This window comes from Agathobacter sp. LCP21S3_B2, assembly GCF_052118705.1.
Taxonomy (GTDB): domain Bacteria; phylum Bacillota; class Clostridia; order Lachnospirales; family Lachnospiraceae; genus Roseburia.
The window spans coordinates 1-57671 of record NZ_JBQKGQ010000018.1 but is presented as its reverse complement, the minus strand read 5'-3'; the positions used below and the strand labels follow the sequence as shown (position 1 = coordinate 57671).

General features: G+C 39.4%; 50 protein-coding genes and 6 pseudogenes (1 of these 56 running past the window's edge). 10 read left to right on the top strand and 46 right to left on the bottom strand.

All coding sequences use genetic code 11. The features are described 5' to 3' along the window. The 8 genes from ACTQ1L_RS12420 to ACTQ1L_RS12385 form a co-directional block, all read right to left on the bottom strand. Positions 1-207, bottom strand: partial view of a YveK family protein gene (locus ACTQ1L_RS12420; RefSeq protein WP_321111984.1) — the 5' end (the start) only. The gene continues 519 nt to the left of window position 1, outside the view; the window shows 207 of its 726 coding nt (coding positions 1-207); the start codon lies at positions 205-207; its stop codon lies beyond the left edge, outside the window. Positions 208-245: 38 nt separating this feature from the next. Further along, positions 246-950 (bottom strand): hypothetical protein, encoded by a 705-nt coding sequence (locus tag ACTQ1L_RS12415; RefSeq protein ID WP_441367471.1) that lies wholly within the window; start codon positions 948-950, stop codon positions 246-248. Between the two features lie 13 nt (positions 951-963). Beyond that, the gene (locus ACTQ1L_RS12410; protein ID WP_441367469.1) at positions 964-1689 is read right to left on the bottom strand and encodes a CpsB/CapC family capsule biosynthesis tyrosine phosphatase; all 726 of its coding nucleotides are present in this window, start codon (positions 1687-1689) and stop codon (positions 964-966) included. A 64-nt stretch (positions 1690-1753) separates the two neighbouring features. Continuing rightward, positions 1754-2521, bottom strand: coding sequence for a class B sortase (gene srtB / locus ACTQ1L_RS12405; protein WP_441367468.1), 768 nt, complete (start codon positions 2519-2521; stop codon positions 1754-1756). Positions 2522-2556: 35 nt separating this feature from the next. Beyond that, positions 2557-3561 carry an LCP family protein gene (locus ACTQ1L_RS12400; protein ID WP_441367467.1) on the bottom strand — a complete coding sequence of 335 codons (1005 nt, stop codon included), beginning with the start codon at positions 3559-3561 and terminating at the stop codon, positions 2557-2559. Positions 3562-3641: 80 nt separating this feature from the next. Beyond that, positions 3642-4244, bottom strand: a complete 603-nt coding sequence (locus ACTQ1L_RS12395) for an LPXTG cell wall anchor domain-containing protein (protein WP_441367465.1) — start codon at positions 4242-4244, stop codon at positions 3642-3644. 252 nt (positions 4245-4496) lie between these two features. Next, complete coding sequence (locus ACTQ1L_RS12390) at positions 4497-5951, bottom strand: GH25 family lysozyme (RefSeq protein WP_441367463.1); 1455 nt, start codon at positions 5949-5951, stop codon at positions 4497-4499. Between the two features lie 212 nt (positions 5952-6163). Continuing rightward, positions 6164-6571: a hypothetical protein gene (locus ACTQ1L_RS12385; protein WP_441367461.1), complete on the bottom strand. Its 408-nt coding sequence runs from the start codon at positions 6569-6571 to the stop codon at positions 6164-6166. 162 nt (positions 6572-6733) lie between these two features. Between ACTQ1L_RS12385 and ACTQ1L_RS12380 the strand changes: the two genes are divergently transcribed. Next, complete coding sequence (locus ACTQ1L_RS12380) at positions 6734-8032, top strand: MATE family efflux transporter (RefSeq protein ID WP_441367459.1); 1299 nt, start codon at positions 6734-6736, stop codon at positions 8030-8032. A 139-nt stretch (positions 8033-8171) separates the two neighbouring features. Next, positions 8172-8408 (top strand): annotated as a pseudogene (locus ACTQ1L_RS12375) (hydroxylamine reductase); the annotation flags it as partial. A gap of 75 nt (positions 8409-8483) precedes the next feature. Here ACTQ1L_RS12375 and aguB read toward each other — a convergent pair. The 29 genes and pseudogenes from aguB to ACTQ1L_RS12230 form a co-directional block, all read right to left on the bottom strand. After that, a complete protein-coding gene (gene aguB / locus ACTQ1L_RS12370; protein ID WP_441367477.1) occupies positions 8484-9356 on the bottom strand; it encodes an N-carbamoylputrescine amidase in 873 nt (290 codons plus the stop codon). Positions 9357-9441: 85 nt separating this feature from the next. Then, positions 9442-10572, bottom strand: coding sequence for an agmatine deiminase (gene aguA / locus ACTQ1L_RS12365; RefSeq protein WP_441367457.1), 1131 nt, complete (start codon positions 10570-10572; stop codon positions 9442-9444). Beyond that, a complete protein-coding gene (nspC, locus tag ACTQ1L_RS12360; protein ID WP_441367456.1) occupies positions 10544-11695 on the bottom strand; it encodes a carboxynorspermidine decarboxylase in 1152 nt (383 codons plus the stop codon). Before nspC ends, aguA begins: the two co-directional genes overlap by 29 nt. Before the next feature lie 13 nt (positions 11696-11708). Beyond that, positions 11709-13004 (bottom strand): saccharopine dehydrogenase family protein, encoded by a 1296-nt coding sequence (locus tag ACTQ1L_RS12355; protein WP_015515819.1) that lies wholly within the window; start codon positions 13002-13004, stop codon positions 11709-11711. A 51-nt stretch (positions 13005-13055) separates the two neighbouring features. Further along, a complete protein-coding gene (speE, locus tag ACTQ1L_RS12350) occupies positions 13056-13913 on the bottom strand; it encodes a polyamine aminopropyltransferase (RefSeq protein WP_441367454.1) in 858 nt (285 codons plus the stop codon). Positions 13914-13928: 15 nt separating this feature from the next. Then, on the bottom strand, positions 13929-15380 hold the full coding sequence (locus ACTQ1L_RS12345) for an aminotransferase class I/II-fold pyridoxal phosphate-dependent enzyme (protein WP_012744096.1): 1452 nt from the start codon (positions 15378-15380) through the stop codon (positions 13929-13931). A gap of 259 nt (positions 15381-15639) precedes the next feature. Further along, entirely contained in the window at positions 15640-16965 is a 1326-nt protein-coding gene (locus ACTQ1L_RS12340) for an MATE family efflux transporter (RefSeq protein ID WP_441367452.1), read from the bottom strand. 209 nt (positions 16966-17174) lie between these two features. Then, complete coding sequence (locus ACTQ1L_RS12335) at positions 17175-17609, bottom strand: Hsp20/alpha crystallin family protein (protein ID WP_321111946.1); 435 nt, start codon at positions 17607-17609, stop codon at positions 17175-17177. 161 nt (positions 17610-17770) lie between these two features. Then, complete coding sequence (locus tag ACTQ1L_RS12330) at positions 17771-17920, bottom strand: hypothetical protein (protein ID WP_441367451.1); 150 nt, start codon at positions 17918-17920, stop codon at positions 17771-17773. 11 nt (positions 17921-17931) lie between these two features. Then, positions 17932-18780 (bottom strand): DegV family protein, encoded by an 849-nt coding sequence (locus ACTQ1L_RS12325; protein ID WP_117920466.1) that lies wholly within the window; start codon positions 18778-18780, stop codon positions 17932-17934. A gap of 87 nt (positions 18781-18867) precedes the next feature. Further along, positions 18868-19593: a NifB/NifX family molybdenum-iron cluster-binding protein gene (locus tag ACTQ1L_RS12320; RefSeq protein WP_441367449.1), complete on the bottom strand. Its 726-nt coding sequence runs from the start codon at positions 19591-19593 to the stop codon at positions 18868-18870. Between the two features lie 213 nt (positions 19594-19806). Then, complete coding sequence (locus ACTQ1L_RS12315) at positions 19807-19938, bottom strand: hypothetical protein (RefSeq protein WP_441367447.1); 132 nt, start codon at positions 19936-19938, stop codon at positions 19807-19809. 191 nt (positions 19939-20129) lie between these two features. Beyond that, the gene (locus ACTQ1L_RS12310) at positions 20130-21452 is read right to left on the bottom strand and encodes a citrate/2-methylcitrate synthase (RefSeq protein ID WP_441367445.1); all 1323 of its coding nucleotides are present in this window, start codon (positions 21450-21452) and stop codon (positions 20130-20132) included. Then, positions 21445-21951, bottom strand: coding sequence for a MarR family winged helix-turn-helix transcriptional regulator (locus ACTQ1L_RS12305; protein WP_441367444.1), 507 nt, complete (start codon positions 21949-21951; stop codon positions 21445-21447). Before ACTQ1L_RS12305 ends, ACTQ1L_RS12310 begins: the two co-directional genes overlap by 8 nt. A gap of 73 nt (positions 21952-22024) precedes the next feature. Next, positions 22025-23638, bottom strand: a complete 1614-nt coding sequence (groL, locus tag ACTQ1L_RS12300; RefSeq protein ID WP_441367442.1) for a chaperonin GroEL — start codon at positions 23636-23638, stop codon at positions 22025-22027. Positions 23639-23684: 46 nt separating this feature from the next. After that, complete coding sequence (gene groES, locus ACTQ1L_RS12295; RefSeq protein WP_075681758.1) at positions 23685-23969, bottom strand: co-chaperone GroES; 285 nt, start codon at positions 23967-23969, stop codon at positions 23685-23687. Between the two features lie 211 nt (positions 23970-24180). Beyond that, a complete protein-coding gene (locus tag ACTQ1L_RS12290; protein WP_441367440.1) occupies positions 24181-24615 on the bottom strand; it encodes a MarR family winged helix-turn-helix transcriptional regulator in 435 nt (144 codons plus the stop codon). 350 nt (positions 24616-24965) lie between these two features. Beyond that, positions 24966-25682 carry an AAA family ATPase gene (locus tag ACTQ1L_RS12285; protein ID WP_441367438.1) on the bottom strand — a complete coding sequence of 239 codons (717 nt, stop codon included), beginning with the start codon at positions 25680-25682 and terminating at the stop codon, positions 24966-24968. Between the two features lie 98 nt (positions 25683-25780). Further along, positions 25781-26162 (bottom strand): annotated as a pseudogene (locus tag ACTQ1L_RS12280) (nitroreductase family protein). Between the two features lie 29 nt (positions 26163-26191). Beyond that, positions 26192-26866, bottom strand: coding sequence for a DNA/RNA nuclease SfsA (gene sfsA, locus ACTQ1L_RS12275; protein ID WP_441367437.1), 675 nt, complete (start codon positions 26864-26866; stop codon positions 26192-26194). A gap of 260 nt (positions 26867-27126) precedes the next feature. Then, positions 27127-27561: pseudogene (locus tag ACTQ1L_RS12270) on the bottom strand (cysteine hydrolase family protein); the annotation flags it as partial. Positions 27562-27666: 105 nt separating this feature from the next. Further along, positions 27667-28200 (bottom strand): annotated as a pseudogene (locus tag ACTQ1L_RS12265) (GNAT family N-acetyltransferase); the annotation flags it as partial. 155 nt (positions 28201-28355) lie between these two features. Then, positions 28356-28613 (bottom strand): hypothetical protein, encoded by a 258-nt coding sequence (locus tag ACTQ1L_RS12260; protein ID WP_279207779.1) that lies wholly within the window; start codon positions 28611-28613, stop codon positions 28356-28358. 26 nt (positions 28614-28639) lie between these two features. Beyond that, a complete protein-coding gene (locus ACTQ1L_RS12255) occupies positions 28640-28810 on the bottom strand; it encodes a hypothetical protein (protein ID WP_279207780.1) in 171 nt (56 codons plus the stop codon). Between the two features lie 48 nt (positions 28811-28858). Beyond that, entirely contained in the window at positions 28859-29191 is a 333-nt protein-coding gene (locus ACTQ1L_RS12250; RefSeq protein WP_279207781.1) for a DUF3784 domain-containing protein, read from the bottom strand. Positions 29192-29252: 61 nt separating this feature from the next. Then, positions 29253-29609, bottom strand: coding sequence for a DUF4299 family protein (locus ACTQ1L_RS12245; RefSeq protein ID WP_147561729.1), 357 nt, complete (start codon positions 29607-29609; stop codon positions 29253-29255). Between the two features lie 197 nt (positions 29610-29806). Next, positions 29807-30907 (bottom strand): Fic family protein, encoded by a 1101-nt coding sequence (locus ACTQ1L_RS12240; protein WP_441367435.1) that lies wholly within the window; start codon positions 30905-30907, stop codon positions 29807-29809. 593 nt (positions 30908-31500) lie between these two features. Then, complete coding sequence (locus tag ACTQ1L_RS12235) at positions 31501-31707, bottom strand: helix-turn-helix domain-containing protein (RefSeq protein WP_177382719.1); 207 nt, start codon at positions 31705-31707, stop codon at positions 31501-31503. Between the two features lie 2 nt (positions 31708-31709). Further along, entirely contained in the window at positions 31710-32015 is a 306-nt protein-coding gene (locus tag ACTQ1L_RS12230; RefSeq protein WP_441367433.1) for a DUF6442 family protein, read from the bottom strand. Positions 32016-32317: 302 nt separating this feature from the next. Here ACTQ1L_RS12230 and ACTQ1L_RS12225 point away from each other — a divergent pair, with 302 nt between their 5' ends. The 4 genes from ACTQ1L_RS12225 (at position 32318) to ACTQ1L_RS12210 (ending at position 37739) form a co-directional block, all read left to right on the top strand. Beyond that, a complete protein-coding gene (locus ACTQ1L_RS12225) occupies positions 32318-33235 on the top strand; it encodes an AraC family transcriptional regulator (protein ID WP_441367431.1) in 918 nt (305 codons plus the stop codon). Positions 33236-33410: 175 nt separating this feature from the next. Next, on the top strand, positions 33411-34829 hold the full coding sequence (gene melB / locus ACTQ1L_RS12220) for a melibiose:sodium transporter MelB (RefSeq protein WP_441367429.1): 1419 nt from the start codon (positions 33411-33413) through the stop codon (positions 34827-34829). A 33-nt stretch (positions 34830-34862) separates the two neighbouring features. Continuing rightward, complete coding sequence (locus tag ACTQ1L_RS12215) at positions 34863-37106, top strand: alpha-galactosidase (protein ID WP_441367428.1); 2244 nt, start codon at positions 34863-34865, stop codon at positions 37104-37106. A gap of 3 nt (positions 37107-37109) precedes the next feature. Beyond that, a complete protein-coding gene (locus ACTQ1L_RS12210; protein WP_441367426.1) occupies positions 37110-37739 on the top strand; it encodes a YczE/YyaS/YitT family protein in 630 nt (209 codons plus the stop codon). Between the two features lie 62 nt (positions 37740-37801). On the opposite strand, the gene ACTQ1L_RS12205 is transcribed toward ACTQ1L_RS12210, so the two are convergent. Both ACTQ1L_RS12205 and ACTQ1L_RS12200 read right to left on the bottom strand, forming a co-directional pair. Next, positions 37802-39274, bottom strand: coding sequence for a methyl-accepting chemotaxis protein (locus ACTQ1L_RS12205; RefSeq protein WP_279207248.1), 1473 nt, complete (start codon positions 39272-39274; stop codon positions 37802-37804). 185 nt (positions 39275-39459) lie between these two features. Continuing rightward, positions 39460-40320, bottom strand: a pseudogene (locus tag ACTQ1L_RS12200) (DUF4143 domain-containing protein); the annotation flags it as partial. A 471-nt stretch (positions 40321-40791) separates the two neighbouring features. On the opposite strand from ACTQ1L_RS12200, the gene ACTQ1L_RS12195 reads away from it, so the two are divergent. Further along, on the top strand, positions 40792-42141 hold the full coding sequence (locus ACTQ1L_RS12195; protein WP_441367424.1) for an MATE family efflux transporter: 1350 nt from the start codon (positions 40792-40794) through the stop codon (positions 42139-42141). On the opposite strand, the pseudogene ACTQ1L_RS12190 reads toward ACTQ1L_RS12195, so the two are convergent. The 7 genes and pseudogenes from ACTQ1L_RS12190 to ACTQ1L_RS12160 all read right to left on the bottom strand — a co-directional run. Beyond that, positions 42119-42430: pseudogene (locus ACTQ1L_RS12190) on the bottom strand (flagellin); the annotation flags it as partial. The gene ACTQ1L_RS12195 and the pseudogene ACTQ1L_RS12190 overlap by 23 nt on opposite strands. Positions 42431-42489: 59 nt before the next feature. Then, positions 42490-42783, bottom strand: a complete 294-nt coding sequence (locus ACTQ1L_RS12185; RefSeq protein WP_441367423.1) for a carbon storage regulator — start codon at positions 42781-42783, stop codon at positions 42490-42492. Positions 42784-43129: 346 nt separating this feature from the next. Then, a complete protein-coding gene (locus tag ACTQ1L_RS12180) occupies positions 43130-43738 on the bottom strand; it encodes an HAD family hydrolase (protein ID WP_441367421.1) in 609 nt (202 codons plus the stop codon). Next, the gene (locus tag ACTQ1L_RS12175; RefSeq protein WP_441367420.1) at positions 43731-45458 is read right to left on the bottom strand and encodes an AAA family ATPase; all 1728 of its coding nucleotides are present in this window, start codon (positions 45456-45458) and stop codon (positions 43731-43733) included. Before ACTQ1L_RS12175 ends, ACTQ1L_RS12180 begins: the two co-directional genes overlap by 8 nt. Before the next feature lie 257 nt (positions 45459-45715). Continuing rightward, a complete protein-coding gene (locus ACTQ1L_RS12170) occupies positions 45716-46588 on the bottom strand; it encodes an EamA family transporter (RefSeq protein ID WP_441367418.1) in 873 nt (290 codons plus the stop codon). A 183-nt stretch (positions 46589-46771) separates the two neighbouring features. After that, entirely contained in the window at positions 46772-52939 is a 6168-nt protein-coding gene (locus ACTQ1L_RS12165; protein WP_441367417.1) for an InlB B-repeat-containing protein, read from the bottom strand. Between the two features lie 15 nt (positions 52940-52954). Further along, positions 52955-54124: a cohesin domain-containing protein gene (locus tag ACTQ1L_RS12160; protein ID WP_441367416.1), complete on the bottom strand. Its 1170-nt coding sequence runs from the start codon at positions 54122-54124 to the stop codon at positions 52955-52957. A 183-nt stretch (positions 54125-54307) separates the two neighbouring features. Here ACTQ1L_RS12160 and ACTQ1L_RS12155 point away from each other — a divergent pair, with 183 nt between their 5' ends. The 3 genes from ACTQ1L_RS12155 (at position 54308) to ACTQ1L_RS12145 (ending at position 57116) form a co-directional block, all read left to right on the top strand. Further along, positions 54308-55021: a LytR/AlgR family response regulator transcription factor gene (locus ACTQ1L_RS12155; protein ID WP_441367414.1), complete on the top strand. Its 714-nt coding sequence runs from the start codon at positions 54308-54310 to the stop codon at positions 55019-55021. An 83-nt stretch (positions 55022-55104) separates the two neighbouring features. Then, a complete protein-coding gene (locus ACTQ1L_RS12150) occupies positions 55105-56373 on the top strand; it encodes a sensor histidine kinase (protein WP_441367412.1) in 1269 nt (422 codons plus the stop codon). 227 nt (positions 56374-56600) lie between these two features. Next, a complete protein-coding gene (locus tag ACTQ1L_RS12145) occupies positions 56601-57116 on the top strand; it encodes a hypothetical protein (RefSeq protein WP_441367411.1) in 516 nt (171 codons plus the stop codon). Positions 57117-57671 lie beyond the last annotated feature (555 nt).

Genomic DNA, 57671 nt, shown 5'->3' with positions numbered 1-57671 from the left:
GTATGAAGAAATACTTGTACTCTTCGACAAAATATAGATCATTGAAGTAGCCTCATACTGTGGTGTAATAAAAAGCTTTGTTCCTCCAAATGCCACTGCTGCACCTAAAACCAGACAAATAATTAAAACCCACACATTCTTAAGAAGGACATGGAATAATTCCATAAGATCAATTTCGATTTCTTCATCTTTGATTTGTTCGTTCATTACTGTTCTCCTTATCTTTTCTAATTGTCATATCCGAGCTACTGCCGTATCAATGTAAGTTTTGCTTCATTGGACGCATTGCCATCTGAATCATTTACCGAGTATACAATCTCATAGGTTCCAGCTGCTTTTGTCCGATAATCTCCATCCAAATGAAGTCTCCTGCTCAAATATGCCGAATCATCTTTATTATCTGTTATAGATTCTACATAATCGATATAGGAAAATTTATCTTTTACGCCAAGAGTAACCGTATCTGTATTCAGCTTAATCACAGGTGCCTCTGGATTCTCCGGCTCTGTACTATCTGCGACCGGATTGTCCGTAGATTCATTTGCATTATCATTCGCTGCCTGTGTCGCGTCATTTCCACTTTCATCAGCTGAACTGCTTTGTGTTTCCGTATTCTGCTGTGCTGCTCCTTCACAGGACAAATTCTGAGAGGCTCTTGTCACATTATTGCTCTTATCCACTGCAACATACGTCACCTTTGCCCTCGTTCCATCCTGCGAAATACGTACACAGTCCACATACACCGTATCTGTCACATCTCCATCTCGGCTATCTACAGCCATTACATTCGATAAAAGCTCTGGATCTGCTGTATCGCCCTTATATACCGGTAATTCTGAGCCAAATGTAATCTCGGGACCATGCTCATCCTTTACGACTCCTATATAAAAACATACAACCACAGCAAGTGCGGCAAGCAGCCCTATCAGAAATCCATATTTCTTTTCCATACGTTATTCTCCTTTATAGTTCCTCATCTCTAACCATACGTTTTGGATTATCATATAATATTCGTTTCATATATTTTGAACCATGTACTTTTTCCAAATATTCCGCACATTTTTTCATATGCGGTCTGCGATCTGTAATGTTGTGCGCATCAGATCCAACAAAATCAATCAAATCCTGCTTCACAAGCTTATGTACAAATCGCTTTGCCTGAAATCCACATTCACCTGTAAATGTTCCGGCATTCACCTGAATATATGCACCAAGATTGATAAGTTCTTCTATTCTATCCGGCTTTCCAAATAATGCACTGCGCCTCTCGACATGTGCAATAATCGGACGATAACCTGCTGCAATCAGCGTTCTCAAACATGCATGCAGTAAATCATATTCATCTCCCAGTGAAAATTCAATCAAAGCATATGACGTATCTGCCATTGTATGAACTTTACCACTTTGCAACCATTCCAAAATATTCCGATTGTAATGAATCTCATTTCCCAGATATATGCGAAGCTTTGGATCTACCCTCTGTGCAAGAGCTTTCACTTCTTCAAATCCTTTATCTATCTGCTCCCTAACAGTTGTGAAATACGGTTCCCTGTAGTGAGGTGTCAATATAATACTTCGGATTCCCTCATCACGGGCCATCCGGAGCATCTTAATTGTCATATCTGCGGAAGATGAACCATCATCCACTTTTGGCATATAATGGCTATGCACATCAAAATAACCCGGCATGTTATCTCCTTACTGTAAAATCTATTCATGCGTACAATGAAACATCTAAAATTGCAACCGAACTTTATTTATTTTCTAAAACGCCGATTACAAGATAGCGATTATTTGATTCATTTCCTATACATGTACTTAGTGTCAGAAGCTTACTGTCCGTATTCACTTCAATTTCACTGTCAACTATGCTTCTGCTATCTGAATTACTATAAATCGAATCCAGAAATGCTTGTCTGCCTTTTATTGTCTCAAAATCATATTTATTCGGGATTAACTCATCCCCATACACAACCGCTGCAAAAATACGATAAGTAAATTTCTGATTTGGTGTATAAATTATAATTTCCGGATGTTCTTCCCAATAAGATACATCTCTGTAGTTCTTCAATGTTCCAAAAATTGAGCCATCCTTCATGTTATGTCCATAAAGAATTGTATTAAAATCCTGGAAATCTTTACTGTTTTTGGAAGCCTGTGAGTAGATTGATCCAGGAAGTCCGCTGTTTCCTTCTACTGTAACATCAAGATAATAATCATCATCTCCATCTTTCTGGAGAACCGGATATGCCACCTTTGTATTCGGAATCTCGATCCATGCATAAATATCAGGGTTCGTATCCCATAATACATTAAAGTCGACGGAAATCGGCTCTTGTGTATCCTCTATTGCAACTGTATCACGAATCTGCTCTGTCGTGTTATGAACCTCAGACTGCAGATTGTCATAAACCTTGTTATTGTTCTTCTGTATCCATACATGTCTTACAATAATTACCAGACATATTGCAATGATACAAGCAAGAACAGCTATAATAATTGTACTTGTTTTCTTCTTCATAATTCTCTCTCTGAATCTCTTTATATCATACCTATCTATTGTTTAGTATAACACTGTTCAACAATCATTTTCATCAGAGCATCTTCATCCAAATGATATTCCTCCGGTGAATTATCTCCGGTAGAAATGCGTTCTCCCGGAATCGTAAGCGTCTCATCCGCAAGTGAACATGTCATAAGCATCTTCATCTCATCTACATTCATATCTGTTGTAATATAACCCTTTGTCGCATCCAACAGCGACTGGATATCAGATGAAAATCTATCCTTCATCTGTGGAACAAGCGCACGTATAAACTGGTTCTGTCTCTCCATACGCCCTTCATTGCTGGCAAACTCATTAATATCCCTCTTACGTACATATTTTTCAGCAAGTTCTCCCTTTAAGTTCAAAGTTTCTCCCTTTTTAAAGCTTGGGTCAATACTCGTATAATCTTCCGGAACCGTAAGCGTCAAACCACCAATCTCATCCGTAACCGCAGCAATTCCATCCAATTCCATTGACATATAGGCATCAATCGGAATGTTTTTTAACATTTTGGAAACGGTCTTCTTTGCCAGCCAGCAACTGTTTTTCCCACCATCTCCATAAGAATATTGTAATGCAATCTGTTCATTCACCATTCCCAGATACTGATCGTCTACAGAATAAATCTCAACGTCCGTCATACTCTCGCGTGGAATCGAAATCATCTGAGCCTTTTTATCTTTGGTATTCACAAGAAACAGAATCATACAATCTGATCTTCCTGCAGTTCCTGTAAATTCCGGATCCACATCATCCTGATTCTTATCAATACCAAGGAAAAGGATTGTTTTCAAGTCGGTATTATATGTATACTTCTCTCCATTATATACAATTTCAGAATAATCTGTAGAAGAAGCCTCCACCTCTGTGCCGCTTGCTGCTTTATTATTCTGTCTTACTACTGTAGATTTCTTTTTTTCCTGCATTACCAAAAGCAAAACGATTCCTATTAATACGATTGCAACAACTGCAAGTACTCCGATTACCGCAGCTTTTCCGTTCTTTTTCCTCATATTCACCCATATCCGTTTATATCCATTACTTAAAAAAGGGGGGAAAGCTTCCCCCTTTTTGCTGCTATAATCTTATACGATTATGCTCTGCTTTTCTTAGAAACTAATACAACACCAGCCATTGCAAGTACACCAATTAATGCTACCATTGGCATAGCAGCTGTCTCACCAGTCTTTGGTGAAGCTGTTCCATTTGCAGCACCAGTTGAAGTACCATTTGAAGTACCATTTGTTGTAGTAGTAACTGTTGTCTTATCTGCTACAAAAGCAAATGGAGAGCAGCTCATTAAACCAGAGATTGTAACTGTTCCGTCTCCGCATGTAGATTCCTCTGTTTGCCATTTGCCATTAACATAATGTAATACAACTAATTTTGTATTAGCTGTAACACCAGCAACTTTAACAGTTACTTTTGCAGGCCATGTTGTGCCTGCTGGTAAAGAAATGTCTACAGAGCCAATAATTGTAGCGTTATCAAGCTTAGTATCTGCAACTACAGCTGTATCTGGCTTCTGAGTTGTTTCTGCAATGGTAGCTGTGATAGCCTTGCCTTTACCGTCTGTAGCTGTAGAGCCTGTTGTACTAACAGCTCCAATAGATGTTGGACTTGGTGCTGCAAAAACTGTGCATGTCATAGATAAAGCAGTTACAGCAGCAAGCATGAATGTAACCAATTTTCTCATAATGTTTCCTCCTTTACAATCTAATACTATTATGAAAATTACATCAATAGTAGAATAGCACTACTATCCCCTCATGTCAATCGTGTTATATAATTTATGCCTGAATCTGTAAAATTTGTTACTGTTCAGACGCAAGCTTGACACCGCGCTGTCAAGCTCCTATAAGACCAATTAAAAATACCGCATAATTTTAGTTTATTTTCGTTATTTGATCAATGGCTGCACATTTTTATTTTCGCGGATAAAAACATATCACTGCACACTCAGATAGCTTGTCACACAGTAAAGTGTCTGTCCATTATATTCCACGCGTGACCAGCCAAACTCCTCATTGATTCCGGTTCTGGTGACTGTTTCCCCATTTTTTATAGTTGCGATAACTGTAGCATCCGGATTTGTGACACTTGGAAGTGCACGCAGATTAACCTCTATCTTTGCAGTGACAGTATCATTACAATCCTTGAATTTTGTCTTCAGTCCGTCTCCGCTGCCACTTCCGTCCTGTCCGGGAACTACATAGTTCATATCTGTTGTGAGGTAGCTTGAAATGGCATAATACGTCTGTCCATTATATTCGATACGAGACCATCCACTGTCACTGACCCCTGTTCTTGCTGCCGTATCACCGTTATTGAGCGTTGCCTTAATTGTGCTGTCATTGCCCTGACTAGGAATATCCCTCAGGTTGACGCTCTCCTTGGCAGTTACTGTCTCATTTACATCCGAAAACTTCATAATTGCTTCCGGATCAGATGTTGCATTGTCAGCCGCATCACCATTTTTTGCAGACTCTGTTTCATCAAACCCAAAGTATGCCACATTCAAATCTACCGGCTTATCAATTCCTGACACCTTTCCCTTATTGGTATACTGCCACATGGCATGTGTGCCCTCATAAGATGACTGTGGTGTTTCCGGGTAAGCTGTATCCGGATATTGTGACACCCAGATTTTGTACCTGCTCTCAAGTGTTTTAGTATCCCACTGGCTGTTTGCCGACAACTCATTCATTGCAGCGTAAAACATAGGTGTATATCCTTTATTATATATTTCCTGCAAAAAAGCCTCCGCTACTTTGGTGCGGGCCTCTGATGACATGCCATACTGTCTGCTGGCTGAGTCAGTGAAGCCCTCGCAGTCAAATGCCACCGGATATGTAATCTGATATTTTGAGATGTAGTCTGCTACCCAATCTGCCTCCTCAATGGCTTCTGTTTCATTTACTGCTGATGAAAAGAAATATACTCCGACCTTTATGCCATTTTTCTGTGCCTCCTGCATGTTATATCTTGCATTTGTATCAACACACATCTCGCCTGTTTTCTGGGTTCTGTAGCCCACACGTATCATTGCAAAATCAATTCCGCCTGCGGCAACCTTGTCCCACTTTATAGTGCCCTGATATTTAGATACATCAATTCCGAAGGTCAGGTTACTGTTTTCCGCAACAGAGCTTGCAGACAGTATCTGTGTCTCATCCGCAGAAGCTCCATCATCAGATGTCACACTCATTGAGCCGGCATTGTCTCCTGTATGCTGCGGGTCGTCCTTGTCTGAACTATCCTCTGTGGCTGTTTCCGTCATCTGTGACGAGCCTTTAGCCTCGTTTTTTGCTGATTTAATCACAAAAAATGTGGCAACTGCAGCCAGTGCAGCTACTATAGCAACAATTATAAATATTGCTATTATCTTTCTTTTATCGTTCATAGCTTTTCCTCTTCATTATTTATATATGTCACCATGTACAGGCAATCTGTTTTCATGCAACAAAATATATCATATAATATACTAATTTTCAAATACTTGTCCATTTTTAAGAGTCTTTTTTTCAGAGAAAATATTAAAAAATCCGCTATACTCACCTATCGTATAGCGGATTAAAAAAACATTATTCAATTTTCATCTTATTTTTTATTGCTCTAAGCTATTGTGCCATTTGCAATGTCATTCTTTGCAAGTAAATATGTAATAGCCGGCATAAGAATGGCTGAAATAATTGCTTTGACAATATTAACGGCACTAAGCTGTGCTGCAATAGCATATGTAACCATATTTACGATGAATCCCAGGGCTGCAATTGCAAAAATAAGCACCAAACCAATCTTTTTGTGTGCGAAAAGCAAAATACCGATAGAAACAGTTATGATAATCTGTAGTATAACGCTAATGAAACTCAGTACGACATATATCGAACCTAATCCTAAAGTAGCTCCTACAACTGAAGCACCCAGTGCAACGACAATCCCGCCAATTGTTGAAAGAATATCCACCACGAAAATAATCCATAACCATACGGTTAAACCTGTTGAAAGCTTATTGTTTTCCATAATTATCCTCCTTTAGTAATCCCAATTTTTTTCAACGTGTTCATTATAATGTATTGGAAAAATATTTCAATAGTCAAAATGTCTCATTTTGAACTTTTTCATCCCGGCCAGCAAAAAAATATCATTGATTTAAATGACAGATGCATTTACAATATAGCTATTATGAAAAAATTATTTGTAAAATATGTCTCACAAAACATACTCGGCATGGTGGGTATGTCATTATATATACTTGCCGATACCTTCTTTATATCAAAGGCGGTCGGCTCAAACGGTATCACCGCGCTCAATCTGGTGCTGCCTGTATACAATTTGATTTTTGCCATAGGCGCAATGATCGGAGTCGGCTCCGCTATCAGATATGTCGTAGAGAAAAATAAGGGCGATACATCCAGCGAGAGCTACTTTTTTCATGCCCTGCTGTGGTGTATTATAATAAGCGTTATATTCATATTGATTGGTATTTTCATCCCGGACAGGCTCGTAGGGCTGCTCGGCGGAGATTCGGCAATTATAAATACCGGTAAAAACTATACACGTATTTTCATGCTTTTTACACCGTTTTTCATGTGCAACTATGTGTGCAACGCTTTCGTAAGAAATGATGGCGCACCATCCATTGCCATGTGCGCAACACTTTTCAGCAGCCTTTTTAATATTGTTTTTGATTACATACTCATGTTCCCGCTTGGGCTTGGTATGGAGGGAGCCGCTTTAGCTACCGCTATTTCACCGATTATAGGCATCCTGATATGCTGTATTCACTTCTGCTCAGACAAATGCTCCGTAAAGCTTAAGCCGGCGGTTCCATCTGTCAAGAGACTCTTTTACTCCTGCCAGGTTGGTGTTTCTTCCTTTGTTGCTGAGATATCATCAGGTGTCATAACTATTGTCTTCAATATGATTATCCTGAGGCTTGCAGGAAATATCGGCGTGGCAGCATACGGTGTGGTTGCCAATACATCACTGGTCGCTGTAGCTTTGTTCAACGGAATAGCACAGGGTTCACAGCCTCTTATCAGCGACTATTACGGCAGAGGACTTAGAAAAAATGTAGGCTCGATACTCAGGATGGCTGTCGTTTCATCTCTCTTAATTGCTGCACTGCTCATTTTGTACATATGCACCTTTGCACCTTTTGTGACATCTGTTTTCAACAGCGAGCACGATGCCAGGCTTGCTTCGTATGCCGAGAGCGGACTGCGCCTTTACTTTACAGGCTTTATTTTTGCCGGAATCAATATAGTAGGTTCTGCTATCCTAAGCGCCGTTGAGTCCGTAAAATATGCATTCGCGGCATCTATCATGCGTGGTTTTATCGCTATAAGCATTTTCGCATTCGCACTTTCAGCCGCCTTTGGCATGACAGGTGTGTGGCTTGCTTTTCCGGCGGCTGAATTTGTGACTATGTTTATTATTGTTAAGGGATTAAGAAAAAACTATTCTAATTGTAATAGATAAATTTTTTTCAAAAGTATTCTTTATGTTGGAAATCAAACATACAAGTTGTTTTTATAACGCTACTATTCTGTCAGAAACATAAAAGAACTACTAATGGAGGAAAAAAAGATGTTTTGTTTTCAATGTGAACAAACGGCCGAATGCATTTGGATGTTCAGTAAACGAGCTTCCGCTTTCCTTTGTACTCTCCTGGTATGAACAGAAAGCAGTCTGCATCCTCTTAACACTGTTATATCTTGGTATAAAAAATATCCGTCTCGGTCCTTCTCTACCGGCGTTCCTTTCTCCTAACATTCTGAACTTTCTGATAGAAAACTATGGGATTGCACCTATTACCACACCGGAGGAAGACATCAAAGTGCTGTTGAAACAATAATATGTATTTTTTCCGATGTTCTAATACACTAATAGGGAACTATAAATTAATTTGCAATCATTAGGGTAATCTAAGCTAATTCTCCCCATACATCTCCGGCCGCCTGTCCCTGAACAGCCCCCAGCTCTTTCTCTCACTCTCCAGCTCATCCAGATCAAAACTGTGGAGTATGAAGCCCTCCGATACTCTGTCCATCTGCTCAACAACCTCTCCGGTCGCATCTGTGATAAACGAAGAACCATAAAATGTTAGTGCAGAGCTCTGGTTTCCGTTTTCTGCACACGGTACAACCTCCTCTGTGCCTATCCTGTTTGCTGCCACAACCGGCATCAGATTGCAGGCTGCATGCCCGGTCATGCACCGTCTCCAGTGCGGCATGCTGTCACATTCCAATATCGGCTCGCTGCCTATGGCTGTAGGGTAAAAAAGTATCTCCGCGCCCTTTAAAGCCATGCCTCTTGCCGTTTCCGGGAACCACTGATCCCAGCATATACCGACTCCAATTGTTGCATATCTTGTCTTAAAAGCTTTAAAGCCTGTATTTCCCGGTGTGAAGTAAAACTTCTCCTGATAATAATGATCATCCGGGATATGTGTCTTTCGGTATATTCCAAGCACCTCTCCGTCGGCATCTATCACCGCCACTGAGTTGAAGAGCTGTCTGCCCTCTCCCGCCTCATAAAAGCTCACAGGAATCACTACGCCAAGCTCCTTTGCAAGTGCCTTCATGCTCTGCACCGCATCATTTTCAGAAAGCGGCTTTGCATAGTCATAATAATCGTACCGCCTCTCCTGACAGAAATACTGTCTCTCAAAAAGCTCCGAAGGAAGTATTATCTGTGCTCCGGTCTCTGCTGCAGCCCTTATAAGCTTTGCTGCTTTTTCAATATTTTCTTTTACGTCACGGCTGCAGCTCATCTGGATTGCAGCAATTGTAACCTCTCTCATACTATTCACCTTTCTCATCCTGTCGTCTCACAATGGGCTTTTCCCAAGTCTCCAATGTAAGCTGGAACGATTACAACCAATTAAATTACTGTGGTATCTGCTGTGTGATACAGTGTATATTTCCCCCGCCGACAATTATGTCACGCGCATATATCGGATACACTTTTCTTCCCTCAAAAAGGCTTCCGATTGCCTTAAGCGCAGGCTCATCCATCACATCACCAAACTGAGGAATGAGCACACCGCCGTTTGTGATGTAAAAATTCACATAGCTTGCCGCTAAGCGTTCTCCTGCCTCGCGCTCATCCTCACCCTCCTCAAAGGTGAAGCCCGAAAGCTCATATTCTGTGATACACACCGGATTCTTTGGAATGTAAACCTTGTGAACCTCAATTTTCCGTCCTCTAGCATCAGTTTCATTTTCCAATATTTCAAGGTCCGCTGAGGACATCTGATACTGTGGGTCGTCCATGTCATCAGTCCACGCAAGCACCACATGCCCCGGGCTTGTAAATGCACATACGTTGTCGACATGCTCGTTGGTTTCATCATTGTATATTCCATAAGGAATCCAGATAATTTTTTCGGCACCGAGATAATCCTTTAATTTCTGTTCTATTTCAGACTTCGATAATTCCGGATTTCTGCCCTTGCTGAGCAGACAGCTTTCCGTCACTATCACAGTTTTCTCTCCGTCTGTGTGGATGGCTCCACCCTCTAAGACAAACGGATGCGCATCATACATGTCGTATCCGGCTTTGTTGCAAAATAAAGCCGCTACTCTGTCATCCTTTGTCCAGTCTGCGTACAGTCCGTCTACCTTGCCGCCCCAGGCATTAAAACACCAGTCGATTCCTCTGACAGCACCATCCTCATTTTTCACGAAGGTCGGCCCCACATCTCTGGCCCAGGCATCATCTGACTCCATTTGTATATATTTCACCGGGAAATTTTCCTGATAATTTTTCTGCTTTCTGACAGCTTCCACAACAGACCTTGCATTGTCTATCACATCTTCCTCAGCGAGCACATATGCCTGCTCAGACTCTGCTATTGCACATATCACCTCCGCAAAAGCCTCTCTTGCCCGCCTGGCACCGTAAATCCATGATCCCGGGCGCTTTGGCCAGATGATGATGGTACCCTTGTGGGGAGCATACTCTGCCGGCATATAAAAGCCGTCTGCTCTAGGACAGCCTGCATTTAAAATCTTCATATTCGAATCTCCTGATAACCTTACAATCGTTATTTTCATCCATTACTGCAATGTCCGGAAGCGGCATGCCGTTAAAGGTATTATTTTTGACCATCGAGTAGATTGCCATATCGCAAAAGCACAGCCTGTCGCCGGTTTTTATCTCTCTGTCAAATGAATAATCCCCTATCACATCACCTGCCAGACAGGTACATGAGGACAATCTGTAGGTATACTTCTTCTCACCCGGCTTGCCACTGTCCATAAGCGGCGGACGGTACGGCATCTCAAGCACGTCCGGCATATGGCAGGCTGCGGAGGTATCCAGAATGAGTATCTTTATGCCATTGTTTTCAACTATATCAAGCACCGTTGTCTCCAGATATCCTGCATCAAGCGCAACCGCCTCTCCCGGCTCCAGATAAATTTCCAGGTCGTATTTGTCACGCATATGCATAATGCATTTTTCAAGCCTCTCAATGTCATAGTCTGCCCTTGTGATGTGGTGTCCGCCTCCCATATTGAGCCACTTTAGCCCATACAGTAAATCTCCAAATTTCTCCTCTACCACTGCAAGAGTCGTTTCGAGCGCATCCGAATCCTGTTCACAGAGCGTATGAAAATGAAAGCCCTCAATACGTGATAAATCAAGCCCGTTTTTAATAGCCTTATCGAGTGCCTCTCTCGTTATCCCAAGCCTTGAGCCCGGCGCACATGGGTCATATATCTCATGCCCCTCCTGTGTGGAGCACTCAGGGTTTATTCTGAGCCCGACACTTATTTTTTTATCAGCCTTTTCTATTTTATCCCTGTGAAGCAGATACTGCGATACGGAATTAAATACAATATGGTCACATATTTCTACCAGCTGATCCATCTCCTGCGGCAAAAAAGCGGGACAGAATACATGGTTTTCCTTTCCCATTTCTTCATGTGCAAGGCGGGCCTCAAAAAGCCCGCTTGCAGTTGTCCCGCTTAGATATCTGCCGATAAGAGGATATTCATAAAATGCGCTGAATGCCTTCTGTGCAAGAAGAATCCTTGCACCTGTCCTTTGCATGACACCGTTTAATATCAAAAGATTTTCAGTTAATTTTCCCTCGTCTATCACATAACAGGGAGTTCTTAATTCATTTATCTTCATACCGGCCTCCGGACTAATCCATATGTACTGACTCATCCTCAGTCTTGTAGCAATCCACAGGAACCGGATTCTCCACTACCTGCCAAGGCAGTCCGAACTTATTAAGAGCCTCCATGTATGGATCCGGATCCATCTCCTCAAGGTTGAACACTCCCGGCTTCTTCCAAAGTCCCTTTACTACCATCATGGCACCAATCATTGCCGGCACACCTGTGGTATAAGAAATCGCCTGCGACTCAACCTCCTTGTAGCACTCCTGATGGTCGCATACATTGTAGATGTAGATTGACTTTTCCTTTCCGTCCTTGACACCTGTAAAAATACATCCGATATTTGTCTTTCCGACTGTACGAGGTCCCAGGGATGCAGGGTCAGGAAGCAGCTCCTTAAGTACCTGTATTGGCACTATTTCCTTTCCATCCACCATAATCGGGTCTGTCCTTAGCATGCCGACATTCTCAAGACACTTCATGTGTGTGAGATAGCTCTGTCCAAAGGTCATGAAGAATCTGATTCTCTTTATTCCCGGAATGTTTTTGGCCAGTGACTCAATCTCCTCGTGGTGAAGCAGATACATATCCTTTTCTCCGACCTGGTCAAAATTGTACTGCGCTCTCCACTCCATAGGCTTTGTCTCTACCCAGTGGCCGTCTGTCCAGTATGAGCCGTTCGCAGAAACCTCACGCAGATTTATCTCAGGATTAAAGTTTGTCGCAAATGGGTATCCGTGGTCACCGCCATTGCAGTCGAGAATGTCTATTGTATGTATTTCATCAAAATAATGCTTAAGCGCATATGCAGAATAAACAGAGGTCACACCCGGGTCAAATCCGCTTCCAAGAATAGCTGTAAGCCCTGCCTCCTTAAATTTCTCCTGATATGCCCACTGCCATGAATAATCGAAATATGCCGTAAATCCAAGCTCCTTGCAGCGCTTTTCGTAGATTGCTCTCCACTTTGGATCCTCAGTATCCTCACACTCATAGTTGGCAGTATCGATGTAGTCAACACCACACGCAAGACATGCATCCATGATTGTAAGATCCTGATACGGAAGCGCAACATTTAAAACCGCATCCGGCTTGTATGCATTAATCAGCTCTTTTAATTCCTCCACATTGTCGGCATCAACCTTTGCAGTCTCAATTTTTGTGCTTGTCTTTCCCTCAAGCTTTGCCTTTAAATCGTCACATTTTGACTTGGTTCTGCTTGCAATCATAATCTCGGTAAATACCTCGCTGTTCTGGCAGCATTTTCTGATTGCCACCTGCGCAACTCCACCACATCCGATAATAAGTAATCTGCTCATTTATGTCCCTCCTGATTCGCTTTGGTTATGATATAGTTTTTCTAATTTGTTTTACCTTGTTTCCTCTTCCTCGAGTAAATCCTCCACATATTTCGGAAGCATGAAGGCTCCCCTGTGTAAATGTGTTGTATAATACCAGGTTTTAAGCCCCAGTGCATCCCATCTTTTTGCATCCAGATCATAAAGCGGATGATATTTCTTCGATGCAAACCCAAACAGCCAGTAGCCTGACGGACAGGTTGGAATATGTGCCTGATATACCCTGCTTATAGGAAATGATTTATACACCTTTCTGTGCATTTTCCGGCACTCAAGCTCATCCTCATCATAAAAAGGACTGCCGTGCTGGTAAACCATGATTCCATCATCCTTTAGTGCCTTATAACAGCTTCCGTAAAACTCTTTTGTGAAAAGTCCCTCCGTATGTCCGAGCGGGTCTGTGGAATCGTTGATTATCAGATCATATTCATCATGCTTTCTGCGTAAGAATCGCAGACCATCATCATAAAACATGGAAATTCTTTCATCCTCAAGTCCACATGCTACCTCGGGGAAAAACCGCCTGCATACATCGACAAACATCTTGTCTGTCTCAACCACATCAATATGCTCGACAGACGGATATTTGATGAGCTCCTTTGCCACGCCGCCGTCGCCACCACCTATTATAAGTATCCTTTTTGCATTCGGATGGACCGCCATCGGCACATGTGTGACCATCTCATCATATATAAACTCATCTGTGTCCGAAAAAACAATCTCGCCATCCAGCGCGACCATTTTGCCAAACTCATATGATTTAAACACATCTATTTTCTGATAATCACTCTGACCTGAAAAAAGCTGCTCCTGTATCCTTACATCCAGCTTGACATTGACAGTATGATATTGTGAAAACCACATTTGCATAGCTTTTCCTCCTGTTTACTGCTCCAATACCTTAAGATATTCTACCGCAGGGTCCTCTGTTCCCTGCATTGAACAGCCCTTTTCCTTTGCGTAGACAATGTATTGCGCAATCTCTTTTGTGATAAGCTCTCCCGGTGCAAGAATCGGGATTCCCGGTGGATAACACATGACAAACTCACCACTTACAGCGCCTACCGCGTCCATAATGCGCACTGATTTCTTCTGCGAATAAAACGCCTCCTGCGGCGATACCGCCACCTTTGGATTTATGTACTCTCCCGACAAAAGTCCGGTCTTGTCCTTGCTGTAAAGGCGCTTGATATCCTCCAACGCACCTACAAGCCTCTCTATATCCTGTATTCTGTCACCAATTGATATATACGCAAGTATATTACAGATATCTCCAAACTCTATCTGGATATCATACTCATCACGCAGCAGATCATATACCTCTATTCCGGCAAGCCCTATATCGAGCGTATAGATGGACAGCTTTGTCACATCATAATCATATATGCTCGTGCCATTTACAAGGTCACGCCCATACGCATAATAGCCGCCTATGGAATTAATCTCCTGCCTTGCATACTCCGACATCTGCGCCACCTTGGCAAAGGATTCCTCGCCTCTGAGTGCTAAATTTCTTCTTGATATATCAAGGCTTGACAATAGCAGATACGATGCGCTCGTGGTCTGGGTGAGGTTGATAATCTGCCTCACATAATCAGCATTCACATCCCTTCCGGTGAGCAGAATCGAGCTCTGTGTCAGGCTTCCTCCCGATTTATGCATCGATACCGCAGACATGTCTGCCCCGGCTGCCATTCCTGATATCGGAAGCCCCTTTCCAAAATAAAGATGTGTACCATGTGCCTCATCCGTGAGCACCTTGATTCCCTTCGAATGAGCCAGCGCAACTATCGACTTAAGGTCAGAACAGATTCCGTAATACGTCGGATTGTTTACAAGCACAGCCTTTGCATCCGGATTTTCCTCGATAGCCCTCGCCACCTGGTCAATCTCCATTCCAAGCGAAATACCAAGCTTTGCATTCGTCTGCGGATTGACATAAACCGGTATCGCTCCGCAGAGCACGAGTGCATTAAGAGCACTTTTATGAACATTTCTCGGAAGTATAATCTTGTCTCCTGCCTTGCAGGTGGACAAAATCATGGCCTGCACCGCAGAGGTGGTGCCTCCTACCATAAGAAAAGCATTTGCCGCTCCAAAGGCATCCGCCGCAAGCTCCTCCGCTTCTCTGATTACCGAAACCGGATGGCACAAATTGTCAAGCGGCTTCATTGAATTGACATCAAGCCCTACACACTTTTCTCCGAGCAGATGCACCAGCTCAGGATTTCCCCTGCCTCTCTTGTGTCCCGGCACGTCAAACGGCACCACTCTCTTCTTCTTAAACTCCTCAAGAGCCTCATAAATCGGCGCTCTTTCCTGTCTTTTGATATCCATTTACTACTCCTGTATTTAAAAAGGATGGTGCGTGCAAGCATCATCCTTTAGATTCGTCTTAACAACAGTAAAATCGTAACATATACTATGGAGTTATGCAAGAATTTACGTTTTATTTTTGCTAATAATAGTTACGCCATTGCAGGCTCCTTCTTCTTAATAATCGCCTCAACTTCATCAATTACCTTCAAGCAAAAGGAATATTCCTTATTTAGCAAATTCTTCGTTACTTATCACACTGTAATCTAAGCAGTACCTTCTACTCTGCCGGCCAGGATTTTCTGAGAGCCACATAGGAAATCAGAAAATTGGCAAACCAGCCGGCCGGTACAGCAAGCCAGACAAATGCAATACCGAAACGCGGCGCGCAGATTAAGGCAACCGAGAGGCGGATTGCCAGGTTTACCATATTTGCAGTGAGAAACGGACGCATGATGCCAAGTCCACGAAGCACACCATCGGTGGCCATCTTGATACCCATGAAAATGAAAAAGAAGCCAAGCCATCTCATATAATCTCCGGATACCTGATATGCCAGGGCCGTTCCGTCTTTACCCAGGAATAATGAGGAAATCTGAGTATGCAGTGTTTCAATTACTATAAAAGCAAGCACTGCAAAACACAGGTCTAACACCAGCGCAGCGTGATAGCCTTTTTTGATACGTTCTGTCTTCTTTGCTCCGAGATTCTGGGAAACAAACGGAGAAACTGCATTTCCAATGGATACAAATATCAGTGAAAATACATTCTCTACCCTCATCGTTGCCGAATATCCTGCAAGCGCCTGTGTACCGAATGGATTCACAACTGCCTGTACTATCATCATGCCAATTGACACCGTAGACTGCTGGAGAACCGAAGGCACAGCAATCCGAAGCATGGAATGAAGCTCATTCCTGTCAAACCATTCAAAGCGACTTTTATACCGGCGCATCCTGCTAAAGAAAATCAAAAGTGAAAACACTGCAGATATTCCCTGAGCAATTAGAGTTGCAAGTGCTGCACCGAACACTCCCAAGTCCAGGCCTGCCACCATCCAAAGATCCATAAATATATTTAACACAGAGGAAAATATCAAAAGCCCCAACGGAATCCTTGACTCGCCAATCGATGTAAACATCGTTGAAAGTATGTTGTACATAAACAAAAAGGGAAATCCCACAAAATAAACCCTAAGATACAGCACTGCCTCATCCAGTATATCTGCAGGTGTCTGTAGCAAGCTCATCATTGAATGTGAAAAGAAAAAGCCAAAGACACCCAGAAGTACGCTTAAAACCAGAAAACTAATCAGTGATGTTGATACTATTGTTTTCATTTTGCCGTAATCCCTGGCGCCGAAATAGCGGCTCACAAGTACACCGGCTCCTACACCGGCTCCCAGTGCTATACAAATGAACACATTCGTAAGCGCAGCACAGGCTCCAACTGCCGCAAGTGCAGAGGAGCCTACAAACTGGCCAACAATGATTGAATCAGCCATATTATATACTTGTTGAAAAAAGCTGCCCAAAATCATAGGCATTGCAAAAACAGTCAGCGCCTTTAACGGGGCATCTGTAATTAAATATTCATCTTTTGACATTATCTTATTTCTCCAATTAATTGTTACGGCAACGTTATACTCAGAACATATCAAACATTCACTGATAGATATCGGCATCAGGCTTAATCACCCCAACCATAGCTGAAATAACTTTGCATCGTCTTTATAAATATAATAAATCCGCTATACTTAGCTATAGTATAGCGGATTTATTGGTAAATTACAATTATTATTACCATCCGGTGACTTTATCCTTCAATAGCAATATGCTTTGTGGTCTCAACTTTCTTTTGCTCCTTCTTCGGAACTGAAAGTTTAAGAATACCATCCTCATACTTTGCCTTGATATCTTCCTGTTTCAGCTCATCACCTACATAGAAAGACCTGCTCATAGCACCGGAATAGCGCTCCTTGCGGATATACTTGCCATCCTTTTCTTCCTTGTCAAGTCCTTTAGCTGCGCTGATAGTTAAGTAACCATTCTCCAGCTTAGCCTCAATCTCATCCTTCTTGAATCCCGGAAGATCTATATCTACTTCGTAGCTATTGTCTGTTTCCTTGACATCAGTCTTCATAACGTTCTTTGCGTGTTTACCATAAAGCACCTTGTCAACATCAGGAAATGAAAAATCCATCCAATCATCGTTAAATAAGTTTTCTCCCAAAATACTAGGCATCAACATAAGTCATCTCTCCTTCTTAATCTATAAAATCTGTGTCAACCTGTTTCTTTGGAACCGGGATGTTTCAAGAACTCAAAGCCTTTGCTTTTTGTTCCTTTCCTTTGTTCTTGACTATGTTATACACCTATTATTAGCACTCGTCAATAGTGAGTGCTAATAATTTATAAAATGTTTATATTTTTCTTTATCCGGTACATGGAATAATAAGGTTCTGATGCGTTGACGCCAAAATCTATGTTGTTATCACGAACGGTCGGTACGATGCGGATAAGGAAAAAGCGGCTTCCGAGCAGCTTCAAAGTACTTACCATATGAAACTCCATTATTTTGCAATAAATAACACTCCGAGTGTGCCAGGCCCACAATGTGATGAAATCACACCACCTGCTCTTGTCTCTATTATTTCCTTAAAAATGCCAAGAGAGGCTATGTAATCTCTTACCTCTTCAACTGTCTTAGCATCACATTCCGAATGTGTAATAAATACCCGATCCGGTATTGCGTTTTTCAAGTCCTCTTCCAGATCTTTTGCATAATTCTTTATGACTTTACCGATCTTACCTCTATATTTCCTGCTTGCATCCATTTTTCCATCCTTTACAACGATCATGGGATGAAGTGCCAATGCTCCTCCTATAAGCGCAGAAACAGCATTGCATCTGCCACCTCTGTAAAGGTACACAAGTGTATCTACAACAAAGCTCGCTCTTACCTTCGGAATCAGTTCATCAATTCCGGTTTTTATCTCCTCACGGGATTTCCCATCTGCTGCCATAACTGCCGCCTCAACAACAAGCAGGCCTATTCCTGTGGACAGATTTCTTGAATCTATCACCGTAACTTTATCTTCTGCATCAAGTTCTTCTGCCGCCATTCTGATCACGTTGATTGATGTCGACATCTCACTTGATATGGAAAAGCATATGATTTCCCTGCCTTCATCAATATATGGCCGCATTACATTCATTGCTGTTTCTATAGATGGAGCTGAAGTCTTTGGTGTAGTCTTATTTTTATCAGCCCACTCATACAATGCGTGAATGTCTATCTGCGGTCCATCCTCCAGTTCTTCATCTCCTTTTACAATATGAAGCGGAATAATATCTATATCGTATCTTTCTAAAACTTCCTGTGACAGATCACATGTACTGTCTGATATAATTTTTATCATCTTTAATACCTCGTTTTCTGTTGAATCCTTCATCTAAGAGAACTGCACCAATCTGTATTATTTCACTGGTGTATTTATATATTTTTCTTAATGACAGCTATGGCTTCCGCATCCATGCTCACCACATGTATGTCCTTCCCCATTGTTGTTCTCATGGTTAGAACACTTCACATCCGGATTATAATCAAGCGCATCATTGATAAAAGCTTCTACTGCTTTATCCGCATCTCCTGAAACTCCACCAAAAAGCTTAATGCCCGCTGCCGCTAACGCAGTCTGAGCACCTCCACCCAAATCACCTGTCAATTTCTTCTTTCTGTTATCTTTATATGTAATGGTCAATTCATAACTGCAACCATCACAAACTCTGCATTCTTCTATTTCTGTCCACGGACGATAGAGCCATATTACATTCTGATAAAAATCCATAACCTTTTCGATTTCAATATGAACTACTTCTTTATCAAGAACTCTCCTGCTTGCTCTAGGATAAGCAAAATACTTAACTGTTCCATCCGGGAATACTTCAAATGCCCATTGGTCTTCCTCCATTGATTCAGGATCATAATATCCCCAATTAGACCAATAGCGAAATCTAATCTTTACTATATCTTCTACAAGGAAATTCTCTACACACCATTCTGTTTCACAATCCTTGCAGAATCGATCTGGTTGACCGCCACCGATAAAAACTTCACAGCCACCAAGCTTGATATTTCCTTTTTCAGCCTCTTTAAAAGCATCGTGCGTTGGATACCCATACATTATGGGAATTATATTATTCGATTTACATTTCGGACATACACATCCCATCAAATCCCTCCAATCAAAAAAGCATCCAGATCTATCCCGGATGCCAATAAAAGCCACACTATATGAATACGGGATTGTTCCTTGTTTACAATGTTTTACCTCTCAAAATGGTTACAAAACTACTAAATTATATTATATCACTCAACCCGTAATTTTACCAGTAAAAAAGCACCCAAGCATTTCTGCCTGAGTGCCGTCAAATCGATTATTCCATTATGCAACCCTTACAAGGCCACCCTGCTCCATTTTAATTTGAATAGAGCCAATCTCACCGAACTCTTCTTCACGATTCCATACATAAGCATATGGATATCCCTCTTTAAGTTCTCTTCTTACCTTCTTCAATCATTTTCTTCTGCATACGCATTACCTCCATTATGAGAGCAAGGCTGCAAGCCATAGCCTGCAGTCCTTACCGTTTTTAGTTTCTACATTCTTAAACCACTTTGAACATGGTCTGCTGCTCTTTAATTTTATGTATATGCTGACGCATTATTTTATTATTACACCATCTGAAATCTTGGTTAGAAAGCTCTCTAACTGAGTCTTTTTTCTTCCATAATACTCATATATGCTGGTCTGATGATTTTATCCGTGCAAATCATCTCTTCTATTCTGTGTGCACTCCAACCTACGATTCTAGCTACTGCAAACATGGCTGTATAAAGTTCTACCGGTATACCCAGCATATCGTAGACAAATCCACTGTAAAAATCTACATTGGGACTGACACCTTTATAGATATGTCTTTTATCTGCTATGATCTTTGGAGCAAGCATCTCTATGTTTTCATACAATTCAAGATCTTTTTGCCTTTTCTTTTCCTCTGCCAGTTGTTTTACATAATCTTTAAATACTCGCTCCCTCGGATCAGAAATAGAATATACTGCATGTCCCATTCCATAGATTAAGCCCTTTTGGTCAAATGCATCTTTATCAACAATCCTTCTTAAGTATGCTTCTATCTCATCCTTATCTGAATAATCCTTTATATGCGCCCTAATATCATCCATCATTTCCATTACCTTAATGTTGGCGCCTCCGTGTTTTGGTCCTTTTAGCGAACACATTGCTGCTGCCATCGTAGAATAAGTGTCAGACCCGGATGACGTAACGACTCTTGTGGTAAATGTAGAATTATTACCTCCTCCATGTTCCATATGCAAAATGAGTGCCGTATCTAAAACCTTTGCCTCTGTAAGGGTATATTTCCTGTCTGGTCGCAGAAGCATCAATAGATTTTCCGCGGTGGAAAGCTGTTTATCGGGATGATGAATATACATACTCTCATTTTTTTCATAATGATTGTAAGCATTATATCCATATACTGCCAACAATGGGAACTCACTGATGAGCTGGATGCACTGACGCAGCGAATTGCTGACACTTGGTTCTTTTACCTTTTTATCATAAGATGCCAGGGTAAGAATACTCCGGGTCATGGAATTCATGACATCCTCCGAAGGTGCTTTCATAATGACATCCCTTGTAAAATTGGTTGGCAATGTCCTACACTCTCCAATAATTCTATCGAAGTCTTCCTTCTCTCTTTCATCAGGCAGTTTTCCCATCAAAAGAAGATATGCTATTTTTTCAAATCCAAACTCATTTTGTCCTAAACAATGAATCAAATCTTCCACTCGATAGCCCCGGTACCACAATTCCCCATCGCAGGGAATCTTCTGATTATCAACAATTTTTGAAGACACTATTTTTGATATGTTGGTAAGTCCTGTAAGGACACCTTTCCCATTTTCATCTCTAAGCCCTTTGTTTACGCCATATTCTTCAAATAACCGCGGAGCAATGTTATCATTTTTCAGACAAACTGCTTCCAATTCTTCAAAATAATCATTCATCTGCTCCGTTGTCATCTCTATTCACCTCCAGATTCTCCACCTCACTGCTCATAATAGTTTCCAACTGCTTCATAAGCTGTAGTAACTGAATCAAATTATCCTTTCCAAACTTTTCGAACACCTTCCCGTAATACTTCTTAAGTGTTTCTTCCTGCGCCCTTAACAGGCTTCGTCCGCTTTCAGTAATTGTAACATAGGTGCCCTCACTGCCGTTACCGTCATGAGACCATAATACATATCCTACGTCTCGTAGCTTTTCTACCATTTTAGAAATCTGTCGCATCGTCATCTGAAGCTTGTCCGCTAAATCCTTCAGATAGACTCGTCCTGCATAAATGTCGGATGTCTCCTCCATTGCAATATATTGTAATGCAATGTATTCCGGGATACTCATTTTCATAAAGACATCTTTTCTATGCTCCCGGTTAAACAAGTGCCTTTGGTATATCAATTCGTTGGACAGCTTTATAATATCTGTATTTCCTAAAGTTTCTGCCATATTACTCCTCCTTTATTTAAAATAAGGGAAGCAACAGACTGTCACTTCCCTTCGTAAAAGAGAATGGATTATTTTAATAGCCCATTTCCGGTTGTGCCGGCATTGCAGGTGCTGTTTCCTTAATATTTGCCACAGCAGCTTCCGTTGTTAATAAGGTTGATGACACACTAATCGCATTGGAAAGTGCACTTCTTGTAACCTTGACAGGATCAATAATTCCTGCATCGACCATATTGACGTACTGTTCAGAAACTGCATCAAAGCCTATGCCCTCATCTGACTCCTTTACCTTATTGATGATGACAGCACCCTCTAAGCCTGCATTTTCAGCAATGGCACGAAGCGGAGCCTCTAATGCCTTGGCTACAATCTCTGCTCCTGTTCTCTCATCACCCTCCATGCTTGATATCATGTCATATACCGCCTTTTGTGCGTGAACATAAGCAGAGCCACCGCCACTAATGATACCCTCTGACACAGCAGCCCTAGTGGCATTTAATGCATCCTCTATACGATACTTAGCTTCCTTCATCTCTGTTTCAGTTGCGGCTCCAATCTTAATAACTGCAACACCACCGCCGAGCTTAGCCATCCGGTCTACCAGCTTATCCCTGTCGTACTCAGAAGCATCTGCAGCCTGTCTCTTAATCATTGCGATTCTTTCTTCAATGTCCTGTTTCTTGCCCTCGCCATCCACGATGGTTGTATGTTCCTTTGTTACTTTAACTGATTTAGTCTGTCCAAGCATATCAACTGTGATATCCTTTAATTGCATGCCAAGGTCATCGAGTACTGCCTGTCCCCCTGTCAGAATTGCAATATCCTTTAACATCTCCTTACGACCATCACCATACCCCGGTGCCTTTACAGCTACGACCTTGAGTGTGCCTCTCAACCTGTTTACGATTAGTGTTGTAAGTGCTTCACCCTCTACGTCATCTGCAATAATCAGCATTTCTCTTCCCTGCTGCATTACCTGCTCCAATATAGGAAGAATATCCTTTATATTAGATATCTTTTTGTCCGTAATCAAAATGTATGGATGATTCATATTAGCTATCATCTTTTCTTTATCATCACACATGTAAGCAGATAAATAACCGTTGTCAAACTGCATTCCCTCTACAACCTCTATCTCTGTCTGCATCGTCTTTGATTCTTCTATTGTGATGACGCCATTCTCTCCAACCTTTTCCATTGCATCGGCAATCATTGTTCCGACTTCATCATTACCTGCAGATATTGCAGCAACCTTTGCAATGTGATCTTTTCCGGTTACAGGCTTGCTCATTTTAACCAGTGCTTCAATAGTTGTATCTGCTGCTTTCTTCATTCCTTTTCGCAAAATAATTGGATTTGCACCTGCTGCTATATTTTTCATACCCTCGCCTACTAGAGCCTGTGCCAAAACAGTTGCCGTTGTCGTGCCGTCTCCTGCAATGTCATTCGTTTTGGTTGCGACCTCTTTCACAAGTTGTGCACCCATATTCTCATAAGGATCTTCCAGTTCAATCTCCTTTGCAATCGTAACACCATCGTTCGTAATCAAAGGAGTTCCGTAAGATTTATCCAATACAACGTTACGTCCCTTAGGTCCGATTGTCACCTTTACTGTATCTGCCAGCTTATCAACGCCTGCTTCCATCTTTTTTCTTGCATCGATATCAAACAAAATTTCCTTTGCCATGTTAATTCCTTCTTTCTACATATAAAATAACTGTATTTTTATTTTACTACTCCACAATTGCAATAATATCGGACTGATTTACGATGATATATTCCTCATCCTCCAACTTAACATCTGTACCGGAATACTGAGAATAAATCACACGGTCGCCTTCTTTTACCTGCATTTCTGTTTTCTTTCCATTCTTTTCACTTCCAGGTCCTACTGCAATGACAACAGCTGTCTGTGGCTTTTCTTTTGCACTATCCGGTAATATAATTCCGGACTGGGTTTTTTCTTCTGCTTCCTGCTGTTTTAAAACAACACGCTCTCCTAATGGTTTTAACTGCATAATCATTACCTCTTTCCTTTATTGTTAGCACTCTCTTGTATTGAGTGCTACTTATTTTGTAAAAAATATATGCTTCATATGAAGCATATATAAACAGTTTGTTTCCAAACTGTTTGTTTAAAAAGGATTATAGCACATAAAAAACCTATGTCAACCCATTTTTTCAAAAGAAATAAAAAAATTGCACACCGATTACTCGGTGTAACAATTCCTAGTCATTCTCCAACAATCTGTCTATATTATGACTAATCTGCTCAGACACCCGGTTAAATACCGCCAAAGAACTTTCATCAATTCCTTCCACCACCTTGGCGGTTAACTCTGCCCAGAGAATCTCCATTTCCTGACAAAGATGTTCCGACGCATCAGTCAGCTCATATATAACATATCTACGATCTTTATCATCTCTTTTGCATACAATGTATCCTTGTTTAACAAGATTCTCTAAAGTAGTAGACATATGACCTTTATTCATCTGCGTGTACCGACATATATCCGTCAATGTTGTTATATCATCATAATGAGATAGCAAATAAACAACTTCCAGTTCCAATCTGTTTAGGTTTGTCTTATTTTTTACATCAACCATAGCTTTTTCAAGAAGACGATTAAACTTTCCACCTCTCAAATTTTTTTCAATATTCATCAAAATTTCACTCCTATTTTGTTTTTACTCTTTTTACAAAATATCAAATTAATCCATCAAAATTTTTTTCATGGGGCATCTTATCGTTTATCATATCATATCGCCTACATTTTTTCCACATAAACCACCCCAGTATTTCACTGCCCGAGTTCCATCAAATCCTATTTCTATACTCTTACTTCAAATCCGTTCTTGAACATGAATCTTATATCGTCCTTGGATTTCACAATCACTTCCTGTACAAGACTGCTCCAAATCCCGGCATCGAACTCGCAGGTTAAGCCGTCCTGCTTCTCCAAAGTTCGAATGAACCCTTTGAACAATTCTCTCTTTATCTATTTCTTTATTATCTAATCTGTTAGTAATCTATCCAACAGCATCTGCCTATTATTTATAAACATTTCTGTTACCTGGTAACTCTCTGTATCCTCATATTCGCACAGATGTATGCGTCCATTATCAAAACAATAGATATCTGCATCTGGTATTCCTAACAAAATTGGCGAATGCGTAACTATAATAAACTGTGCTCCCTCTTTTGCACATCTGTATATTTGCATCAACAATGTAAGCTGTCTCTGCGGCGATAATGCAGCTTCCGGCTCGTCAAAAAGATACAAGCCATTTGGATTCATATTATTCTGTGCTAATGCGAGAAAACTCTCTCCATGTGATTTTTCATGATATTTAGCGGAAGGATGTGTAATATCTGCATATTCTTCTTCCTGCGTTGCAACATTATAAAAGCTTTCTGCCCTAAGAAAATATCCCCACTTTTCCTTCCGATAGCCTTTGACAATTCTTATCGCATCACACAACTCTGAATGTGTATCATGCGTAGAAAAAACATAATTCTTTGTTCCTCCCTCAGGATTAAAACCATGTGCTACGGCAAGTGCTTCCAACAAAGTTGATTTACCACTGCCATTTTCTCCAACAAAAAAGGTGATTGGTTTATTGAAATCAAGTTTTTCAACTTCCTTAAAAGCCCTGATTCCCTTCAGATAACTATCCTTATCAATTTTATCCCAATCAAATATTACTCCTTGTATGAATTGATCATTCACCTAATCACCTCCTTGTAAAAAACACTTTCTAATCCCCATCTTCTTGCCCTTTAGACAAGAATCATTCTTCACCTTCAGTTTGGTCAATTCAGATTTACCTATCTGTACTCAACGATTTCTTCGAATGGTTTCCTCGGTCTTTTGTCCGGAGCTTCGTCGGCAAAGCCAACCGCAACAATTCCTGTCAACTGGCTGTCTGTTCCGATAAAATCCATCAGCTCATTATAGGCAAAACAAGTATTTGCAATCCACAAAGTACCTAATCCATACCCTGTTGCTGTCAGAATCATATTTTCAATCGCTGCACCTATGGACAGCGAATCACATATTTCAACAATTCGCTTTTCATTTCCAAGGCTGCCTGTTTTTAGCAGATGGTGCAAGGGAAGCACTGTATATGATCTCTTCAATTAACTTTCTTTCGATCTCATCTGGCTTATATTTTCTTATACTTCTTCTATTCTCAATTTCTCGTATCATAGATTTCTCTCTCCCTTAGAGCCTTGCCCTCAAGGCTCATTTTCTCCTATGATTTCCAACCTATCCATCCCAACATGACATTTCAGGGAAAGCACCTCAACACCTGCGTCCTTTGCCTCTTGCAGTGCAATGCCAAATTCGGGATGTATTGCCGTATTCGGCCTGACTTCACTGATTTCCTCCATTTGAATCACAAATGCAATCAAGCATTTATATCCTTGTCCGCACGCAGCTGCAAGTTCCCGTAAATGCTTAACTCCTCTTTCCGTCGGGGCATCCGGAAAATATCCAACTCCGTCTATATCAAGGGTGCAGCCTTTAACTTCCATTAGATATTTTTGCTTTCCTTTTTCCATATAGAAATCCATCCGGCTGTTTCCAAAGGCATACTCTGGTTTAATACAATCATACCTCTGTTTGATCAGCCATTCTTTTACCACTTTATTCGGCGCCTGGGAATCAATGTTAACCCACATCCCATTCTTTTTAACCGCAATCAAATCATAACGTGTCTTTCGATTTGGATTCTTTTCTATGCAATCTTCCAAAATCACTTCCGCCCCTGGCAGCAGTAATTCACGACAACGGCCCGTATTCTTTACATGAACCAATTCTACCTCTTCCGCTCCGTCAATCTTTACCCGCGCAATAAAACGATTGGGACGTTCTATGAAAATTGCTTCCACTATCTTATCATATTTCATGTGCTGTTTCCTATTCTCTTATCATTCGATAAAATGTTCCGATACCAATTCCTGTTGTCAACTCATAAGCTTGTCCATCAATCCTAAATCCTGCTTTTGATAGCACTTTACCGCTCTGATATTCCATGTACGAATTTCCAGATACAACGGCTTGTTAGGATATAACTTTTTTGAAATCTCATAAGTAATCAAGAGCATTCGCTGACCATAATGTTTATTACACAAATCAGGATTTTTCAATTCTGTCAACAAAAATTGTTCTATACAAATTCTGCACCTACTTCATGTAACTTTTTAAAGTACTTATTCTTGTTTTTCTTATACATTGTTCCGATTGCAGCTTCATTCACGATTACTTTATATCCATTTTTTATAGCACCTAATGCTGTCAGTGCAACACAAGCCCCACCATCTACACCCACAACTTCAACATATTCAATATTGTGTTTTTTCAGCAATATATCAAGTCCAGAATTAGTAAATGCATTACCTTTATATTTTATGAATATATTATCAGATACTATATGCAATTCTTTAGCAAAATCAACATCTTCTGTTCCTTCATATGCATGAAATGGTGCAAACTTATTTATCAGATTCTTCTTCATTACATTTTTTATATAAATAACCAAGTTGTTTTCATTAGCATCAATAACCTTATTAACCTCATGAAGTAAATCACTATTATTATATTGAAAGAACCTTGCATGTTTTTCTCCAACACATACATTTTGCATGTCAATTACCAATAGTGCTTTTTCACAGTTCTTTACCTCCATAAAATTTACTTTATCCTGAGTATCAGACCACTGTTCTTTTGTAAGATAAGTAAAGTGCTCCGTTCTAAAATCTCCCATAAGTGCACAGGGTTTATTTTCTTCCGTATGATGATATTTGAATCCACATTTTTCCTGACAGCGTTTTGATTTTTCATTTCCGTCATAATATCCGCACCACATAGCACTACAACCCAAATCTAAAAAAGCATGCTTCTGTAAAGCTCGAACCGCTTCGGGAATCAAGCCCTGCCCCCAGTATGGAACACCTATCCAATATCCAATTTCTATTTCATCATCAGCTGCTTTTGTGTGCGACTGCGCTGGCGTAATCAATCCGATACTTCCAATTGCAACATTATCTTCTCTTAAACACACTGCATATGTTTCATCTGCTGCCAAAACACTTTTGATGATTTCTCTGCTATTCTCTACACTTGTATGTACTGGCCATCCTGCTATAGGCCCCACCTCTGGATTTTTTGCATATTTATATAAACTCTCTGCATCATCCTCTTTCCAGGGACGAAGTATTAATCTCTCAGTTTCTAATGTCATAACTTACTCCTTCATAGTAATTTTATTAAAGCCTTCTCTTGCAAACAATTCGTATGTTTGAAAGAGATGTTAATTCATACATCATTTCATAAATTGTGATTCTGTCATCCCTACAAATGCTAATCTGTCGAGTTCGTTACATAGATGAAATTTTACTAGCCCTCTCCATATAATTCCGTACGAATCAATCTCGCTGTTTCCATAAACTTTTCTGGATTTATTTCTTCTGCAAAAGCTTTATCCATTGTTTCAGCAATAATTCTTGCAATCTCCTCAACTGTGCAATTCTCTGAGATAACATCTGCAAACTTGTGTGAATAACTATCAAATTCATCATTTGGTGCACAACTAACAAGTAATCCGTAATAATCAAACTCATCAATATATTTTTTAATTACATCAAATTTATTCATTATAAGTCCTCTTCTAAAATTGGAAGTTAGTAACGCAAAAGAAAATATATGACATACGCCCAACTAAGTAATCCATGAAAAATCGCCCAGCCGACAGACTTCCACGTTGTATAACTAATAACCATAGCTAATGCACTTCCAAAAGTTATTCCTGATTTTACCGTTTTCTTGACAGTCGTTGATTTATTATCTTCCATTTATTCTCCGTATATTCCTATTTTCTTAATTCTGCAAGCTGGAAGTTATTACTTTCTGCATAGTGTGTTTCCCAAAATGGTAATTACCACGACATCAACCAAAATAATCCCCAATGCAATATATACAAAAAATGCAGGCAAAATATTTTCAAACAAGCACATAGTTAATGCAAGAATTGCTATAATAGACATTCCAATTCCCATTGTTCTGCATAACTTCTTTTCATCATATTTTTCCTTTTCTTCATTTGAAGCTGTATTATATCCAGAAATGAACCAGCTTCCATGTCCAGAAAGCAAAATAATAGAAAGCACAGCAAATATCGCAAAGACAATCCACACTATCCAATCAGAGCCTGTTGCTAAATCTGCTAATTTCATTTACGTACTCCTCCTTAAATTCCATTTTCTTAATTTTATAAACTTGAATTGATTAAAATGTTTATCCCCTTAAACTTTCCAATTCACTTAATGACAGTCCCTTAACTAAAACGCTATCTTTCTTTGAATCGAGAGCATATTTTTCAACATCATTTAACGCTGTAAAATAATCTGCATCTCCGATAATCGTATCTTTTGTTGTACTAACAAGTACTAATTTCCATTCAGATACAACTTTACCGTCTACTCTATATTCATTCTGCGGTGTTTTAGGTAAAACCGTTTCTGTTCCCTCTGTTAATGCGATTGCACCAAAAAGCGTACCGTCTGGTTTTCCGTAGAATTTAGGAGTAGCAGTATATGCGTTGCTCCAATCTACTGTTTCTTTTTTTCCTTTCAACTTATCAAATAGACCCATGATAATGCCTCCTTTATAACTTCCGATTTTGATGTCTCTATTATACCATAATGATACTATTATGAAAAAGGAAAAAGAGTTCACCCACGATGTGGGCATCAATCAAACATAGCCAATCCTTTACACGGGAAAGATACTGATGGACTACCGGTTTCTTATTTTCTTTATCATTTGTCTTTGTACATCTCATGCATCTATTATGATATTTTTTTCAAAATCTTTTTCTCTTTTGTCTTAGAAAAATCACTTAACCGATAGGATCGGATCCGTGACTTGACAATGATTGGAATTAACAAACCATTATTTACCAGCTTTGCACATCTATTAATAATCGTTTTGTTGGTTACACCAAGCATTTTGCTTACTTCAATTGGTGTAAACTCATATAATCGCTTTTTTAACAGAAAGGCTAAGAATTCCTTTTCTTTTGCATTTAAGTAGGACAGGCTTCCATCTAACTCATCGTTCTCGGATTCTTTTGATAATTCGTATACTTTTTTAGAATACAATACCATCATTCTTAAAAAATAATTGATCCAAATTTCCGGATGAGGAGGATTTTCTCGTCCGGAATAATACAATGCCGGTAATCCCATTTGCAGTGATGCATAATACTCATCTGGGTCATAGGCAAAATATTCTTCCAAAGAACCTATTCCATTAAAACCATATCCATAATAATCAAGGATATATCCTGACATTAATCTGGCGGTTCTGCCATTTCCATCTTCAAAAGGATGAATGGTAACCAATTGATAATGAACTATAGCAGCGATAATCAGCGGATGGTCATCTGTAGTATTTACATATTCAACAAGCTCTTCCAGTAAATCCGGAATATCAATGTACTCTGGCGGAATATATTCCGCTGCGCCTGTCTCGGAATCATATACTGCAAATAGCATCCCTGGTGGCATAGGGCCTCTTAGGCCTATCTTTTCTTTTGAAGCACCTTTTTCAACCATTGCCTGCACTTCTAAAATCATTTCTTTTGAAAAACGTTCCTTCTTTTTCAGCTTTTCTTCTAAAACATTTAAGGCCAAAAAGTAATTTCGCACTTCCTGTTCCGGCTTTAAAAAATGTTTGTGCGGATCACTATCAATAGCTTCATTTGCCTGTTTTTCAGTCAATGGATTTCCTTCAATCTTATTAGAAGCATAGGAGCTTTTTTTCTTGGAGTTTTTTCTTAGCCTGTTTTTTGTAACAGGTGGCATTTCTATCGAACTAAGTGAAAAACGTTTTTCGTCTATTTCCGATATTCTTTTTAAAATTTCATTTGTCAGAGTAACTTTAATCACATGTTCCACCTCCATTTCATCCATATATTATAACGTTTTGCGAATTGTTTTTCCACTAAAATTACACTATTTTTTCACTATTTTTCATTACTTCATCGTCTTCGCCACGCTACTGTGCCTGAATCAGCCGTCCGTTAATCCCATTTTGAGAAAATATAATAATGATAATTTCTGCTTTTTCCAAAAACCGATGCATAATCTCAAAAATAAGCCCCATATAATCTGACAGTTGCTTCTTTACTGAGTGCGCTTTATCCTTTTCATAAAGTTCTCCTTTACAAATTGCGATTCTAATGTCTCTATTATACCATAATGATACTATTATAAAAAAGGAAAAAGAGCTCCTTCGAGCTCTTTTGAGTCAGTTCTGCAAACTGGAATTTTGCGCGTAGCAATGAGCCATGCGCAGATGAACCGAATTGGCTGACGGAAGCTTGCTCACAGGCAGACATATTCGAGTTCAGATGCATACGGCGAACGCCGCAACAACGAACAAGCGCAAGCTTGTGAGTGTCGGCATGGCGATACACCTACTAACTTGAAGTTATTGTTCTCTTTATTGTAAAAAAACAACCATTTCTGACAAAATTTTTCTAAAAATAAAACAAATCTTCAAATTTCTTTTCCAAAGCAACACACAATAATAATGCTAGCTTTGCAGTAGGATTAAATTGCCCCGTCTCAATCGAACTAATTGTATTACGAGATACACCTACCAAATCAGCCAAGGCAGCCTGTGATAATTTTTTTTCAGTGCGAACTTCTTTAATATTATTTTTCAATTCAAGTGAATCATTCATAATTAGTGCCCCATGCAAAATCTAACAATTGCCATAATCATTATTGCAAACATAATAACTGATATAATCAAATGTTCTATATTTCTTGTCTTAATAAATCGATATGTCATTGCTGCACACACCGAACCACTAACAGTTGCACATAAATCCATCATAGGTAAACCTTGTTCTGATCGAATAAATGAAAATACAGATGCCATAATCACCATAACAATATATGACCACGTCATAGACTTATCTTTTACTTGAAGTTCTCTTTCATCCAAATTTTCATCCTGTGCTCTTTTTAAAATTTCTTTTCTTTCCATAATCCAATCTCCTTTGCCAAGTTTTATTTGCAATCCAAGCATAACATTGCCAAGTACACTTGTCAAGTTCTTTGCCAAGTTTTATTTTAACAAAAGCGAATAATTATAAGGGATTATCCATTAGACATACTTTTGTAAAAAGGGAGTTACATTTTAATACTTGGTTTGAAAACTGATGGAATAATAACACGATACTGTGATAGAATAAGGAAAACGGTTGAACTAACTATTGCTGAGTGAGTAACAGCAAAAATAAGCATGACTGGAAAGCACGTAAACAGAATTAAGAGAGGATACAGATTATGGAAGATTCTTACGTATTACAGCTATTAAAACCAAAGTTTAAAGATTTTCATTTGTGTTTCTGCGGATTTGCAGAATGCAAGCCATTACATAGCTATGGACCGGCCGCAAGACCCAATTATATTTTGCATTATGTAATGAAGGGCAAAGGTATCTATCAGGTAGGTGAAACGAAGTATCAGCTGAAAGAAGGACAGGCCTTTCTGATTGAACCGGAAAGCCTTACCTTTTATCAGGCAGATAAAACGGACCCATGGTCTTACCTTTGGGTAGGATTTGGTGGTACGGAGGCACAAAGATTTGTCAGAGATCTCGGACTGAACAGTCGTCAGCTTACATGCGAGTGTGAATATGGAGAAGAACTGAAAGAAATTGTATTTGAAATGCTTCATCATACGCGTTCAACTGCAGAAAATCTTTACTATCTCCAGGGGAAGCTCTATCAGTTTTTCTCAGTACTGGCTCGTGGGATTGAAATTCAGCAATATTCGAATGATACAAAAGAAAGCATACATGTACAGGAAGCAATTGCCTATATAAAGAATTACTATTCACAGAAAATCACAGTGGAAGATATAGCAAATTATTTGGCACTAAATCGAAGCTATTTATATACAATATTTATGAACAGTCTTGGAATCTCTCCGAAAAATTTTTTGACGGAATTTCGAATTTCCAGAGGAAAGGAGCAGCTCGCACTTACAAATCTGTCTGTGGAGGAAATTGCAGTTTCCTGCGGCTATCGTAATTCCCTTGCTTTCGGTAAAGTATTCAAGCAGAAAGTGGGAATAACGCCGACCCAATATCGTAATGACAACAGAAAGGATGCCCGAGAACGATTGATCCGTGCACAAAATGAACTGAAAGAATACAAGAAGCATAAAACAATTTATGTAGGAAACATCGAAAAAGAATAGATAAAATGTTAAAAAAGCATCTGATACCTAACATTTGAGATATAAATCTTAACAAAAAGGTATAACGGATGCTTTTTTTGTACGCTATACTTGTATCAACAAACATAAGGAACAAGTGCACAGGTTTCTTCACTTAAACAACAAATAAACAAATGAGTGTTAGAGGAGGAGAATCATGGAGAATCAAAATGAAACTCAGAAAAATCCGCAATATAAATATGCGTCTACAAGAGAAAAATTATGTTTTGGAATTGGAGCAATCGGTAAAGATGCAATTTGCAATTTAGTAGGAGCATTTTTAATGCTTTATTTTACAGATACATTGTATCTGGCACCGGCATTTGTCGGCATACTGTTTTTTGTAGCAAGAATATGGGATGCGATCAATGACCCGATGATGGGAATGGTTGTTGACAATACACATACACGTTTTGGTAAATTCAGAATCTGGCTTGTAATCGGAACACTGGTAAATTCAGTTGTATTTGTTTTGTTATTCCACAGTTTTAACCTGTCAGGAACAGCATTGTACGTATATGTATCCGTTATGTACATCTTATATGGAATGACTTATACAATCATGGATGTCCCTTACTGGTCATGGCTTCCGAACTTGACAAATGATCCTCACGAACGTGAGAAAGTATCCGTAATTCCAAGATTTTTCGCAAGTCTTGCAGGATTTTCAGTAGCAACATTTGGACTTTACATTATCAATTACCTGAACAAAGTTGCAGGCGAGAGCAATCTCTACGCAGAAAAAGGATATACACTTTTCGCAATCATTATCGCAGTTATTTTCATCGCTACAATCGGTATTACTGTATTTAATGTAAAAGAGGAATCAACATTAGGGGTATCATCGGAAAAGACAAGTCTGAAACAGGCATTTCAAGTAATTGTGAAAAATGATCAGCTACTTGCATTTATCGGACTACTTTTGACATTTAACCTTTGTACACAGCTTGCAAAAAGCTTTGCTGTATATTATTTCAAATGTGTATGCCATGATGAATATCTGTATTCTATTTTTGGATTTGCGATTATTGCTGAGATGGCAGGACTTTTATTCTTCCCGAAAATCGCAGAAAAAATTAGCCGTGAAAAAGTATACGCATTTGCATGCGGACTTCCGATTGTTGGATTTGTACTGCTCGGTGCAGCAGGATATGTAGCACCACAGAACAAAGTGTTAGTTATTGTATGTTGTGCACTTCTTTTCTTTGGATCAGGTCTTTCACTTGGAGTAACAACATGCTGTATGGCAGATGTTATCGACTATGGAGAAGTGAAATTTGGTGTACGAAATGAAAGTGTAACATGCTCTGCACAGACATTCCTTATGAAGGCAGCTATGGCAGCAGCAGGTGGATTAACAGGAATTGGTCTTCAGATTGTAGGATACAACGCAAAAGCGGTAACGCAGAGCGCAGCAACCGTAATGGGTATTCGCGTGTTAATGATAGTAATTCCAATCATTCTTGCATTTGCCAGCTTTGGTATTTACAAAAAATACTACACTTTAAAAGGTGAGAAGATGGAAGAAATCACAAGAAAAGTAAATGAAATGCATGCGAAAAAGCAGACAGCTTAAGAGACAACAATTCAATTGTAAAAGAGGTAGTATATGAGACAGATTATTTTTCACAAGGAAACGAAAACTTTCCATTTATACAATGAAAAAATCAGTTATATCTTATGTGTATTAGAAAATGAACATCTGGGACAATTATATTTTGGAAAACGTCTTCATGATAAAGCAGATTTTTCTTATCTGGTTGAAAAATGTGGACGCCCAATGACATCATATATATTTGAATGGGATCGTACTTTTTCATTGGAACATATCCGACAGGAATATCCTGTTTACGGTACGACAGACTACAGACACCCGGCAATTGAATTGTTGCAAGAAAATGGCAGCAGGATCAGTGAGTTCCAATATGACAGCTATGAGATTATTGCCGGAAAACCGAAACTCTCCGGATTGCCGGCAACTTACACAGAGTCCGAGGAGGAAGCGCAGACATTGCGCATCTTCCTTAAAGACGCTTTGACTGGTGCAAAACTGGCGCTTTTATATACGATTTTTGATGAATATAGTGCAATTGCAAGAAGTGCTTATATTGAAAATGATGGTGAGAAAAATCTGCATGTATTAAATATGATGAGCTTAAGCCTGGATCTTCCGGATAAGGATTATGAATGGATGCAGTTGTCCGGTGCGTGGTCCAGAGAGCGCTATATAAAGAATCGAACATTGGAGCAAGGCATAACAGCTATCGACAGCATGCGTGGAAATTCTTCTCACGAACATAATCCGTTCCTTGCTTTAAAACGTCACAACACAGATGAAAATGCAGGAGAAGCAATCGGAATAAGCCTTGTATACAGTGGAAATTTCCGTATGCAGGCAGAGGTAGATACACATGATGTGACACGAATTACAGCCGGGATCAATCCGGAAGGATTCGATTGGAAATTAGAACCGGGAGAAAGCTTTCAGACACCGGAAGCAGTTCTGGTTTACAGTGAAAATGGATTAAATGGCATGAGTCAGACGTTCCAGAAGCTGTATGCTAAGAGACTCGCAAGAGGGTACTGGCGTGATAAGGCAAGACCGATTTTAAATAACAACTGGGAAGCAACTTATTTTGACTTTACAGAAGATCGCCTTGTAGAGATTGCAAGGAAAGCAAAAGAATGTGGAGTAGAACTGTTTGTCTTAGATGACGGATGGTTTGGCGCAAGAAGAAATGACAGAGCCGGTCTTGGTGATTGGGTGGCAAATAAAGAGCTTCTGCCAAATGGTATCAAGGGCCTGTCAGAAAGAATTGAAGCACTGGGATTAAAATTCGGTCTTTGGTTTGAGCCGGAGATGGTAAATAAAGACTCTGATCTTTATCGAGCACATCCAGACTGGATCTTACAGACACCGGGAAGAAATACATCACACGGCAGATACCAGTATGTACTCGATTTTTCAAGAAAAGAAGTAGTAGATCATATTTACGGAATGATGGCAAAGTTATTATCGGAGTCGAAAATCTCATATATTAAATGGGATATGAACCGAAGCATTACAGAATGCTACAGCAGCAAACTTCCTTCAGACAGACAGGGAGAAGTGTTCCATCGTTATATTTTAGGTGTATATGATCTGTATGAACGTTTGACAAATGAGTTTCCAGAAGTATTATTCGAATCCTGCGCCAGCGGTGGCGGAAGATTTGACCCTGGAATGCTGTATTATGCACCACAGGGATGGACAAGTGATGATTCAGATGCAATTGAGCGTCTGAAGATTCAGTATGGAACTTCTATGTGTTATCCGCTCAGCAGTATGGGAAGCCATGTGTCTGTTGTCCCGAATCACCAGGTATTTCGCAATACCCCATTACATACAAGAGCGAATGTAGCATACTTTGGAACTTTTGGATACGAACTGGATCTCAACAAATTGACAGAAGAAGAGATCAAAGAAGTAAAAGAACAGATCACATTTATGAAAGAATACCGGGAAGTGTTACAGTTTGGAACATTTTATCGTCTGAAAAGTCCATTCGAAGGAAATGAGACGGTATGGATGGTGACAAATGAAGACCGCACGCTTGCAATCGTAGGCTACTATCGTGTTTTAAATGGAGTGAATCAGCCGTATAGCCGTGTCAGATTACAGGGATTGAACCCGGATATGATTTATGAAAATGTATGGAACCATACAGAAAATTACGGAGACGAATTGATGAATTATGGATTGATCACATCCGATGTGACAGCTGGTGAAGTGCCAGGGAATGTGACTCCTTGTACCGATTTTGAATCTAGAATATATATGCTGAAAGGCAAAAAAGTTCAGGAGGTAAGATAGAAAATGACGAAGACAAAAAGAATCATCGGAATGGTACTGGGAATATTGTTCATAGGATTATGTGTATCTTTCTTACGACTTTCACAATTTGGTGTGGATCCATTCAGTGCAATGAATCTTGGAATCAGTGGGTTTATCGGATGGAGCTTTGGAACGTGGCAGCTGCTTGTCAATGCGATCATTCTTGTAGTTGTATTCTTTCAGGCAAGATCCTGCATTGGTGCGGGTACCATTATCAATATGGTATTTGTCGGATATATTGCAGATTTTATTTGTTATGTAGCGAATGATGTAGTGCAGATTCAGATGAATCTGCCACTGCGTATCATTGCACTGCTACTTGCTCAGCTGATGGCATCTATGGGAGTGGCATTATATATGGTCGCAAATATGGGAATCGCTCCATATGACAGCGTCGCAATTATAATCGAGAAACTGACACATCAGAAAATTCCATTCCATAAAGCAAGGGTTCTTTCAGATGTTGTTGTTGTGATTATCGGAATCATATTTGCCATTGCATCTGGGGCAGGTATCTGGTCGGTAGTAGGGATTGGTACAATTATAAATGCCTGCTTCAATGGTCCATTGATTCAATTTTTTAAAACAAAACTGGAGAGATTTTTCTTGTAAAATCTAAGGATTACAATTCTTCAAGGCTCATTTCCATAACGGATACGGGCCTTTCTTTTCCTTTATGAATGGGCAGCCAGTGTTGCCAGCTTCTGCATAATTGCACTTACATCCTGCATTACATTCAAATTTTCTTTCTCTGCCTGCATCGTCTCGCCTGCGTGCGCCGATACCTGCTGGGAAATCGCTGAGATTGTCTGAATGGAATCTATAATTTCCTTATTTGCATTCTGCAACTCGGAAATGCTTCTTGAAAGAGTATCTGCATTTTTCTGAATTGCCCGCGTATTGTCCTCGATACTTTCAAAGCTTTCTTCTGCATTTGATGCACCAGTCTTCTCTTCGTTAATTCCATTTATCATATTGGAGACAACACCGACCACCTCCATGATTGCATTGGACACGTTGCTGATCAACTCTGTAATATGTACGGTTGCTTCTTTGGTTCTCGTTGCCATACCGGAAATTTCTGTTGCAACGACAGAAAATCCCCTTCCTGCCTCTCCGGCACGGGCTGCTTCAATGCTCGCATTCAATGCAAGAAGACTTGTTTGGTTCGTAATTCCTCCAATCAGTTCTACAATGGAATTCATTTCATCCATATACTTGTTCAGATTTTCCAGTTTTTCTGTAACCTCGGTTCCATTATCAACAGAAGCTTCAACTTCCGATGCCAGGTGCTCGATATCCTGTTTGCCTTCCGCTAACGCTTTCAGAGTAAGCGTCATGCTGTTTCCGATTTCTTCCACAGCGACTGCAACTTCATCCACCTTATCCTGAATTGCATGTGTCTGTTCCAACTGATTCTGCACATGTTCTGCGGTATCAGTAGCACCTGCAGATACTTCCTGCATTGCCTCAGTCGTTGTCTTAGATGCCGCTGTCAGCTTTTCGAAACGTACATTGATATCTGCAATATTGCCGGAAAGCTGCTGATCAAGTTTCTCATTTCTTTCCAGAAGATTTTCAGCCTCTGCTTTTGCCTGCGCCACTTCTGTAAATCTCTTTCTTGTGTTTTCGCGAATCACTTTTGTAGTCAAAACAGAATTCGCTCCAACCATGATCATAACAACAATCTGTACAACTGCTGCTTCGATTCCATGATACCCAAAACCGCCTTTTGTCGCACCGATCACAACAACAATGATACTCTCTAATATGGTACCTGTATTAATCAGAAGAAGATAACGTGTGTCACTGTAAATGGTGACAACAAAAATCATCGGAATTACAAATACATAAATCAGATTTGTCGGTGAGGTAAAAAGACATATTGTGTAAAACACTGCAAATCCATAGGAAACCAGATGTTTGATCATCGCATGTTCCGTATTACCTTTCCAACAAATCACCTCGCCAATCAAAGGTATGACACCAACGACCGTAGCGATTGTCATATATACCGGAGACAGTTGTCCTCTTACGCTTTCCCATATCATAAAAAACACCATAACCATTACCGTACTGATATGTGACAGCATCGCAATGCGATTCGACCGCGTAAATTCCGAAATTTCTTTTGTTTCCACCATCATAATTCCTCCTAGAAAAGTTTTTCCTACTTATATGACTATTCTTCTAATTTTTAAAATATCATAAATATCCACACGCTTCAAGAAAATCTTTTTATTTTATATAATTTTAGATTACTTTAGTAAATGGCGCCATATGTCAGAATTACCATTAATCAGATAATTTCTGTAATAAATATGTCAGATTTTTATATATTCATCGTCATATATGGGGGAATGCATATAATTCCATCTTTTACAATTAAATTTCTTGGATGAATAATATAACTTTCCCCTATGCGCTCCTTGTATTTTTCTCTGAAATTATTTAATGAGGTTGTTTTATATTGCTTTCCAGACTTTACTTCAATCGGAAACATCTTATATTTTAATCTGCTATTATTCGAAATAATAAAATCAATTTCCATATCATTTCGGTGCTTATTTTCATTATAGTGTGTATAAAAATATAACTTATGTCCATTCGCCACCAGCATCTGAGCTATTGCATTTTCATAAAGCATTCCTTCACTAATCTGTAATTTGCCTGCCAATATCTGTTTATATACTTCATCTTCAAGTAATTCATTCTCATCAAATGCATGGCTTACCAAAAGTCCAGTATCACCCATATAACACTTTACATAGCTTCTTGTCTCATTCAATGATAAGCCAACATTCGGATCATTACACAAAAAGCACTCATTGGATATCATAGAATCCGACAGCCAGAAAAAAGTTTCCTCATACTGGTCTGCATAACTACCATCTTGTAGCTTTTTGAATACAACTCTTTTTTCATGCTGTGAAAGAAATCCCGGAATCTGGTCATAGATTGCAAGAACTTTGCTTCTATATCTCATATCTATCTTCATAATATCTTCCCGATACACTTTAAGAATGTCCCTTTTTTCTTTATCCGCTTCTGTAAAATCTTTTTTACTTTCAATAAATGCCACTACAGGCATAGGCATCCCACCAACAAGCATATACTGATGAAACAAAAGCATTGCCTGATTATGCATACTTCTTTCCAAAGGTTCCCTTTTTTCAAAGCATTTTTTTATATATTTTTCTTTTTAATATCATGGCTCCTCCAGATTATGCGCATATATGTTAGTTCTATTTTTTATGATTATACGCACATTGTAATTTATTTTTTGATTATACGCAAGTATTATAACCCTATTTTTTATGATTATACGCATATTCTATAAAGTCATATGTTCATACTTTTCCTCATTTCAAATCATAAATCTTACCTGATTATATCGGGAAAAGCATTTTATATTATATACTGTGTTATTAATTTTCTGGAATTTGCGACGATTATATAGTACTGATTCTAAACGGATTTTGAATTTATTTGGATAGTGATTAAAGGATGGAAATTCCAGCTCTACAAGCAGTCTTTACATTGACATCAGCAACATATGCATGGTATGGTATAAATAATAAGGTAGAGAGGCAACTATCACGAAGAGCAGTCCTTCATCTCTATTGATTCAAAGAACACAGAAAAGAGAAGAGTAATTTTTGATATGAAAAAGAGTCTGAGAATGACAGAGGGAAGTATCTCCCAAAAGATCATTTTTTTTGCAATTCCATTGTTTCTGGGAAATCTGTTCCAGCAATTGTATAATACTGCTGATTCCCTGATCGTAGGAAATTTTCTAGGAAGTAATGCACTGGCGGCAGTCAGTTCATCTGGAAATCTGATTTTTCTGATGATAGGTTTTATTAACGGCATTGCCATGGGTGCAGGTGTTGTTATTGCACGATATTACGGAGCCAAAAAAAGAGACTGCCTGCAAAAGGCAATCCATACAACGGTTGCATTTGGACTTGTGGCCGGTGCTGTGCTGACAGTTTTGGGAATGTTTCTGGCACCAAAGATCCTGGTATTGATGGGAACTCCTGCGGACGTGCTCCCGGAATCTATTGTGTATTTCCGTACATATTTTGCAGGGTCTATGGGTGTTGTCATGTACAATATCTTTGTTGGAGTTCTGCAGTCGGTCGGTGATGGACGCCATCCACTGATATATCTGATTATTTCTTCCTGTGTCAATGTCGTTCTGGATATTTTCTTTATCGCAGGTCTTGGCATGGGAGTCGGATCAGCAGCACTTGCAACCGCAATTTCACAGTTTGTCAGTGCACTGCTCTGTATGGTTCATCTGCTGCGTGTGGAAGAAGAATACCGTCTGGAATTGCGAGAGATTCGTTTTGACAGTTCTATGCTGAAGCAGATCATCCAGAATGGTGTACCATCCGGTTTTCAGAATTCAGTGATCGCGATCGCGAACGTCTTTGTACAGTCAAATATAAATGCATTTGGAAAAATGGCGATGGCAGGATGTGGCTCCTACTCCAAGATAGAGGGATTCGCCTTTTTGCCGGTGACCTGTTTTACAATGGCTCTGACAACCTTTGTCAGTCAGAATCTGGGTGCAAAACAGTATGACCGGGCGAAAAAGGGAGCAAGATTTGGAGTTTTCTGCTCGATTACTATTGCAGAGTTGATCGGTATTATCATATATGTGGCAGCACCGGTACTGATCACAGCGTTTAACAGAGATCCCGATGTTGTACATTATGGAGTCATGCAGTCCAGAACAATTGCTTTATTTTATTGTCTGCTGGCGTTTTCTCATTGCATCGCAGCAGTACTTCGTGGATCAGGTAACGCATCCGTTCCGATGATTGTTATGCTCTGTGACTGGTGTCTGTTTCGCGTAAGCTACATTACTGTGGCAGTTCGTATTCTCCCGGATATACGAGTGATTTTCTGGGCATACCCATTGACTTGGGGTATCAGCTCCGTGATTTTTCTGTATCTGTTCTTACGTGGAAAATGGGTTTATGGATTCGAGACTCAGCTGTTGTAGTATTCTCAACTACGTTGTCGAGGTTGTTGATTGTGTGCTCAAGACGGTTCTGAACAGCACCGAGTGATGAACGCTGTGAAGATACTTTTGAGATTGCCTCTGAAATACGATCGATTGCAGCTGTTGCATCATCCTCTGTATCAACCTTGAGATTTTTAACACCAATTCCGGCTGCACTCATAGAATCAATCTTTACAGCTATTTTATTGTCGGTTGCAGAATCTGCTCCTACATGAAGATTGAATGATAACTTTCCATTAACATCAAACTGCTGCAAATATCCATTTCCATCTGTCTTCTTTGCAGTATCCACGGCAACTTTAACATTCTTTTCAGCATCGTTTCCTGCTAGTCCAGCATCACTTGTAAAGTAACCATTTGTTGCGTCTTTTTCTGACGTTCTTTCTCATTCCAGATGATTTGCTTGATTTGTTTCTTTGCTTCACTGGAAAACTCAGGTTCGGGATAATATGTATCTTTTCGCTTCGCTGGGTCCGGTTCGTTGTTGGATCTTGCGATATTCAGTTCTTTGGGAGCATCTATCAGTAATCGACAGTGCTTTCCTGTTCCACCCGCGAACACGATTCGGATATCGTCTCCGATATTTACATATTGCCCTTCCTTTAATGATAATTTGAGCATTTTCTACCTCCATGCACTAGGGAATAGCTTTGTCCATGCTTTTCCGAATTATGTAACATTTTATAGTAAAATGTTACATTTTTTGCTTTTTATAATTACTATTATTTTGTTGTGGATTTTGGATATTCCAGGGGAAGAATCTGTCATGCGGCATTATCTGGGTATTGAGCAGGATGAACGTGATGAGATTTATATGAATCTTGAACTATAAAAAATGATTAAAAACAAACAGCCAGTGTTTCTCTATTTCAGAAACACTGGCTGTTCTGTTAGTCCGTTGTAAAACTCTATAACCGCTGCAATATCCTTCTATCCGGATGCCCCTTTGATACCCGCCAATCAGCTTTTAATCCAACAGCATCTGCTCCAGCTTTTTCTTTCCGGTCTCATAGTCTTTAAACACAATTCCCTCCATACCAAGCCTTCTGCCACCTTCGATATTCTCCGGTCTGTCATCTATGAACACGCATTCTTTCGGATTCAGATTGTATTTATCAAACAGGCACTGATAGATACCGGCATCAGGCTTTATCATCCCAACCATAGCTGAAATGACTTTGCCGTCAACAAGTGACACAAAACTAAGTTCACTGTGCGTATGAAGCTCGAAGTAGTCCTTTGGATAATTCGATAATAAATACACTTTATAGCCTCTGCTCTTTAACTCCTCAATCCAGTCTGCTGCATAGTCGAATGCCTTTACGACAAAAGCCTTTCCCTCTTTGAAAAATCTCCTGATATCCGCCTCATACTGTGGAGCCACCTTAACCATCTCATCAATTATCTCGTTCTCAGGAATTACACCACGGTCCAGCTCAACCCAGACAGGGTTTTCATATGTTGCATGGGCTAAAGCTGCTATTTTATTTTCTTCAATGCCAATCTCACGCATTGCCTCGTCCGGCTGGAATCTGACAAGCACGTTTCCTATGTCAAATACTATGTTTTTAATCATTTATTTTTTCTCCTACAACCCTGCATCTCTTCCTGCAAAAAGCAATGCCATATGCTAAAATATCGCACCTGCCCTCATCGCGCAGAGCCTCATCATATCTCTTCTCCTTAATCTGCGTCATAGCCGCCTCACACGCTGCATCAAGGTTTTTCATCTCTTTTGCATATTTCACTTCAATAACGATGCCTGCATCCGGATCCTCTGGCTTGATTAAAATATCACTGAAACCGTCTCCCGACTCACGATTTGACTTAATAAGCCAGCCCGGATTGCTTCCGCGAAGCAGGCCGAGGAGCAGACCGTGATAGAAGTTCTCTTTCATATCATCAGAAGCCTTGGTATCAAGTATACTTATCATGCGGCTCATCACGATGTTAAGCTGTCTTGCAATCTGCTTCTCATCTTTATCGAGGATAGCTCTAGATAAAAGCTTCATGGTATCATCATTTTTTGCAACAACAGCCTTGAACCACTCCTGAATCTGGAGAACAAACACTTCACGCACCTCTTTATTTGGAATCACCAGCTTGTAGGCATAGCTCTCGCTGTCAGGCAGCCTGACCTCACCCGCCGTAGTCAGGTAGCCTGTTGTAAAAAGTACGCTCCACAGATTGTCTATAGTATTGTCAATCTCATCATAGGTCAGATCCAGTCGGAGCTGTTTCTCCACAAATCCACCTGCCACGAGCTTTTCTATCTCATCTCTCGTGGTCTGGTCTGCCTTGTCCACAAAGCGCTTCACCATGTCATTGCCACTGCTGTTAATCCAGAATGCACTTGGCCTGGCTGATGGGTCAAAAACCAGCTTCTTGGCAAAATTGATTACATCCCAAGGACAATAAATATCGGTATTACCAAAATGATAGCCGTCATACCACTCCTTTACATCAAGGTAACGCTCAGCCCTGTCATAATCCGTAAGTAGCTTCCTGACCTCATCATCAGTAAAACCAAACTGCTCATCATGGGCGATATCTACAATGGAATTGATTTCAAAATTGTTGAGACCTGTAAAAATACTCTCCTTGGATACACGAAGACATCCTGTGAGTACGGCAAACTGCAGAAACTCATTAGTTTTGAGCGCCTGTCCAAAGAGTCCTCTGATGAGTGAAACCATCTCTTTATAGTAACCATTCTGGAATGCCTTATCCAGAGGGACGTCGTACTCATCTATAAGGATAACTGCCTTCTGACCATAGTGTATAAACAATAACTGCGACAGACTCTGCAGACTTGATACAAGAAGCTGCTCATCCATCGTATATTTGCCATCACACAGCGAAATGATAGCCCTATACCTGTCCTTATCGTTTTCTGAAAGAGCCTCACTATGCTCCAGAAACTTAAATTTTTCTGCTTCCCTCCCAATGAGCTCAGTAATCATATATCTTGCATCATCAAATGAACGTCCCTCAGCACTCTTAAGTGACAGAAAAATAACCGGGTACTTTCCCATATATTTGTCACAAAGCTCTTTGTTGCTTGAAATATATAAGCCATCAAACAATGACTCATCCGCACCGGTTTCAAAAAAGGCTTTAAGCATACTCATGTTCAGAGTTTTTCCGAAACGGCGCGGCCTCGTAAAAAGAGTGACCTCTCCACCGGTTTCAACCAATTGCTCTATAAGCTTTGTCTTGTCAATATAATAAAATTTGTTTCTTCTGATTTTTTCAAAACTATCAATTCCTACCGGCAGTTTTAAAGTGCTTGCCATATGAACCTCCACAAAACGTATCAATCCGCTATACTTAGCTATAGTATAGCGGATTGATGGGTAAAATACAATTAGTATCTATATCCTATTCACTTTTTGCATTATCTCTATGCTCTTTCAATAAATGTTTACTTTGTATACCGAAAACGTTACCATTTGCATAAAAACGACTAATTTTTGTAAATTTTTACCTATAATATAAAATTTTTCTAATATTTTTATAGCTATTATTCTTCACTTTTATTTCAAAAAAATCCTTAAACCAGCATAAGCAGTGTTCCCGCAATAATAAGGATAAGTCCCACAAAGGATTTCATCGTCAGCTTTTCCTTAAATACTATGTATGAAAATACGATAGTCACAACTATGCTCAGCTTGTCTATCGGCACCACTACGCTTGCCAGGCCGTCCTGCAGCGCCTTATAGTAGCAAAGCCATGAGCCACCTGTAGCCAGCCCCGAAAAACAGATAAAAAACAGTTCCTTTTTCTCTATCTGCTTTAGCGTATTCTGTTTTCCTGTGACAAACACTACAATCCATGCCATTATAAACACAACAATGGTCCTTATTGCCGTACCGAGGTTTGAATTGATTTGTTCCATACCCATTTTTCCAAGTATCGATGTAAAACTTGCAAAAACAGCCGACAGCACCGCATAAAACAGATAACTATGAGACCTCTGTGACTTGTCCCGGTTTTCCCCGGAATTTTCTTTTTTGGTAATCATCATATATGTGCCGATTGCAATAAACACAACACATACAAACTTAACAGGTCTGATTTCTTCCTTGAAAAAAATAAACGCCAGTATGATAGTCAAAATCGTGCCGGACTTATCAATCGGCACAACCTTATTTACATCACCAATCTGAAGTGCCCTGAAATAGCATAGCCATGAAGCTCCCGTGGCAGCACCTGACATCACCAGAAGTACCCATGTCTTTACAGATACATCTGTTATCTGCCCCTGTGCTCCCACCACAAATACCAAAATCCATGAAAAAATTAAAACTACTATTGTCCTGATTGCAGTTGCTACATTTGAATCAGTTTTTTTGATTCCACACTTTGCAAGAATTGACGTAAGTCCTGCAAAAAGTGCAGAGCCGAAGGCATATATTACCCACATTTATTTCATCTCCCAACTCTGTTATTATTTAGTATTTTATAACTATTCACAATCACTCCATATATAAGCAAAATTATATGCCATTTGTACTGCTTTTTCAATTTTCAACTGATAAAATAGACAGCCGCGTAAACGCGGCTGCCTCTGAGGATAAATTTTACTAACAGGTTAGTAAATTGCGTATTATGGCATTCCAATGATGGTTGGGTAATCATTGCCCTCCTTGATTTCCCATACTGTCTGACCTTCAACTCTGTTTGTCCAAACATTGAGCTTTTCTAACAACGTCTTACCTCTTGTATCTGCTTCACAATTATCGTTCATTGCTTCATTAGGACCATTGAATGATGCTGTCTTCTGACTTTTAATACCATATTTACCACCATTTTTACCATATGCTCCTTTTGAACCTGCACATCCTGACAGATAATAGCACTGATCCATTGTTGTGCCTTCATCTCTCTTAAAAATACCATGACTTTCTGTAAAGCCAAGGATTGCTCCTCTTTGTGAATCTCCTCCTGTTGTATATACTGTACCTGTATTGTAGCAATTGTATATTATGTCCTTATGATCTGCGTGACCTACAATTCCTCCGCACTGTGAATTTCCCTTGCCATAAACTAAACCAAAGTTTACACAGTTCTGAGTCCTTGTGCAATCGCTCCATCCTACAATTCCTCCTACATAGTTATTGGCAACCACTCTTCCGAAATTCTCTGCTCTGTATATTCCTCCCCATACGCTGTATCCGGCAATTCCACCAATATGATTATTTCCATCAACTACCGCATGGCTTACACAATTGCTTACAGTTGCATTATCAAGCTTACCAACTATTCCACCAACATGGCTTCCATTGCCAAAGTAAGAATTGTCAACATAAATATTATAAATACCCGCTTTATATGCATAACCAACAAGTCCCTCATAACTCATGCCTGATGATACAAGTCCTGTCAATTTATGATAATTTCCATTTATCGTACCTCTAAAACTGCCCCAGGCGCCAATTGGTATCCATAGGTATTCAGACATATCTATATCTGCATCAATGATAATTGTCTTTCCTGACATATTATTCCCATCGCAAACAATTTTTGACACTCCTGCTAACTGAGCTGCTGTATTTATTGTAAATGTTGTATCTTCGCTATTATACCAGCTTTCGTCTGCATGTTTGTCCCATGTTTCTGATGGTATAGCTTTTGTTGTGGTATTTTCTATATATGTCGCATTTGTCAGATCATTGTAGTTCTCATCATTTGTTATATTAACATAAACCGTATAATCTGTTTGTGGAGACAGCTTGTCAATCACATCTGAGTCCGTACCGCTTACACAAACATACGACTCTCCTCCGCCGGTATTATTTACAACATAACTTACTAAAGCATTATCATCCAAATCATCAATCTTTGATTTGTCAATCTTTAAATATGTGTATCCGGCATCCACAACCTCACCGTCTGCTTCAATCGTTCTGTCAGCCTTATTGATGGTCATAACTGCATCATAGGTCTGCTCGAACTTAGCATAGGTATTGTCACCCTTTCGTGCCACTGTCACGTTGTATGTGCCGGCCTTTAATGGTTTTTCTACATAATCCGAATCACCCTGACGCATAAACTTAAATGTGAAATCATCGGCTGTAAGCTTACTTTCCTCTGGCAGCTTGTCTGCATTAAAGGTATATTCAACTTCCCTCTGAACACCCTTTTCATATGTGAATGTCTCAGCCTCTCCGAAGTCAAATACATCCTTGCTGATATCCACAAGCTTCTCCCAGTGTGCGTACAATGTCTGGTTTGCGGTGATCTTTACAACTGTATCGGCAGTAATCTCATCGCCACCATCAGCCGCTGTGAACCAGCCTCTGAAGCCATAGCCGGTCTTTTCAGGTGTTGGAAGCTCACCATAGGTCTTGTCGAATGTAAGCTTCTTTGTCTGCTTATCAGCTTCTAGCTCGTTACCACCATTTACCTTAAAGGTTACAGTGTACTCATTTGCTGTCCACTTTGCATACAGCTTTGTGGTACCTGATGGCATCTTTCTCTCTGTAAATTCTTTCTTGAATGTGCCATTGTCTGTAAACCATCCGCCAAATGTGTATCCATCCCTTGTCGGTGTAGGGAGTTTTCCTACCAGACTTCCCTCAACCTTCTTTACAGGAGCCACTGAACTACCACCGTTGCAGTCAAACTCGATAGTTGCTTCCGGTCCCACGAGCTCTCCACATACAACCTGATATGTTGTATCTGCATCTGCGCGTCCAAACTCAGGTGAAATATCCTTGATTGCCATGCCCTCGTCTGATACGATTGTCTCTACCTCTGTAAGATCAGGTGTTGTACCCTTCTCTATTGTCTGAGATAAATCGTCATGCTTAATTCCCGTAAATACAAAGGTTATCTTTGCACTGTTGTCCACATAGTTTGCTGTTGCGCTAACTCCATCCTTGAGTGTTGCAGCCATTGCTGAATTAATCTTTGCTGTGAGGTCGAATGTGCTGCCTCCGACTACAGTTGCCTTTGTTGTCAGCTTTGCAAACTTTGTATATTTATTATTTATCTTATCACAGGTCTTTGTATCTGCCAGATCTGAGAAATCAAATGTCTCTCCGAATCTTGCATAGTAATCCCTGCTCTCTGTTGTGCCATCCTCCTTCTGGATTCCGTTAACAGTTACCTTATACTTTTTATAATTTACGTTATAATCAAATACCTTGTTGTCAATTAGTGTCTGGCCCTTTGTCTGGACATCTCCATAGCCTGTTCCGACCTCGTACTTGTCATCATTCCAGCCTATAAGTGCCTTTATTTCGTCATCTGTCGGAAGGTCAAAGCTCTTGTTCTTTATGAGCTTTTTGCTCCATACTGTCTGATAGCCGTCGACATCGTTACCCACTCTGACAGAGGCTGTATAGTATTCGCTGAGCTCTGCTGTTGAGAGATTGGTCCATACGAGTGGCACTGTTACAGTCATATCATACTGAGAAAATGCCAGCTTGTTGCCCAAATATGTGATTATCATATCACATTCCATGTATCTCTCGCCCTCAGGCACCTCAACACTAATCTTTCCTGTAGCTTCATCGAACTTAAAGTGGGAGTTTGAAAGCGTTACGTTGTACTTATCATATGATACAGTATTGTTTCCTGTTCGTACAGGCTCCTTTCCCTGAATACCTGTATTTAAATCCATATATGAAAGTGCAAATACCGTGTCAGGTGCTTTCATGCTAATTCCGTTTGTACTGTTGCCGTCCTCATCCTTTACTATTACCTTCTCATCAGGTTCAGGTGAATATGCATTATTATAATAATAACGTGCCCTTCCTGCTGTCAGCAGAGGTATCTCTGAATTTATAAAATCATAGCTGTATGAAAACAAATTTCCCAGTGCGTTTGCATCAAATCCAAGGCTGAAATACAGTCCAAACTCCATAAAGAGTGCTCCTGCCATTCTCTCAGATGTGCTTGCATATGCTGTATTTTTCGGTCTCATCTTCTCATATTCATATACGAAGAAGCCGTACAGCTTCACATATGGTCCCATCTCTGCACTTATGCCTACTGATGCGAGCTTTCCACTTCCGATTGCCACATAAAGCCTTGCATTGACGCCTGTCTTTACTCCAATTCTTCCCATGCAGTAGAACTGGAACCTGAATCTCTCATCAATAAGATCCATAGAAGAGTTTCCTGCCTCAGGTCTAAACAGTCCAATCTTGAACCAGAAGGTGTATCTCTTACCAACCTCATACTCCAGGTTAGAGCCAATCGCAATACTCATATCAGTGCGTACAATAAAGTTGGTCTCTACACCGATTACAAGTCCGTAGAAATTGACCTTTGCAGATGCTATCTCCTTGTTTACAAGCTCTATCCAGCTTGTATCCTGCTGTACTGTATCTGAGTATCTGTCCATGAGTGCCTGCATTGACTCAAGATACTCTGTATATGCCTCTGTCTCATTTGTCATGTTCATCATGTCAAGAAGATCGGCTGCAATATTTGACTTGTCAAGGTTATTTCCCATCTCAGCCCAGGCTTCTTTGGTGGTTATGTCATTTTCCTCAACAAATGTCCAGAGATTGTTCAAATCCTCCCTGTAGCCGTCAAGCTGCTCCTTCTTCTCAGAAGCCTCATCTATTTTCTCCTGAAGCTCCTCTATCTTTGTCATGACATCGCCGACTGTCTTTAGACCGTTTGCTATCTTGTCAGCACCCTTTAAGCCTTCTACAAGCTTATCGTCATTTATGAGGTCCTTAATCTTTTCCCAGGTGCTCTTTTCCTCAGGCTCAACTGTGTAAATCTGTGCATTAAATGAGAATGCAGAATAGCTCTTTATATCTACCGTTGAGTTTACCTGTACACCTATCGGCACCGGTATAAACAGTATCTTCTTTGTTACGATACTTCCTCTTACTCCCGGCTGTATTACTACCTCCTGAACAAATGTTGCGCTTAATGGTACATTTACACTACCGCCGTCTGATGTCTCTGCAGCAAAATCTGCTTTTACATTAACCGCAAGCTGTACACCATTATTGTAATGGAGCTGGTCACCCTTTGTGATAAGCTCTACAGAAAGGTTAACCTTATCTGAAAGCTCAAACTTGCCTGCTATATTGTATTTTGCAAGTGCAAGAGGTGTGATTTCTTCACCGTTTTCATCAGTAACCTCAGCATCCTCAAGTCCACATGTGGCAAGCGCTTCCTCACCTGAAGCCTCATCAACTACCGCTGCCTTATCAAGCATATCGCTGAGTGCAGTTGCAGCGCCTGCTGTGAAATCACTCTGCTGTAACTGATAAAGTACAGTGTCCTCTATCTCTTTCTTTTCCTGGTCTGTGATATAATCATCACCTGAAAGGTCAACATCAGCATTCAGATCCATACTGTCAAGAATTGCCTGGCGTGTTGTCTTTTCATATGTAATCTCATGAGTCTCACTGTTGTAATCCGTAATCTTTGCATAGTATGCTGCATCCTCTGATGTGAGAGCATCCTGTGACTCATAAAGTGTGATGAAATCTCCCTTTCCTGCCTTTTCAAGGGCATTTGCCTTTGTACCGTCAGCTTCACCGAGCATTGTCTTATACATATCTGCATCAAGCTCGTCAAGACTTACTGTTCCCTTATCTGCTGTCGGCTTTGCCGCTACCTTTATTGGGAAGTTGTCAGGTACCTCGTACATCTTTGACTGGTCTTCATCCTCTAATGGAACGAATGTAACCTTTTTACCATCAACATTTGAAACCTTTACATATACCGCCGGATCTAAAAGAGCTTTTCCGTCATCGCCCTTTCTCTCTCTTGGGTCCTTTCCCACATATACACAGATAATATCATCCTGTGACAGCTTGTTTGCGTTATCATATTCAAACGTTCCACTGTCCTTATCTGACATTCCTGATACAATATCGTCTGAAAGCTCAGTATATTTTCCATACTTTGTTCCGCTTATATTGTAGTCAATATTGTCTGTGTCCTTGACATATTTGATATCTTCAGACATCTCAAGGTTTTCAACCTTCTCCATCTTTATAGAGAATGCCGCTGTTCTTATTGTTGCATCTTTTCCGTCAAATACCCAGCCGTCTGCAAGATTCAGTTCATATGAACAGCCCTTGTTAAATCCATCCGGTGCCTTAACTGTGTATACACCATCATTATCTGCATCCGCAATATCAAGCTTAACCGCTGCAGAACCATCCTTTACAGTAAGCACGGCTGCACTCTCAGGTGCATTTTCCCCTGATACGCGCTTAATGTTAAAGGTTACATCAGGTTCAGCATCCATCTGTGTAAATGATGTTATGTTGAGTGCTTCTGTACTCTCAAGCTCCTGATACTTGGCATACACATTCATACTCTCAGTCACAGGATCCTCTGCATAGAATGGCTGTGTACATGCACTGTCCTTATAGTATCCAAGCAGCGTAGCATTTTCCTTAGAGGATTTGGCTACTGACGGAACCTCTCCCAGAGGAGAGCCCTTCTCTGCCTGGAGGGAATCGATTAACCTTTCTCCGTCGTAGAAGTTTACTGTCAATACATCCGGTCCAAGTTGTATATCATATTCTGCAATATATTTCTTAATAAAGAGCAAATCAATAAAATCTACTGTACCATCAGCATTTACATCTGCATTTTCCGGAACATAATTCTTCGGTTCAATTTCCGCAATATACTTTTTTAACGTGAGAACATCGATGAAATCTATCTCTCCGTCTCCGTTTACATCACCATATTTTCTCTCGCTCGTCTTTGCCGTTGCCGTCATAGGAATTGACGTGAAAAGCATGGCACCGACAAGCAGCATGCTTATTATTCGTTTTTTCATACGCTTCTCCTTTTATCATCTGCCGGTTTTCTTCATAACAAAGAAATAAAGTCCGGCGCCAATTGCTCCTATTACTGCTATAACCACAACGACAGCCGCTGCCTTTGGCACACCGCTTGATTTTTTGACCTCTTCTTTTTTAGTATCCTTCATGGTATCTTTCTTTTCCGTCTGCTCTGTTGTCTCAGTAATTTCTGTCTCACTTTCAGTTTCTGTGACAAGCTCTGTCTCTGAAGCCTTTTCAGTAGCTTTTTCTGTAGCTTTTTCAGATGTCTTTGCTACTTCTGCAGTGTTCTCTTTTGTTTTCTTACTCTTTGTTTTTTTGCTATCAGAGGTTTTCTTCTCTGTCTTCTTTTCTGTATTCTTTGCCGTAGCTGTTGTATTGTTGTCCGGTTTTTTCACTTCTGTTTTCTCATCTGATTTTGGTGAATCAGACTTTGAAGGAAGCTTTTCAATCTTGATTCCTGAAGCTATCAGCTTTCCACAATCCTTACAATATGTATCTCCTGTGTAGCCTTCAGTTGTGGTTGTTGCATCAACCTTGTTTTTTATCTCTGTATTTTTGTGACCTGTAGCCGGAATTTTGTTTTTCTCAAATACCTCACCACACTTTGTACATACAACCTTTGTTTCCCCTTCTGTCTCGCAGGTTGCTGCTATTGTCTGTGTCTTTTTATTATGTATGCATTTTTCAACAGTCACTTTTCCGCTTCCACCGGATACATCTATCTTGCCACCATCAACGTTCTGCGCTTTTTCTAATTTAACAAAAACATTACATGAAGCCGCATCAGCGCCATCCAATACCTTAAATTCAAGTATAAAAAGTATGCCGTTTCCAGTCACATTATTAAAATCGCTTGAATTTGCAACATATACCCCCTTTGCCTCGTTGCAAATTGCCTCACTTACCGGAAATACATTTCCATTAGACATTGACTTAAGCTGCAGCGCACTGCTGTCATACTCGGTCTTTACCTTTATTCCATATATTCCCGGATTATTGGACAATGACACATTGACCGTTACCGTTCCTCCTTTTTCTGCGGAAACAGACGATACACTTAATGCCGCACCCGCTGCCTGTACCCGTGTTTTTCCGCCTGCAATCGTCATGATCAGCACAAAAATCATCCCGATTACAGCAATGATTCTTATTCTTTCACAAGTTTTTCTCTCCTGCATGCTTTATCCTCCTAAAAATTATATATTAATGTTATTTATAGTACCAATTATACAGGATTTTCTTATACTTTTTAGTACTCTGGTGTGAAATGTAACTTTTTAGGCGCGAATTGCAAAAAGACCTGTTTACGCTTTTTCAAAAACAATATATAATGTCTATATTAATGTTAAAGAGGTTTTTATATGTTTGAAATAATTATATGTGATGATGACAGTGCATGCCTGGAACAGACCAATCAGCTTGTTAATGACTGGATAGAAACAGCATCTGTTCCCGTCACCGTAAAAACTATAGACAATGGTGATATGCTGCTTAATTACTGCAATAAATACAACCCTGATATGATTCTTTTGGATATAATGATGCCTTTATTAAACGGCATGGATGCAGCGAGAGAAATACGTGAGCATAATTTGACCTCCAAAATTATTTTCCTGACGTCATCCCCTGAATTTGCCATCGAATCCTATGATGTAGATGCCAGCGGTTACCTGCTTAAGCCTGTAGACAGATACAAGCTATATAAGCTTTTAAACAAATGTCTTTCTGAGATTTCACGACCTGCGGATTCAATAACAATCCACTCAGCCTTTGGATATCAGAATATATATTTACACAACATCGAATATCTTGAAGCCCAGAATAAAAAAGTCATCATTTTTTTATCCAATGGTGATAAAACTGAAGCTATTGGCGCACTTTCTTATTATGAGAAGAGTCTTACATTGGAAAAAGGATTTTTCAAATGCCATCGTAGCTATATTGTCTATATACCTGCTGTGGATCATTTCTCCGGTACAGAGCTCGTAACCAAATCAGGTACACGGATTCCTATTGCAAGAGGTCTTGGCAGGACTTTTCAGGATACATATTTTTCATATATGTTTCGCGAATAGTTAGTCCGCCATCTTTCAGCCATTGTTTCGAATTGTTGATTTTATTTTACTGCTAACCGGAATGATTTTTATAAGGGGTTTATATGATTAATTATATTACAGAAATAATTAGACACATTCTTACTCTATACTTTGGAGTTTTTGTCACAACTGCCATTATAGGAATTAAAAATAACAAAAAGAATTTTCGGATAGTTAACTGCTTTTGCATACTGGATCTGCTTCTACACATGATTTGCTCTATGTTAAAGAGTTCTTCCCATGTTTTAAACGCCTATCCGCTGCTGACACATCTGCCATTACTTCTTTTGCTGATATTCATATTCAAAAGGAGTCTTTTAAAATCGCTGCTTGCAGTCACAACAGCATATCTGTGCTGTCAGATTAACAACTGGATTTCAATCATCCCTGAATCACTCGGCTGTGCTCAATGGATTATAGACCTGACATATATTGCAGGCATTTTCGTTACTTACCATGTTGTTTACCGATATATTGCATCTGCCCTGTCAAATGTTTTCTCAAAACCGGATATAGAGCTTATACCATTTTGTATAATGCCGTTTTTCTATTATATTTTTGACTATGCTACTACTGTTTATACAAGTCTTCTTTATGACGGAAACCGTCTTGTATCAGAGTTTTTTCCTTTTGTAATGAGCATATGTTATCTCGTGTTCTGTATCGTCTACTGCAGACAGTTTGAGCGTCAACAGCAGATTTCAACGCAGAATTATTTCATGCAGATTAAACAGGCACAGTTTCAAAAGGAAATAGAAAGCATGCAGCGAAACGAAAAAAATGTATCCCTGCTCAGGCATGATATGCGTCATTTCTTGAATAATATAGCTGCATTTATAGAAAACGGTGAAGATGATAAGGCCTTGGACTATATCAGAAGTGTTGTAAAAACCTCTGAAAAAACTGTCAATAAACGCTACTGTTCAAATGACATTATAAATATTATTCTTCTGTCGAATGCTGATAGCTTTGCTGCAAATAACATTGACTTTAAATACTCCATATCAGCTCCTACAAAGCTTGATATATCAGATATTGACATGACATCAATACTACAGAATGCTTTAGAAAATGCCCAGCATGCTGTTATGGCACTTGAACCTGACAAGAGGTTCATCAGTCTTTCAATTTCAAAAAAGAATGATAAGCTTCTAATATCGGTAGAAAATCCATATGCATTCAGGCCAAAAATGATAAATGGTATGCCTGTTGCCACTGAAACAGGTCATGGTCTTGGAACCAAAAGTATACAAAAAACTGTTGAGCAGCTTCACGGCAACTGCCAGTTTTCTGTTACTGATAATCTGTTTTTATTGAGGATTATTTTATAATTTTTTATAAGATAATCCTCTTGTTTTTAAAAATTATCTTTTTGTTAATTTGCTTATTCTATTCGATTTATTCTATGATAATTTTTTCTTTTGTTTTCTATGGTTATGATTTCCAGCTTGAGTATCATTGTTAATTATGATACTCTATAGACAGAAAATACTAACTGTTACTATTTTGACATTGACATTAAAGAACAGTTAAAAACTTTTTATTCAGAGGTATTCCCATGGCAGGCTCTTATAAAGGCAAAATAAATCAAACAGATAGCTCTTTAACCTATGAAGCACTTAAAGGCTACCGACACTTAAACCTTAAGTTAGCTTCCTCAGATAACAGCGCTGAGGATTTAAAACAAAATCCAGATTTCCTTTTCTTTCAGGACATACTCTCAAGTCTGGGAATTGATATGCAGGTTTCATCTGATAACTGTCTTTCACTTAACATGAACCCTGATGTATTTAACGTTAAGGCCAAAAGAAATGCCGGAGCAAAACGAAAGCTGGTTTATCAGGAAAATAATGATTCTCCTTATTCCTTCAATCAATATAGATTCTCGGATATAGTGTATATGCTTCAGGAAAGCTCCGATACTGACATAATGGAAGCTCTTAATATGAAACGCGCTACATATTATCGTCATAAGAACCGCCTCATGAACAGTACCTATTACAATAAACTCGATAAAGCCCGATTATCAGATGTGAGTTACCTGAAGTCTGTTCCGGGAGATTTTTCATTTTAGTATATCAGTTTTTATATAACAATTCCTTTTACATTTTATATAACTTTTTGTATTCATTTTTATATTTTATTATTTATTATTTAATATAAATTCTATTATATGTTTTATTATAATATTTTTTATTATATTTATCATCATATTTTATTATATATATTTATTCAAATGTTTTATTGTATGTTACATTTTACCTTTTGTTTTACTTTTATTTTTGTATTTTATGTTATAAGTTCTTACACTTTCTATTTTACTTAATCTTTTATTTTCTACAATACAAATCATTATACTATTTATTAGATTATTTTTTATATTAAATATAACATGTATTATCATATATAATATTATATATATTATTACAGTTATATTTTTATATTATATACTATCTTTTTTCATCTATTTTATTATATATAATATATATTGTTTTATATAACGTTATATTTTTTATATTATTGTATATAATATACATTATTATGTAGATTATTTTGTATGCTATTTTATTTATTGTTTTATCTACTATTTTGTCTACTATTTTATTTATTATTTTATCTATTATTATAT

Coding starts and splice junctions, on each gene's coding strand:
- ACTQ1L_RS12415 (WP_441367471.1), bottom strand. CDS start 950: ATGGAAAAGAAATATGGATTTCTGATAGGGCTGCTTGCCGCACTTGCT.
- ACTQ1L_RS12410 (WP_441367469.1), bottom strand. CDS start 1,689: ATGCCGGGTTATTTTGATGTGCATAGCCATTATATGCCAAAAGTGGAT.
- srtB (WP_441367468.1), bottom strand. CDS start 2,521: ATGAAGAAGAAAACAAGTACAATTATTATAGCTGTTCTTGCTTGTATC.
- ACTQ1L_RS12400 (WP_441367467.1), bottom strand. CDS start 3,561: ATGAGGAAAAAGAACGGAAAAGCTGCGGTAATCGGAGTACTTGCAGTT.
- ACTQ1L_RS12395 (WP_441367465.1), bottom strand. CDS start 4,244: ATGAGAAAATTGGTTACATTCATGCTTGCTGCTGTAACTGCTTTATCT.
- ACTQ1L_RS12390 (WP_441367463.1), bottom strand. CDS start 5,951: ATGAACGATAAAAGAAAGATAATAGCAATATTTATAATTGTTGCTATA.
- ACTQ1L_RS12385 (WP_441367461.1), bottom strand. CDS start 6,571: ATGGAAAACAATAAGCTTTCAACAGGTTTAACCGTATGGTTATGGATT.
- ACTQ1L_RS12380 (WP_441367459.1), top strand. CDS start 6,734: ATGAAAAAATTATTTGTAAAATATGTCTCACAAAACATACTCGGCATG.
- aguB (WP_441367477.1), bottom strand. CDS start 9,356: ATGAGAGAGGTTACAATTGCTGCAATCCAGATGAGCTGCAGCCGTGAC.
- aguA (WP_441367457.1), bottom strand. CDS start 10,572: ATGAAGATTTTAAATGCAGGCTGTCCTAGAGCAGACGGCTTTTATATG.
- nspC (WP_441367456.1), bottom strand. CDS start 11,695: ATGAAGATAAATGAATTAAGAACTCCCTGTTATGTGATAGACGAGGGA.
- ACTQ1L_RS12355 (WP_015515819.1), bottom strand. CDS start 13,004: ATGAGCAGATTACTTATTATCGGATGTGGTGGAGTTGCGCAGGTGGCA.
- speE (WP_441367454.1), bottom strand. CDS start 13,913: ATGCAAATGTGGTTTTCACAATATCATACTGTCAATGTCAAGCTGGAT.
- ACTQ1L_RS12345 (WP_012744096.1), bottom strand. CDS start 15,380: ATGGATATCAAAAGACAGGAAAGAGCGCCGATTTATGAGGCTCTTGAG.
- ACTQ1L_RS12340 (WP_441367452.1), bottom strand. CDS start 16,965: ATGTCAAAAGATGAATATTTAATTACAGATGCCCCGTTAAAGGCGCTG.
- ACTQ1L_RS12335 (WP_321111946.1), bottom strand. CDS start 17,609: ATGTTGATGCCTAGTATTTTGGGAGAAAACTTATTTAACGATGATTGG.
- ACTQ1L_RS12330 (WP_441367451.1), bottom strand. CDS start 17,920: ATGGTAAGTACTTTGAAGCTGCTCGGAAGCCGCTTTTTCCTTATCCGC.
- ACTQ1L_RS12325 (WP_117920466.1), bottom strand. CDS start 18,780: ATGATAAAAATTATATCAGACAGTACATGTGATCTGTCACAGGAAGTT.
- ACTQ1L_RS12320 (WP_441367449.1), bottom strand. CDS start 19,593: ATGGGATGTGTATGTCCGAAATGTAAATCGAATAATATAATTCCCATA.
- ACTQ1L_RS12310 (WP_441367445.1), bottom strand. CDS start 21,452: ATGAATGATTATTTTGAAGAATTGGAAGCAGTTTGTCTGAAAAATGAT.
- ACTQ1L_RS12305 (WP_441367444.1), bottom strand. CDS start 21,951: ATGGCAGAAACTTTAGGAAATACAGATATTATAAAGCTGTCCAACGAA.
- groL (WP_441367442.1), bottom strand. CDS start 23,638: ATGGCAAAGGAAATTTTGTTTGATATCGATGCAAGAAAAAAGATGGAA.
- groES (WP_075681758.1), bottom strand. CDS start 23,969: ATGCAGTTAAAACCATTAGGAGAGCGTGTTGTTTTAAAACAGCAGGAA.
- ACTQ1L_RS12290 (WP_441367440.1), bottom strand. CDS start 24,615: ATGAATATTGAAAAAAATTTGAGAGGTGGAAAGTTTAATCGTCTTCTT.
- sfsA (WP_441367437.1), bottom strand. CDS start 26,866: ATGAAATATGATAAGATAGTGGAAGCAATTTTCATAGAACGTCCCAAT.
- ACTQ1L_RS12260 (WP_279207779.1), bottom strand. CDS start 28,613: ATGAATAAATTTGATGTAATTAAAAAATATATTGATGAGTTTGATTAT.
- ACTQ1L_RS12255 (WP_279207780.1), bottom strand. CDS start 28,810: ATGGAAGATAATAAATCAACGACTGTCAAGAAAACGGTAAAATCAGGA.
- ACTQ1L_RS12250 (WP_279207781.1), bottom strand. CDS start 29,191: ATGAAATTAGCAGATTTAGCAACAGGCTCTGATTGGATAGTGTGGATT.
- ACTQ1L_RS12245 (WP_147561729.1), bottom strand. CDS start 29,609: ATGGGTCTATTTGATAAGTTGAAAGGAAAAAAAGAAACAGTAGATTGG.
- ACTQ1L_RS12235 (WP_177382719.1), bottom strand. CDS start 31,707: ATGAATGATTCACTTGAATTGAAAAATAATATTAAAGAAGTTCGCACT.
- ACTQ1L_RS12230 (WP_441367433.1), bottom strand. CDS start 32,015: ATGGAAAGAAAAGAAATTTTAAAAAGAGCACAGGATGAAAATTTGGAT.
- ACTQ1L_RS12225 (WP_441367431.1), top strand. CDS start 32,318: ATGGAAGATTCTTACGTATTACAGCTATTAAAACCAAAGTTTAAAGAT.
- melB (WP_441367429.1), top strand. CDS start 33,411: ATGGAGAATCAAAATGAAACTCAGAAAAATCCGCAATATAAATATGCG.
- ACTQ1L_RS12215 (WP_441367428.1), top strand. CDS start 34,863: ATGAGACAGATTATTTTTCACAAGGAAACGAAAACTTTCCATTTATAC.
- ACTQ1L_RS12210 (WP_441367426.1), top strand. CDS start 37,110: ATGACGAAGACAAAAAGAATCATCGGAATGGTACTGGGAATATTGTTC.
- ACTQ1L_RS12205 (WP_279207248.1), bottom strand. CDS start 39,274: ATGATGGTGGAAACAAAAGAAATTTCGGAATTTACGCGGTCGAATCGC.
- ACTQ1L_RS12195 (WP_441367424.1), top strand. CDS start 40,792: ATGAAAAAGAGTCTGAGAATGACAGAGGGAAGTATCTCCCAAAAGATC.
- ACTQ1L_RS12185 (WP_441367423.1), bottom strand. CDS start 42,783: ATGCTCAAATTATCATTAAAGGAAGGGCAATATGTAAATATCGGAGAC.
- ACTQ1L_RS12180 (WP_441367421.1), bottom strand. CDS start 43,738: ATGATTAAAAACATAGTATTTGACATAGGAAACGTGCTTGTCAGATTC.
- ACTQ1L_RS12175 (WP_441367420.1), bottom strand. CDS start 45,458: ATGGCAAGCACTTTAAAACTGCCGGTAGGAATTGATAGTTTTGAAAAA.
- ACTQ1L_RS12170 (WP_441367418.1), bottom strand. CDS start 46,588: ATGTGGGTAATATATGCCTTCGGCTCTGCACTTTTTGCAGGACTTACG.
- ACTQ1L_RS12165 (WP_441367417.1), bottom strand. CDS start 52,939: ATGAAAAAACGAATAATAAGCATGCTGCTTGTCGGTGCCATGCTTTTC.
- ACTQ1L_RS12160 (WP_441367416.1), bottom strand. CDS start 54,124: ATGCAGGAGAGAAAAACTTGTGAAAGAATAAGAATCATTGCTGTAATC.
- ACTQ1L_RS12155 (WP_441367414.1), top strand. CDS start 54,308: ATGTTTGAAATAATTATATGTGATGATGACAGTGCATGCCTGGAACAG.
- ACTQ1L_RS12150 (WP_441367412.1), top strand. CDS start 55,105: ATGATTAATTATATTACAGAAATAATTAGACACATTCTTACTCTATAC.
- ACTQ1L_RS12145 (WP_441367411.1), top strand. CDS start 56,601: ATGGCAGGCTCTTATAAAGGCAAAATAAATCAAACAGATAGCTCTTTA.